The following is a 57,671-nucleotide window of genomic DNA, read 5'->3' on the forward strand; positions in this document are numbered from 1 at the left end:
CGCCTAAGACAATCCCTTTTACAAAATACCTTTGCAGGAACGGATACACGAGAATAATAGGCAGCGTGCTGATAAAGATTTGAGCCGCTTTAATACTTTGCTCCGACAAGGCTTCTGCCTCTGATGGCGTGAGCGCCATATTCTGTGCCGAGCCTTGTACGACAACCGTCTGCAGGAACGATGCAAGCGGGTAATCAGCCGTATCGGACATATACAAGATTCCGTCGAACCAGGCGTTCCAGTTTCCTACCATAATAAACAGTCCGACAGTTGCTAGGCCGGGAAGAGACAGAGGCAAATAGATTTTTCGGAAAATCGCAAAGAACGATGCCCCATCGATAAATGCCGCTTCTTCCAGCGCTTTCGGAATCGTCTTAAAGAAGTTCATAATGAGAATGAGGTTATACGCTCCAAATGCCCCAGGCAGAATCAGCGACCAGATCGTATCCTTTAATCCAAGCTTCGTAATCAGAATGTAGGAAGGAATTAAGCCGCCGGAGAACAGCATGGTGAAAATAAAGATCCACATTAACGCATTACGTCCGCGGAAGTCTTTGGATAAGGCATAACCTGCTGTTGTAATGACAAACATGCTGAGTACGGTCCCAACAACGGTCCGGATAACCGAAATTCGCATAGAACCGGTAAAGTTGGTGTTATGAAAGGTTTTCACATAGGCATCCGTATTAAACTCTACCGGCCAGAAGACAACCAGGTTACCGTTTATTGCGGACTTGCTGCTGAACGATTGCGCTAACAAATGAAGCATAGGCAAGAAGCATGATAAGGCAATGAGAATCAGAAATGCATAATTGAAAACTGCAAATACCTTATACCCCGTGGACTTATGGTACACTCCCCCTCCTCCTTTTTAGAAAATTTTATAATTAGCTGCCTTATAAGCAATCCGGTAAGAAATGATAATAAGGATGAAACTTACTAAGGATTTGAACAAGCCTACTGCTGTACCAAAGCCATATTGACCATTCAACAAGGACGAACGGTATACGTAGGTATCGATAATATCACCTGTGCTGTATACCAGCGGATTGTACAAGTTAAAGATCTGGTCAAATCCAGCATCCAGGACATTACCAAGACTAAGAGTCGCAATAACGATAATCATCGGCAGCATACTTGGTAAAGTAACATGTCTGATCTGCTGTCTGCGTGTTGCACCGTCAATCTCCGCAGCTTCATAATAAGACGGGTCAATACCGGTAATAACCGCAAGATAAACGATCATACTGAATCCGAAATTTTTCCACAGGTCGCTAATAATAATCGTTGGCCGGAACAGTTCCGGGTCACCTAGGAAATAAATCGGTTTAATCCCGAACAGATGAGTGAGCATATGATTAATGCTGCCATCCAGCCCGAGGATATCAATCATGATCCCCGCTATCGTAACCCACGACAAGAAATGCGGCAGATACACCAAAGTCTGAATACTCTTCTTGACGCCCATCATACGAATCTCACTTAATAGAATAGCCATGAAGATCGGTACGATCATACCAACTATGATCTTGATGACTGCAATAATAAGCGTGTTGTAAATGGCTTGTGTCGATTCCTCATAATCGAAGATTCGCTTGAAATTATCGAGCCCAATCCAGGCCGAACCCGAGATACCCTGCCACGGTTTGTAGTCTTCGAATGCCATCAAGAGGCCAACCATCGGCCCATATGAAAAGATGATGACGCAGACTAAAGCCGGGAGACAAAGCACATATAAAGGCCAATTTTTCTTTATTTCCTTGTTCCAAGGATTCTTCCTACTCCTTACCTGAGCTATTTTGTTCACCCCCTGTATGGCTGTCTGTTGTTCTTACTGACTTAATGTTAACAAAGACATTTCCGCTCAGAAATGACTCAATCTGAACATCATAACCACTCTTTCAATCAATCTGTATACGCTTTCATTCAAATGGTTCTCCGTTCCTTCCCCTTTCCAGACATATATCTTATAATGATCCTACTAAAAGGGGTGATTTAGGATGAAAAAAGTAAACATGAAACGGTTTATCTACTTTTTCATCTTTTTTTTAATGCTAACGTTAGCTTTATTTTTTGTAATGAACACACTAGGCTCGAAGACGATTCAAAAAAGCTTGATCACCTCTTCGAAAAACCAAATCGCCTATGCAGACAGTATCCTGGAAAGTGTCATATCGGAAGCAAGTATGTACGGAATCCAATACACGGCCGATGATGATGTACGGCTCTATCAGCGTCAGCTTCAGGAGCTCGACAATTATGACGCCCAGATGAAAAAGAATGATCTCTCTGATCGACTAACAGGTTCAATTCTCTCAAGTCAATCGATCGGATACATCGGGATCTACTGGAAATCTGACAGCAGCTTTATTTCTTCCGGCCATGATATGCTTGGCAAGATCCCTTTTGAAACCGTATCCAAACGAGGCTGGCAGTTGGTCAATAACAGCTTGTACTATTTCTCCATCTATCCTTATATTCATCAGCCGAGTAATCCGGATAATATTCAATACGTTGTAGGCGTGAAGCTAAAAACAGAGTATCTGGCAAGCTTGCTTGAGAAAGCAGTTAACAGCGAAAGCTCAAATTCCTTTTTCCTCATTAACAAAAGTGAGCTGCTCAGTAATAAACCGGTCGACAGCAAGATCGAGGAAAAGATCAAACAACTGATAACGCCTGATGCGGAACAAATTCAAAAATTTGATTATCACAATGGTGACGGAGACTATTATGTATTATCGAAGTATATTAAGCCCATTGATACTTATCTCGTGACGTATACTCAGGTGACGGATATTATGAGCCCCTTGCATCGGAATCAGCAGGTATTCATGGCGAGCATTGTATCGATCCTGATTATTGGCTTATTCGTTATCTTCTTGTTCTACCGCAACTATTACCGCAATGTCCGCTTGCTGGATAAGAAGTTTTTCCAGGTTGAGTTAGGAGATTACAGCGCCAGAATCAGCGAGAATCCTGCTAACGAATTTTTTAGTCTGTTTAAAAGCTTCAACCACATGGTTGCAAAAATTCAAGCCTTATTTGGTTCCCTGAAGGTAGAGACAGAGCTGCGGAAAGATGCTGAGATCAAGCAGCTGCAAGCGCAAATTAATCCGCATTTTCTGTACAATAGTCTGTTCTTCATCATGTCGATGGCCAAGTCATCTCCAGATGGTGTCATCCAGATGAGCAAGCATTTAGCCGAATATTACCGCTACTTAACTAGGCTTGATTCCGTTGAAGCCACTTTGAACTCGGAATTACAGCTGGCTGACCATTATTTATCAATCATGGCACTTTGTAAGCAAATTCAATATGAAATCAATCTTCCACCTGAATTAGGCAGGCACCCTATTATGCCGCTTATTATTCAACCTATTGTGGAGAATGCCATTCAGCATGGCATTGAAGAGATGCAAGGCGCCTATCGCGTTACGATTGACGTTAAACTTCTTCATCCCGGCGCGCTCATCATTATCAGTAATGACGGAAAAGGGCTGACTCCTGATGAGATGGAGAAGCTGAAGCTTAGAATTGATTGCGAATCAGCACCCGAGGGTACAGATGGAATTGGTTTATGGAATATCAATAAGCGGCTCAAAAATGCATATGGGGAACTAAGTAGTCTACGGTTTTTCATGAATGACTGGGGCGGCTTGTCCGTTATGACATTCATTAACTTGTCACTGGAAGGAGGAGAAGAGGAATATGCGGCTCTTAATCGTTGATGACGGCCATTATATCGTTGAATATTTAAAGCATCTGCTTGATTGGAAGAGCCTTGGTGTTGAGTATATCGAAACAACAACCAACTCCATTAATGCCAAACAGATTTTGAAGAGCAATGAATTCGATATCCTGATTACCGATATTCGGATGCCTGAGGTTTCCGGTATTGATCTTCTGCAGCATATCGAAGAACAAGGACTTAAAACAAAAGTGATCATTCTATCCGGTTATTCTCAGTTTGAATACGCGCAGCAAGCCGTGCGATTAGGGGCTGTCGATTATTTATTAAAACCCGTAGATAAAGACGATATGGAAAAAGCAATGAAAAAAGTAAGCCTGTTCATCCATAAGAAAAAGAAAAACACACCTGTTGCCTGGGACAAACTGGATGGTCTAGAATTCTTACTGACTGTGATCAGCGAGCATTGTCCTCCAAGGGACGAATATAAACCTGTCCATACGGCTATGATGGATGAAAGCTTCTGCTTTTTCCAGCTCCATGAAACAGAAGAACGGGCTGAAATGATTCTTCGAGATTACAGCCTAGACTATAAGCGTTTTATTTGGCGTACCGGGTCAAAGCTTATCGGACTTATTCCGGCATCTGGTGCAGATAACCTCTCTTCTATATTTCCAACCCTGAACGTATCGGAAAAGTTCGAGTTTAGTCATCGGAATGTCGTCCGCCATTTGTTCTACCAATTCTTCTATGAAGAGAAGGTATGTCCATCTGATCTCGAAATCATGCGTACATTACCGAGCATTGAGCCTGGAGAATGTGAGCTTGCCCGGAAACAAATTCAGAGAATTTTCTCACAGCTCGCTTCCCGGAAACATAAGATCATTTATTTGCTGGAATTGACTTCTGCACTGTACACGATGGACACCAAATTACAGCAGGCAGACGTGGTGGATTGGATATTTAATCAGCTGTCTGAACCCCACTCAGCACTCCCGATCATCATGATTAGTCTTTCTCAATTGTTTAACGGAAATAAATCCTCTAATCAAATAATCGTCCAAACCATTCATGACTACATCGCATGCCATATTAGTGATGACCTCAGTCTGGAGGAGTTAGGGAAGATTGTCCACCTTCATCCGGTCTATCTCTCCAAGCTTTACAAGCAGGAGACTGGTCAAAATCTATCCAGCCATATCGCCATGAAACGACTGGAGAAGGCCGCTCAGCTGCTAATCGATTCGAATCTTCATGTGGTCGACATATCCCAGCTTGTTGGTTACAAAAAGACACAATATTTTATTAAGCTGTTCAAAGATCAATATGGGACCACTCCCTATCAATATCGGCGAATCAAATGTGAAGCGGTGAAAAACTAATATAAACGGCGTGCAAATGGATGATCCATTCGACACGCCTTTGTTAAATTATAAAATCAGCTGTGGCTATTGTCTTGTTCCACTCTACTTCCACTTGATACGAACCCGCTTGCAAATTCACGAATGTTTTCCCACTCATATACGCTCCACCTGGCTCTAGATCAGTATAATCTTTGACGGGTACAGAACCCTCATCAATAACTTCTTGATCACGAAGCAGCTTATAGCTAGCTCCTCCAATAACCGTCACTATTTTGTTGCTTTGATTTTTGAATGTGTAACTAACTTTTGTCTCTGTACCTATATTTTCCACTTTTACTGTACCGATCAGATCAGATTCAACTACTATTGTTGCTGTACTTGTTGGAGCAGGTACATTTTCTGAAGGAGTTTCCTTCGAACAGCCTGCAGCTAAAACCAAAGAAAGCCCCAAAATAAATACGGATATGTATTTGAACATTGTCTGTTGTCACCCCTCAACATAACCAACGTTACGTTTGCTGTTTAAGTTGCTGGAAATGAAAGTAACATATAACAAACGCACCAAGTCAATAGACTTGATGCGTTTGTTTAATTCTTTTTATAACTTACTATAGGCTTCATCATCAACAGCTTCTAACCAATCCGTCTGTCCCGGAGTAATGGCTAAGTGTACAAACCAGCTGTCTTTTGTCGCGCCATGCCAATGTTTCACATTTGGTTGGATATTTACAACGTCTCCAGTCTTGATCAATTGAGCTGGTTTACCTTCTTCTTGATACCAGCCCTCACCGCCCGTAACTAACAATACTTGTCCAACTTTATGAGTATGCCAGTTATTGCGTGCTCCTGGAGCAAAGGTTACATTACCAATTGGTGCATTGAGTGGTGTTGGATCCGTAAAGACCATCTGCAGGAATGCATCCCCGATAAAATAATTTGGATCCACTTTTTGTCCCAGAGGAAAGATTGTGCTATTACTTAATTGTTCGTTTGCCATTATGGCTACCTACTCTCTTTTTGGTTTACTTGCCTTAGCCTACTTGTACGGTTGGGCGAATAATCATTTCATTAATTGCTACATCTGCTGGCTGCTCAATGGCAAAAGCAATGGAACGAGCTATGCTCTCAGCATCAATAGCCACTTTGTAAAAATCATTTAATCCTTTTTTTAGCTCTGGATCTGTTGTCGTCTCCAGCAACTCACTATTTACAGCTCCTGGAGAAATATTTGTAACACGGATATTTGTGCCACTCATCGCTTCTTCTTGACGTAACCCTTCAGAGATAGCTCTTACTGCATGTTTGGTACCACAATAAACCGTTCCACCAGGGTAGATGTTATGTCCAGCTACAGAAGATAGGTTGATGATATGGCCGGATTTACGCTCCCTCATGGAAGGTAGGACAGCAGCGATCGCATAGAGAACTCCTTTTATATTCACATCAATCATCTTATCCCACTCATCAACTTTTTTGTTGAACAGAAGAGCTTGTGGCATTATTCCAGCATTATTTACTAAAACATCGATTTGCCCATACTCTTTGAGGGCAAACGCCGCTAGTTCTTCCATTTGATCATGCGAAGTAACATCTGTCACGGAGTAAATAGCTTGACCACCACTGCTTTTGATTTCTTCTTGCAGAGTCTTCAAGCGGTCTTCGCGACGAGCTGCAAGTACAAGCTTCGCACCTTTAGAGGCAAGTTCCTTTGCTGCTGCTTCTCCAATCCCACTTGATGCACCTGTAATAATGACAACTTTATCTTTAATATTTGACATACTAAACATACATCCTTCCGTGATTTTATTGTTCTTTCGAAAACAATTGTTTGGCGACCATAATGGCTGACATTGCTTTTGGCCACCCCGCATAAAAGGCTAAGTGAGTAATAACTTCAACCAACTCATCTTCGGTAAGTCCATTTTCTTTTGCTTTATTTAAATGAAACCCTAATTGTTCCGTATTTCCACCCGTTATTAAAGAAGAAACGGTAATTAAACTGCGTTCACGAGGAGAAAGCTCCTTGCGTTCCCAGACATCTGCAAATAAAACTTCATCGTTTAGTTGTACAAGCTTTGGAGCAAAATCTCCGATCATTTTCTGAGCAGGTGTTAGTTTCGACATTTTATCCCTTCCCTCATCCGTTACTGCATATTGATGCATTATTGCACATCTGTGTATAATTATAAGGGTTAGAAGAATGTCTGCAATGGCCAAATGACTTGGAATTGAGCAAAATTGCACAAATCCATCGAAACTGTGTAGTACTTTTCAAGAAAGTGTGGTGAAAATGACAATGACAAAGGTAGATAGAAGAATAATCAAATCTCAAGAATCAATAAAAACCGCCTTTATTGAGCTAATGACTGAAAAGAAATTTGATGAAATGACTATACAAGAAATTGCCGACAGGGCAAATGTTGGTCGACGAACTATCTATCTTCATTACTTAGATAAATATGATCTGCTTGATAAGCTCATTGAAGAACATCTTAACGAACTTAGAATCCTCTGCAGATCAGCAGCAGATCTGAGCTTTGTAGATTCCAATCTGATTTGGTTCGAATATTTCGAAAAGAACTATTCCTTTTTCTCAACGATGTTAACAAGTAGTGGAGCACCTTCATTCCGCAGCAGATTCGTTACGTTTGTAATCGAAGAGTTACAGGATGAAGTAAATGTGAGTGATGGAAAAAACCAAGGACTCAGTAAAGAGATCATTCTTACCTTTTTTGGAACAGCTATTGTTGGGATCGTGGAATCGTACTTCACGAAAGAAATCCCTGAATCGCCACACGTCTTGGCAGAGCAAATGGGGATTTTGTTAGAAAGAAACTTATAGTCTCACACAAAACAAAATAGGAGCAGATGACCTAAGTGCATCTGCTCCTACATTTATTTTTAACCCGGAATTAGATATCCAGCTTACGATTGCTGATCCATTTCACCATCTCAGGATCACGGTGTGAGAAGAACAGGCTCTCGTTCGTATCCAGTGCAGCAATTGACTCCATATCTTCTTGGTTTAACTGAAAATCAAAGATATTGAAGTTTTCTTTAATTCTTTCTAAGCGAACAGACTTCGGAATAACAACAACATCTCTTTGTGTTAACCAGCGTAATACCACTTGGGCAACGGATTTATTGTACTTTGCAGCGATAGATGCCAATACTTCATTCTGGAACAAGTTGTTTTTTCCCTCAGCAAAAGGCGCCCAAGACTCAATTTGAACATTATTCTCTTTCATGAATTTAGCATTATCAATTTGCTGATTGAAAGGATGTGTTTCTACCTGGTTAACGGCAGGAACAACTTCATTCTGAATAATCAAATCGATCAGGCGGTCCGGATGGAAGTTACTTACGCCAATCGCTCTAATCTTACCTTCACGATACAGCTCCTCCATTGCACGCCAAGAGCCGTGTACATCGCCAAATGGCTGATGTATTAAATACAGATCCAAATAATCCAATTGCAATCTAGCTAATGCTTTTTCGACTGCTTTTTTTGTTTTTTCATATGCTGTATCTTGAACCCACAGCTTCGTGGTAATAAATAATTCTTCTCTTGCCACACCACTTCGCTTGATCGCTCTACCAACTGCTTCTTCATTCATATATGAGGCTGCTGTATCAATCAGACGATAGCCCGCCATAATAGCGTCATAAACGCTTTGTTCACATTCATTTTGATCTGTCATCTGAAAAACACCAAAACCGAGTATAGGCATCTGAACACCATTGTTCAAAGTTACATTTTTCATATTATATCCTCCAGTCGATCTTTTTACCTCTTTATTATGTACCAGACGTCCTAGCCACCGTTACCTTATTCATATCAAATGCTTGCCTAATCCTCTCACTCCAAAAAAAAAGACGGTCCAGGACTTAAATTCGTCCTAAACCGTCTCTTTCATTTATTACGTCCGGCGCATATAAGCACGCACAGTAATTGGAGCAAAGACTGCAACGATAGCTACTGCACCAAGCAGGGAGATACCAAGATCCCAGCCGACTGTACCTGAGTTCGTTAATTCCCGGACAGCAGACACGACATGTGTCACCGGATTGACGTTTACGAACCATTGCAGCCATTTCGGCATGGTGTCCACCGGAACAAATGCATTGGACAGGAAGGTTAATGGGAATAATATAAGCATAGAGATCCCTTGTACGCTGGAAGCCGTACGTGCAATGACACCAAAGAATGCAAAGATCCAGCTAACCGACCAAGATACGAATATAACTAGCAGCGCGGACAAAAGAACATTTTCAAAGCCGCCGTCTGGACGGTAGCCCATGATATAGCCCATAGCGAACGTAAGGACAGTGGCAATCGTATACCGAATGGTATCCGCTAATAAGGCCCCCGCAAGTGGAGCAATACGTGCAATTGGCAGTGATTTAAAACGGTCAAATACGCCCTTATCCATATCCTCCCGAAGCTGAACACCCGTTACGATCGAGGTTGAAATAACGGTTTGCACAAGAATACCTGGAATAATAACTGGCAAATAGCTCTGTACATCACCGGAAATAGCTCCGCCAAAAATATAAGTAAACATCAGCGTGAAAATAATCGGCTGCAGCGTTACATCAAATAACTGCTCTGGTGTGCGGCGGATTTTGAGAATGCCGCGGTACGCCATCGTAAGTGAATTTTTTACTGATTGAACAAAGCTCGTATGGTTCTTTAAATGACCTGTTTTTACTGAAGTGCTCATACGGTTACTGCCTCCGCTCTATTTGTATCTTTCGTTTTCTCATCTTCAACGCCATGTCCCGTGATCGTCAGGAACACCTCGTCGAGAGTTGGCTTCTGCACACTAACCTCGGATAATGTAATTCCTTTCTCACGAAGAGCAATTAAGAGGTCAGTAATCAAATCTGCATTCGCCATCGGCGCAGTGATCTTCGCTGCTTCGCTCGTCAATGTAGCTGGAACTTTAAGAACCTGCTCCACGGTTTGACGGGCATTCTCAATATCAGATTGATTCTCTACTCTAAGATGCAGAGATGAAGTTCCTACCGATTGTTTCAATTCATCGCCAGTTCCTTCCGCCACAACTCTGCCGCGGTCAATTACCGCAATCCGGTCCGCAAGCTGGTCGGCTTCTTCGAGATATTGTGTAGTCAGCAAGACAGTTGAACCTGTGTTGACTAAGCGTCGAATGGTATCCCACATTTGCGAACGTGTACGAGGATCAAGTCCCGTTGTTGGCTCATCAAGGAAAATAAGAGGTGGCTGTGCGATAAGGCTTGCTGCCAAATCCAGACGTCGTCTCATACCGCCGGAGAAGTTTTTGAGCGGACGTTTTGCCGCTTCTGTTAGCCCAAACTCCTCAAGCAGTTCTGCCGCTTTTTTCTTCGATTCCGCACGTCCAAGTCCAAGCAGTCTGGAGAAAATAATTAAGTTTTCCGTTGCGCTAAGCGATTCATCTACTGAGGCATATTGCCCTGTGACACCAATTAATTGACGGACGATTTGCGATTCCTTTACCACGTCATGTCCGAAGATTCGAGCTGAACCTGCATCCGCCCGAAGCAGCGTTGCCAGCATTCGAATAGTTGTTGTTTTGCCTGCCCCGTTTGGCCCAAGCACACCGTAAATCGTGCCTGCTTTCACATGCATATCAACGCCGTCCACTGCACGGTTATCGCCAAATATTTTGACGAGTCCTTCTGCTTCAACAGCCCAATCACCATTGTTTGGCTGTTTCGAATTAACTCTATAGTCCATTTCCTGTTTCCTCCCAGAAATTGTTGATGTGATGATCTTATCGTACATTTTTAAACTGAATTTAAACGATCAGCCTTCCATTTTATAATCCGCCAAAAATATGTTCTAATCTTAAACCAAATCGTTTACTACTAAATCAGCCTGCAGATGTATTCCTTAATCGTCCAGAGAATGAAAACTGTCCTTAAATAAGAAAACCGCCCGAAAGAATCGGGCGGTTAGCCATTAATTCGATAAGCCAGCGTACCGTAGTGCCTTCATGATTAGCACAGTTGCCTGCTCCTTGGTTACATGCTCTTGCGGTGCAAGTTTGCTGGTGGATACTCCGTTCATAATGCTGCTTTCTACTAGAAGAGCAATGGAAGCTTTCGCATAACTAGAGACAGCAGAGTGATCAACGAACCGACTCAGAACAGCTGGATCCACTTGTTTCACAGCTCCTGCATACGCAAGAGCCTTCACTAGAATCACTGCAGTTTCTTCACGGGTAATGGCTGCGGAAGGGTCAAACCTTCCGTTCCCTTTACCGTTTACAAGACCAGCTTTCTGTGCTGCAGCAATATCTGCCGCGTAGGTAGAACCAGCTGGAACATCCTTGAAGGAGGAAGCCGAATCATCAGGCAAAATACCAAGTGCTCTGACGATTAGTGAAGTGACTTCGGCACGAGTCAGCTCACGCGAGCCTCCGAACTTGCCATCTGACTGTGCTTTTACGATCAGCTTGGCTGCCGCCTGCCATACATCCTTTTGAGCCCAGCTAGCCACTGTATCGGTAAAGGAAACTTCCGTTCTCACTAAACCGTATATGCTATTGCCTTTCCGCTTCAGTTCAGCTGTTACCGTCCCATCTGCATTGTCCATGTAAGTAACCGGTACTGGCCGGAGTTCATTGGATTCTGGTACGTAAACTACACCAGCTGTCTGATCTTTATGAATAGCTGAGCCGTTCACAGTAAAGGTATGCGAGAGGAAATAATCACCGAAGTCTTTGATTTCACTAAACGTTCCATTCGCATTTTTGCTTTCAATTGTAAAAATAAGTGGCTTATCAATTAAAGATATGCCTTCCTGCTTCAAAAGCTTCGTCCATGCATCAACCATTTCAACTGCCGGGACTTCAATGGAGATGCGGATATCCGTGCCAGCAGGCAATGCTGCTGCCGGAATTTTGAATTCTGCCCCGCTCCAGCGGACAATAATCGTCGAGTCTTTGCCTTTGACTGCAATTGCTGCGGTTATTTCTTTAGACAGCGTAACTTCGATCTGCTTACCATTACCTTCTACTATAATAGGGAATTCTGTAGACGTGGAAGCAGCGATTTGTTTCAGAGCCGTTTCACTTGGCAAGCTGACCAGCAGCTTATCTCCGTCTTTTGTAACATCCGTATCCAGCCCTTCATGTCCAGCAGGCTGTGATGAATCAGGTGATGCAATCTTCACTTACGATGTCTTCGTTGTCAGCAGATGACTAAAAGCAGATACATGCTTAAGGGTCTCTGCTTCTTTTTCAATGGCAAGAACTTCAATAGAATATCCCGTATCAGGCGTGAGGTCCGAGATCGCAAACTCTGTGCCTGCTGTTGTGCCAACTTTTGCTTTGTCTACATACACTTCATAAGCTGTCGCCTGTTCTACCGCATTCCATTTTACTTTAAGGCTGCGGCTGCCTATCGATATTGCCTGCAGGGCAGTTGGAGCGGAAAGGGCATCACCATCAGGAGTTCCTGTGATCGGAAGATCTTTGGCAAGACGTGTTGTAAGTGTCCGATTGCGATCGCCGCTTATATCCCAGCTCATGACACCTGACAAATCAAGCGACTTCGCAAGCGAAGCGATATACATCATCGTTGATTCATCATTATAGGTGAGGAATACACCATTTTCCGCATTGTAGAGATAAGATACTTTGGCTTCATCATTCCAATAATGGACATAACCCTCATGATTCAAGTAGTTCTCTTCAATATCGGTATAATCAAAAATACCGTTTTCCCATGTACCAAATGGCGTAGCGCCTGTGCACGTATCATACTCACCACTTGCAGGACAGCCAATCCATCCTTTGCCGTAGAATGGAATTCCTATATTCACCTTATAATTGGGTACCCCGCCATTCAGATGCCCAAGTACGCCTCCAAGCACATTATTACGTTCTGCATAATCCTTCGGATGATTCTTATCATAATAAAGCGGAGAGTTATGATGAGCGAGGGTATCCCAGCTGCCGCTGTAGTCGTAAGTCATAATATTGATAAAATCAAGATAATCGGATGATTGGACGAGATCCGAATTGGCAACAAAGTTATCGCCTTGCCCTGAAGCAATCGTCTGCAAATAATACTTGCCGTCTTCCGATCCGGCAGCGTCCAGTGCATTCCTTACCGCCTGAGCCATCAGACCAAAGTTTGCCTTATCCTCAGGACTATGTGAGTTATCATCCTCGCCGCCTTCCACTGGATATTCCCAGTCGATATCGACACCATCCAGCTTGTAGGTCCGCAGGAACTTCACAACGGAATTGGCAAAAGCACGCCGTGTCTCTTCTGTACTGGCCATATTCGAGAAGTTATTCGACCACGACCAGCCGCCCACGGAAATAATCAGCTTCAGATGGGGATTAGCTTCCCGGATAGCTGCCCATTCCTCGAACAGATCAAGATCCACTGAAGGATCACCAACTATGATTTCACCATCAAAGACATAGTTGGTTTGGGTAGGAACATCAGCATTCTGGCATACTGCAGCACCAGAGCCAAATCCTCTCCAGCATATATCCGCAAAGGCCAGATTCACATGAGTAATTTGCGATGCATCCACGTCCGATGGATGGAAGTTGCGTCCCGTGCTGCTCGGAGACCAAAGCGTATAATACGAAACAATATTGTAATCGGAGCCTGGAACAACGGTTATCTCGTCGCTGTCAGACGAACGCCAAAGCGCGTTTTTTGCAACAACTTTAAAGCTATAAGATTCCCCTTCGTTAAGTCCCGTTGCTGCATATCTATTCTCGCTGCTGGAACCAAGAAGTTGTCCGTTGGCGTATATGTCATAGCCAGTTGCTCCTGCTGTCTCCGCCCAACCAAGTGATGCCACCGTTCTGGTTGTCGTCACTGCCTGAAGGCCGCTTGGTGCAGCGAGTTCTCCCCAAGTAATCGTCACATGATTGCTGTTTGCCGATACCTTCGGAAGGTTCTGAGCTCCAACCTCGAATTTATAGCTGGTACCGTTTGTATTCCCTCCTTCGGGAAGCGTATACGTCACGGTATTCGAGCCATCCCAGATTCCTTGCTTCCAGCCGCCATTCACATAGAGATCATAGCCATTGGCACCAGGGCTGCCCGACCACTTCAGTGTAACGGTGGAATCGGTAACCGCTGTTGTCTGCAAATGACCTGGTGGAGAAAGCGGAGGCTCAGGATATTCGCTTGTATCGGCAGCTGTCGTAAATTCAATCACATTACTCTTATATTCAAGCGATGGCCGATCGGCAAACCACGTAATATAAACACGGTAGGTCGTTTCCGGGGTTAATGCGCCGATTTCTTGTTTACTCCGGTCTCCCCAAGTCATCCATGCATTTGTATCTGCATTCCAGACATCGATGTCATTCTTATTCGTTTCATCACCAATCATGTCCCATGCAATCGTAGCCGTATGATGCGTAATTCGGTCGGCTCCGTTCCCGTCTTTGGCTATGCGCAGATTAGCTGGACCCGACTTCACAGGATCACCCAAGCCTTCCTCAGCACGAACGCCTGGCGCGAATGCCAGCACGCCTGTCAGTAACGTAACTACTAATAACAAAGGGAGATTCCATAAAGATCTTCTCATCATCGATAAGTTCAATTATTTCACCTCTATTGGATTTGGTTTTGGTTGACTAATAGAAGACAAATAAAATCAAATCAGACAGACCGGCAACTACGAGGTGTAAGAATTTATCCCATTCATCACCACCTTGTTAGTTAATGTCATTAAAGTTATTAATTTCTAGTAAATCTATCATGGCGTAAGCCGCGTGGATTCGTAAGGTGGAAAATTCCATTATCAGGGGGGATATTATAATGTTATAACGTTTAACAGGGGGATAATTATTAGGTCATACGAAAGAAGCGGATTATCCTCTAATTAGAGAATAATCCGCTTCTTTTTGGGAGCCGTCTACTTTTTCGTAAGGTCAACCCGCTTCTCTTCCCCGTTCCACTTCACCTTCGCCCCAAGTGCTTCCGCAAGAGAACGGACTGGCACATAGGTCACGCCTTTCCGATCATCATATAGGCCGTCATCAATCTTCTGGCCGTTCACATATACCGTAATGGACTCCATATCCTCATCCTCTTCCTCAACCTGAGCTTCTGCCTGAATGATTATATCGAAGGACGTCAGGTTATTAGACTTAATGATCGACAGTAACTTTGCCGCGTAATCCGGATCAGTCGCGTATCCACATGCATACAGCGCTGCACATTGCGTCTCCGGCGTCTTCGCTGCACGGACGCGATCATAACGGCTTTTCGTGAACAGCATATCCTGATCTTTGTAGAATTCATAAACAGAGTCATACGCCCGCCAATCGGCCTTCTGGGTGACCCTTTTCCCGTCATATACCTCCCAAGTGGAAGTACATACGGTACGCCCTTTCCAATAAGCATTTGGTATACCGCTGCCTACCTTATAGCCGCCGAGATTATTCCATTCATGAATTTTCCCGCCAGTCTCCAGCCAGTTCTGCGCTAGTCTTACACTTGGCAATAATGGCGAGCCTTCCTTCCACACCTTAACAACGGTATCGGATAGAAAGGCGAAAAAGGCCGTTTTATTCAGATGTTGAGTCATTCCTAACACCTCCTTCTCTTAATCCAAAATTAGTCGATTAAAAGTTCATTCGCCGTAATGGCTGCACCAACTCTGCGACCATTCGGTACAGCGGTCAATCTGCCGTTCTGGCCATTATAATAAGAAGCCCCGGCTTGGAGTACAGACTCTACTTCCACGATTCCCCGCATTGCAACTTCAATATATTGTCCATCTGATCCCTCCGAGACAGCTATACCAAGAGGCATCAAATAAGGCTTTCCATATGACAAATACTTTCCATCACTGTAAGCAGTCATATAAATCTGATTGCCGTCCGGATCAGAACCGATACAGAAGTACTTCTGCTCGCCAAGTGGAAGGAATACAGGCAGCGTGCCTTCTGAGCACGGAAACGGATAATGCCGGTCTGTCGATATTGAGATATCACTACTATTAAACAGGTCGATGAACATCGTTTGATGAGGCTCACTTAAGCTTGATGCACGCCCGCTCTCCCATCTTGCCTGATAGAGAACAGCCCCCGTCTCTCCTGCGGAAATGACATCTGTCGTCACTCCTGAAGCAGATGCTATTGTTTTTTGATTAAGAGATTGCGTATCCGCATATTGATACAACTTATTGTTAGCGAATCGATATGGCGTGAGCTCCAGCAAATCCCCATTCGTGTTATTGGTCGTCACTTGGATAAACCCGCCGCTGCCGTCTGCTATAAGCCCCCTTGTCGTCCGATTAGGCAGCTCCAGATACTTATCAGCTATCTTGAGCAGCCTGCCATTCTCATCTACCTCTACAAGAATTGTCTTGTAATCGGTACGAATGGCAGCACGATTTGGACTTATGAGAATAGCTGATACATTAAGCCTCTCGTAATCCAAATATTCCGCCTGCTCAAGTGCTGTAAAGGTTACATTTGCACCACTAATCGTATAACGGATCACTCTGGCGACAACGGATAGATAATCGGTGACACCGGTATGAAGTAGATAACCATTGCCCAAATTGATTACCTGGCTGTTCAAATACTGCTCCGACAGATTATAGCTTGTTGTCATTTTCCCGGTAAGTCCTGTACTTGTAACGCTGGCGACCATAACCTTCAACTCATCATAAGTACTGCCTCTGCCCAATTGCTTGGAATCATAAGAAGGATTAATCCGCTGTTTGTACTGCAAAGCGATCATGCCTTCTGACAGCTCGATCAGACTTAGGTTATCGACATGACTATAGGAAAAAGTATGAGACTGTATCGGCTGATAACCGCCTTCTACCGATTGGAAGATTGACAGCTTGCCATGCCACGTATCCCGCTCCCTGTAGGCAACAACTATATATCCGTTTGATAAAACAATGGAGGCAATACTACGGCCGTTCAAGTCGTGGTCTCCAGTTACCGCATTAAATTCACCTACGCCTGAGCTTATGAAACGGGTAGGCGACCAAGCGCAGCGGAATAGCTTTAATCGGCCTACACCTGCGACTAGAACCCCTCCCTCGGCTCCAAACGGGCAGTAATTGAAGTTATACGCATAAGCACCTCGGTCCCATATATTAACGAGCTGCTCTTTCCAGTTAAGATCTTCTATCACATTCTGAACAGGTGTCATCTTGAACAGCAAAGCCTGTGTGTAGGCATAGTCCCGCTCCGCCTCGTGGTTGAAGGTTAGCATAAACAAAGATTGGCCAACAGCTGTCAGCTTTATCTTATTGTAGCTTCCTTTAACCGACGTTAGGACGGGCTTGCCTATTACCTGCTTTATATTCCCATCCGTTGTGTCAAAGAGATTTAAGACCAGCGCTCCGGACTCCTTGTAGCAGACAGCCGTCACAAATCGATTCTCCGATACTTTCACCGCATCGTAGAAGGAATCACTCAAATTACCTGTCGAAGAAGCTCCGTTAACCGGAATATTCGCTGCCTCTCTCAAGGTAATCGGATGGAAGGTTAATGTGGTATCCATCTTAATACTAAGGATCAAATGAACTGGAGAAAGTACCCAATGCTTGAGCTCAACCTGCCAGCTTCCTGTCGTATTTATAACTGACTTCTCGCCAAGTGCGGGCACCTCACCATTCCAGGTTACAATTCTGGTTATCAAAGAACCTCTTGTATCGCTTTCCTTCACCCAGTAGCTGGCTGCAAACATCCCTGCCGAAAGCTTGCTGAAGGCAAATTCCGAATACAGATTGGTTGCCGAATCAATCTCAGTTGCATCCCCTTGAAGCGAGATATAATCATTTGTGCCAATTGAACAGATGGATGCTTTTAACCTCCAAGGTGCAGCCTTTGTGCAATGCCATACCAGCAAAAATAAGCTGTTCGATAAACTTTCAATAGCCGGCATCGAGCCTGAGTACAGCTCCGTCTGAGAGAGCTCACCAAGCTGAAGCATACCCGCTTCATCCCAACGAATAATGAGCATCGTCCATAAAGAGGTATTGTGTTCCAGGTAACAAAGAACCCCCATTTCCTCCGAAAGCGGCTTGAATTGGAGTTGGTTGATGCCTTCTACGCCGTAGACAGGAAGTGCTTTCTTATCTGATACAAACAATCCTCCGGCTTCCGACTCTACCCGGTATATGGAAATCAGCTTCTGAGTCGTCCCGATATATAGATAGCTGTTCTCCCCGATCGGATGGACGACTCTGCTTTCTTCCTCATTATTCAAATAGAGCACGTCTGGACTAAACCGTGGAAGCTCGCTTATTGGATATTCGGCATTTGTATAAAGCTCGTTATTATAAATCGTGACGACGTCACCCTTCTCAATCCTCTCGCCAGGTGCAGCCGGGAATGAGCGCCTGATGGAAGTTATGCCGCCACCGCCGCCATTCATTAATCCTTTCAAAGAACTATACACCCGGTATCACCTCAACTCCGGATATATCAAGCGACAACGCACCAGCAATGGCCTGAGAAGCGGCAATCTTCGTTCCTTTGGGCAATACCGTTTCGAACGAAAATTTGATCGTATCCTCGCCGCTGATACTCGTACCAATCCGCTGCGTCTCGGCTCCAGCCGATTTGCCTGGACGGATAATATACAGCTTCAGCTTCGCTCTCACATTCGTCGTGTTATGTATAACGATGCTTTTCAGAATCGTCTTTTGCTGCAGCGTCACAAGATCTGTCAATGTCACACCTGGCTGTCCCGCGTACAGATCAACTGCGGAATAGACTTCATATGCCATCCTCTATCCCCCCATCCAGTGCAGGCAAAGCGTGTTGCTGATTTTGATGTTCATTTCCTTCTCCAGCTGCCCCAGCTTCGCTTCTGTCTCATCCAGCGCTGCGTTCACCTTCTGCGCACCTGCATATAGACTGTCTGGTGCAGCTGGGTCCAAATTAATACGGTTCGCCGTGCTCATCACTACTCACCTGCTTCTCTTAAGATAACGTTACCATGAGCCGCTTCGCCCGCGGGGTCTCCGCACGGCTGTTCTCCGAATTTGCCTGTTTAATTCGAATCCGTACCTTCTGCGAAGCGGCAACGGTTGCTTCGAATTTGAACTGCGTATAGATTCCGAGCTGCTGACTAACCTTTCCTGCAGGGAAAGCAACCCAGACATTTCCGCCATCAATGCTGTACTCCACATTTTGTGTAGTGCCGGAAGGAGTTTGGAAATCAACATATACCGTAATCTTTGTAAAGGTCTCGTTTGTGTACCATTCCTTACTGACATAAGTGCCACTCGCCTTATAGGACAAAGCTCCCGCCCCAATGGCTCCGGTCTGGATAACCGGCGAGCTCTTAGCGTTGCCAGACAGGATTGCACGTACATATACGTCCTCCGTAGGAGCTCCAAGCGCGGTCACACCAGCATCATTCAACGCATACCAGCTCGTGCCATTTGGTGACCATTGCCATTGCAGATTGCTGCCTTGCGGAACAACCTGGCTAGTTGCAAGCAGCAGCTGAGTAATTGGAATCGGCAGTGACAAGTTTGCGAAATTCAGCTTACCGGATGATTTCTTGAACTCCGCTGCATACAACCGGAATTTCAAATCCATATCCTGATGAGCTGTCCACGCTGTTGCATTAGAGCTGGAGAACAGGAGGCCAACGGAATAAGGCTGCCGGGATACGATATTCCCGCTGACCAGATCCTTGCCGCTCATCTTCGCAACAAACACCCGGTATTGGCTTGAGCCCGTTAACACCACGACGGCATATTCTACATTTGCTTGGAGCAGCACCGGATCACTAAACACAAATTTGGTCGGTACATCTCCTTTCAGCGACACCTTCACGGAACTTGCCTCAAGTACCTTGGAAGCAAGCACCGTTGTCCCCGGATAACCGTTCACCACATTACGCAGCTGAACCGTAACCGGCTTTGCTTGATAACTGCTTCCTCCCGATGAATCCATGTCCCTTGTTTCGAAAAACAGCTCTATACTTGTAACGAACCGCTCCTCCAACAGCAGAAAGGTTTGCGCAAGCGGATCAATTTGATTCCACCAAGGCACCTGCCAGAAGGTTTGCTCGATAATCTGTTTGCGGCCTACGCCGACATAGGAAGTTCTGGATTCATTCTGAATCTGCGCCACTTCTACCCCTCCTACACATAGTTAAAAATACGGACTTCTCTTGTACCTGTCCGGATATTAGGCGGTATGGTAAACGTAGCAATAAACTTGCCTGCACCATTTGCTTTTACCGTGCCTGTCTTCGTTCCAGCTTCGTAACCTGGTGATGGAAAGAGCGCTACCTCCACGCCGTCAAAGGTCGCCTGCAGGTTATTACTGTTAGGCTCAAAGCCTTCGCCGTATACCGTTACTATCCGCTGGCGGATATATGGAACGTTCTCATCCAGAATGACACGCGTCTCCGTTCGGCCGCCGCCCCACCAAGCATCCCACCAGCCCCAAACGGTCTGATAAACATAAGAGGTCTCCACCCAGGAATCCTGGGAAGGCGTTAGCCGGGTCGTTGCCTGCGAGCCAAATACCTGATACGGATTGACATTAAGCGCCTCGGTTCCATAGCTTTGATCTATGATTACCTGCTCAGTGTAGTCCAGTGTAAGCAGCCGCTCATGCTGCTTCACCGAATCCCCGCTTTCGAACTCTGTCTGCACGAACAGCTGGTTCACTGGAAGCTGTAGGGTCTGATTAGCCGGATCAATCATCGCATCAAAGCCCTTTTCCAGATCAGCTCGTTCAAAATTCGTAAAGTTATCTGTAAAGAAGCCTTTCTTAAACGTTGCCGGATCAGAGATTTGAGCTGTTCGATCCAGCTCCAGCATCGCCTGGTTATATTCCGCGCGCTCCAATCGGTCCAGCAGAGAGCGAAGCTCCAGCATGGTCAGCCGCTTAGGCTTGTTGTTGCTGACAACCACTTCAGAGCTTGCAGGCGGGAATTGCAGCTCGCCAAGTTCTAGAATATCCGGTGGAACAGGCGGCGTAGGCGGATGTACATCAGATTGGCCGGTTACAATTCGAATTTGTCCATCGGCGGTCAGGTAGAATACATCCTTCCGGGATAAGTAATAATCGTAGGTCACATTAAAGATTGAGCCGGAGACTGGCAGGTCGCCTCCCAGCCAAGTAACCTCGCTTTTCCCTTCCTCCAGCTTGTAATCCGTCCCCTGTACCATTTGCTTCATATATTCGAACGTCACTTTGTAAGTCTCGCCGATATTGGGCCGCGTTGTGCCAATCGACCAGTCAACACTGTTCTCGGTTAGCTGATAATCTTTCCCCTTTGTGTAGGTCTTCGTTCCTTGCACGATGCTGATAATATCCACCACAGCGTCGGTCGGCAGCGAATCCTGCGCGGTAGATCCACCTCTTGTGAGGCTGACATCCGAGAGCCTGACTCTAGCAGTAATCTCCTGAATCGCCTTAACTGGCTTGCTGTTCAGTGAGTAATGGGTTGTACCGGTTACAAAGCTTTTCACCTCATCCGACACTCTCCGTGAATCCAACGCCTTCCTCAACTTAATCCTTGTTGGCACAAGACGATTAATCTCATAACCCAATACATAAGCTTTGCCAGCCTCAATGACCAGTGTCACAAATTCACCATCAGCTGGCTCGATAAAGCCATCCATCCCTGAGACAAGAAAGCTGCCGCTTGTATCATAGGTCCTTCTGGCGAGTACAGGCGTAAAGCCCTCTAACTCCGGAGGCACCTTTGCGGTTACAACTTCTCCGTCGAAGAGCCTATACATAGGAATTGCGGCAGCATCATTTAACACCCATTCCGGAGCAGCAACTAGACGATCCATGCCCGGCGAGCCAAAATTGGCATATCCTACAGCCGGATCAAGCAGTTCCTTCTGCATCTCATAGGTAACCGTTGAATAAGTGATTTTCAGCCCAATCACCTCTTCGCCTATTCCGGAGATTGGAATTCTTCTTTCGCCGATATCATGGATCACACCATCAAAATAGACGGTTGCTGGGAAAATAATGACGTTCTTTTTATCGTCCTGTACATAAATCTGACCACCTTCAATAATATGGCCCGATCCAAAAATAACGTCGCCCATCCGCTTATCGCGATATAAGGAAAGCGACTGCATCTCATTTAATTCAGCCGATTGCAAACGCCTGCCGCTTTGTGCCTGAAGAGCCACCCAGCGTTTGTCCGGGGCGAAACGATTGTACACACTCATCTAGCGCTCCTCCTAGAACTCCACAATAAATTCAAGAAACTCCCGCTGATCTTCCGTCCGATGAATCGGTGAGCGGTTATTGACGACCAGAGCATATCCGTGACTGCTTACTTCCTCTGCGGTAACAGCAAGCTTGCCGGGCAGTGTAGCTTCTGCCAATACCAGATCCGTTACAATTGCACTTTGCCGATAACTGACAGCGGGCAGCTCTGTTCCGGTAATCCAGGCGGCTACATATACCCAGCGGACGAGACTTAACATCGCTTCCTCTTCCGTGATGATCTTCCAGCGCTGCTCGAACTGGATAATGTCGCCTTCTGCATCGGGAACAACGAATCGGACTTTCTCTGCCTTCTTGTAACCGATCGGCTCGCTAAGCTGCGAAGAACCTGACACTTCGGGCACGCTGTCCGATTCATTCCATGGCGCCTGCTTGCCAATCCCAACCCATATATTGTCGGTACGGACCAAATGAAGCGCCTGAAACGCCCGCATTCCGGCAACCGATGCTGTATAACTGACTCCCATCTGTTTTTCCTCCTTAAAAGAATTATCGCGCTCTTTGCGGTAATTCTTACTTCGTAAGCATAGTCCTAAGAATTATCGCGTTCTTTGCGTTAATTCTTACTTCGTAAGCATGTTCCTAAGAATTATCGCGTTCCTAAGGGTTTGCTGGAACAACGGTAACCGCTGACTGCTGGATGCGCAGCTCCTTCTCTGTGAAGGTAATCGAATCGGTGAAAAAGATACCCGGTGACCACCAGGCACCACGCGCTGCATCCGCCTTGCTGCTGGAAGAAAGGGTCGCCATAAGTCCTGTGCTGACCTTATAACCGCTAACCTCTTCATAATTGAGCTTGGTCTCGTTATCAGGTCCTGGATAAAGACTCCTAAGCGTGCCGGCTCTCGGATTATCGAGCTTCACCGATTGCTTGAGCGTAACGGCCAGCCAATATTTAAACCCGGCAAAGCCGCTGATCTGAATGAGCTTCCGAACGACCTCTACTTGATCTGGATTGACGTAGATCGCAGTAATTAAAGGACCAAAAAACTCACCATCCGGGAACATCGCATCATCACCCGACAAGGTATAACCATCATCCGAGCTTAACCTGAATGTCTCCATGACGGACAAACCAAGTGCGTTAATCGTCTCTCTGTTTAGAGTTCCGGATGAACGAAGCTTGGCAAGAAGCGCCTCACGCTCCTCCTCCTGCAGCTCCTGCTTCCACAAATACAGCCACTCATCCGGAGATTCTGACAGAAACAGCGAATGCAACAGTCGTCCCTCAACATCGGGAATATCTGGATCCGCTGCATCCATAATGGCATTCATTTGCCTGCTCTCGTGATAATAGTCCGGTAAATACTGAATAAGCGGTGAGGTCATAAAATAATCACCTCCGCCTGCAGGCTTCGGTCAATAGGCAGCTCCAGATTTGCTTTAGGCTCGACAATGGATGCATCTGTCGCGCCTGTTGTTATTAAGGCCGCTACGATTTTCGATAAATAGATCGTCCCGCCAATATCGACCTTCCGCAAGTAGGCGTAAACCGCATTTTTGGCCGCTGCTTCATTCAGTCCAATAACCTTCACCTTAACGGTCATTGGCTCCGGAATAACCGGTTTCACAATGACATCGACACCAAGCGGCTTCTTCAGCTCAATGAGGTTCTGCACTTCCAGACATACATGCTCCAAATCGCCATCCGCGCCAACCACGACATCGACAGTACCTAAGCCGCGGCTGCAGTTGATCGCCTCCGCATACGTAACGCCAGTAACGGATAATGCCCATCGTTTGTAATCCGATTCGGTCCCGCCATGCTCAGGGTTACGTTTCTGGTATAAAATACGGCTCCGCAGCGCTTCATCCGGCTCCTGGTTCAGACCTCCCGCCGCCGGGCGTATATTGTTAACCGTCCAAATATCCTTTACGGGATCAAATAAAAGACGGATGCTATCTGCATTCACATTGCCTAGCACGCCAGGCTGCTTGCATCTGGCCAATACCGTTGTTTTCCCTTGGCTGCCGATGACCGTCTCCGATGTGGTCGCAAACGAAATATCGGAATTCTCAATCCCGACGGTTGTGCCATCTGGAATAACAGCGTCTACTACACCAGTGAACGTCAGTTCGACTAAGGCAGCTGCGGCTGGTGTCCGCTCAAGCCCATAATCTCTTGCGATTAGGTCGAGGAACTTTCCTTCTGCCGTAACGGCGAAGGCCTGCTCCAGGATACTGCGGAACTTGCTCTCTTCAATCCATAGCTGCATCGCAATTGGAGCAAGAGCGTCATAGATGATTGAACCCTCGCTCTTATCCAGACCATTATCGACTCGGTCAAGCAGCTGCTGCAGCTTTGACTCGAAGCTAAGCGTATTAGTACCGTCCAAGCTACAACACTCCTTCGTACCGAATCAAACCTTGTGTCGAATCTACCTTAAAAGCAGCCATCACTTCATCGTTCTCCCACCTGATTTCAAAATCATATACGCGGTTGATTCTCTCATCATAAATAAGCGCTTCGGTAATCATCCGAATCATCTCTACTTGAATAAAACCTTGCGTATACGCTCTGCCCAGCATCAGCTGCACTTCACAGCCATAATCATCTGAATAAATTGGATAGGCGAAGCGAATCGTTTGAATCGCTTTATGTATGTATTGCTTGATGGCATCCAGGCCATCGATCTGTCTGCCGATTTCGCCGGTCTCCAGATCAAGACTATACGTGCGCAAAACCGGCTTTTTCTTCACGATGGACTCAGGAAAACTAATATCGGGGGTCAGCCCCATATGCTCTCCGCCTTCCTATCAGCGATTAATAGGTTACAATCCGATCGAAGATAAAAAACTTCTGCCCGCCTTCGAACGTGATCACCATCACCTTATCGCCTTTTTTCAGAAGATCGTCTTTCTTGTCGTCATTGATGTAATGAATTTCGCCTTCCTCCAAGCTGAAGTCTTTGTCCGCCAGCTTAACTTCTACGGAGTATGGATGGTTGTGTGGAAAGGTTGATGACGGATCTGTATTGCCGCTAAACGTTTGAGCCCCGATGGTCGTCTTCCCGCTATTGGTCACATTCACCTTTCGCTTGACTCGGCAGAGCCTTTCGGCAACAACGATCAGCTCCTTCGGAATGATCAGCTTGTCGCTTCCCTTCAGCTTGATCTTCAAATCAGGTGCATCGGAGACGACCTCCGCCTCCATAAGCTCCGGCAGCTTCATCGCCTGGATGCTCTTGACGCTGTGCTGCTTGATCAAATCCCCAAGCGACATGACTACACCTGCCTTCATCAATATTGAATAATCCGGTCAATCACAAAAAACTTCTGTCCACCTTCAAAGGTGATCACCATCACCTTATCGCCCTTCTTCAGCAGATCATCCTTCTTGTCGTCATTGATATAACGAAGCTCGCCTTCCTTCATATCAAAGCTTCTGCCTGTCAAAGCGACCTCAAGCTTCGACGGATGATCATGAGGGGTGTTATTGGGCGGTGGTAAGGTATGTGGCATCGGGGTAATCGTCATATCGAAGGACTGCTTCCCGACTTCCGTCTTGCTGCCTGCATTCAGATTGATCTTCTGTACCACCTCGCATAGATGCTCGGCAACAACAATCAACTCTTTCGGGATGATCAGCTTGTCACTGCCCTTTAGCTTGATCTCCAGCTCAGGAGGATCCTTCGTAACCTCCGCCTCCATAAGCTCCATCAGCTTAAGTGACCGCAAGCTTTTCATACTGTGCATCTTGATTAGCTCGCCAAGCGACAAGTGACTCACCTGCTTTCATTCCCGCTTATGTCATCTCCGTTAAGGTCAGCGACATTTTGTGATACCGTCCGTTAAATTGATGATTGTCTTCCTCCACCGCATAGATCTGTTCGATATCCAGCTCAGGCACTCTGACTACAATGGCCGTACCGGAGATGACTTCGGATATCCCGATGACCTCATCGAGCTTAAGGGACTTCTTGACCTTTCCCTTCTCTGCGAGCAGCAAATCTGCCGCCTCCTGAAGCTGCGCACGGTTCTGCTTCTCCTTAACCTTCTCATAATGCTGCAGGACACCAAATTGCTTCTGAAGTGATTTGTTCTCCGCAGTCGCGATAATGGTCTGCTTCTCTTCACCGCCTTGCAGCTTTACCTTTGTCACCGTCTCTTCGATGGATTCCCCATACGAATAATCGATAAGATTAATACCGGTCTCGATCACCCAATTCCGGCTATTTTTCTTATAAGGCACAAGCTGCACTTTGCCGCCTTTGGAGTATAGCGAGTAGCGTATTCCCTTTTGCCGATAGGTAATAGCAAGAGCCTTCTTCACCATATCGAACAACGTCTCTTCATCGGACACCATATACGAAATGACATGCCCAGTGTCCTCAATCGTACCGGCAGGGATTGTGAAATCCGTGCACAGCTTGCTGAGGATTGCCGAAGCCTTCATACTCTTGAATACATAGGAATCTTTATTGTTCGTTAGGTAAATGAGTTGATCATAAGCGGTCAGACTGAGCTTACCGGGCTTGTATTCTGCGTTAAACACAATACCGCGAAACAACTCCTGTTCGCCGTCATTGAGCATGATACCAGTGCCATTCGCCACCTTAGCGGGACTGATATCGCCTTCCTTCGCATGAAGCAGGCTGACCGTCAGCTTCCGTACCGCCTTTTGCGAACTGCCAGACCATTCCACACTTTCTACAAGTGCGGTTACATCTGTTGTTGTTCCATTATCAACGAGCAGCACCTGGATCATGGAATCACCAGCACTTGATTCGGATAAATCGTGTAAGGTGGTTTTATCCCGTTAGCGGCTGCTATTTTCTCATAGGGCACCCCAACCATCCGGTCTATTGCCCATAACGTATCGCCTTTTTTGACCGTATACGACTTTGGCTTTACCGTCTGATTGGGGCGCTGCCCTTTGCTGCTAATCTCCGCCACCTTCTGTCCGTTCTCCTCTTTGGTCTCAACGGTACGCGGCTTCGTATATTTATACTCCCGAAGGGACAGCTCATAATAGATGCTGCCAATATCACCTGCGATCTCTCGGTAGGACAATGATTCGATCGTAACCGACACCGTCAGTTTCTGCCCTTCAGGGTTGATGATGACGAATTGAACAGGAAATCCGCTGTACTTCCACTTTTCAAACTGATCAATTCCCTTCTTAGGGGGAGGGATATCTTTGTAGGCGCAATATGGACCATAATGCTGGGGAAAATGGGAGGAGAACTCGTACGTCTTCAGCACCGGATCTTGTATGACGGTCACCTGTCCCAGTCCTTGTACATTTACTGTTTCGTTCGCTGAGCCGGCAGTCACCTTAAGCTCGGAAGGAGTGACAGGCAGCCAAAGCGATTCTTCTCCATTGTTATAGGTGAACCAGAACTCAACCGGCATACACGCCTTCTCCTTCCGTCAAGAGATCCTCTTCCAACATCCGCTTCAGCTTCTCGATAAAACGGTTCTCATCCGCATCATCATGAACATGCATCTCTCCGATCAGGTTCGAAATCTCTACTGATTTCGAATTATTCACAGAGCCTGCACCCGCCGGACTGTACGGCTGCAGCATCGAAGATTGCTGGTCCTGGGACAGCTGCCCGCTCCGATATTGATTCGCCTGCTCTGAAGTGAGCACCATCTCGCCTTGATGAAGCTGAGCAATATAACCGTTGAAAGGAACCCGGTTAAGCCCATTCAAATGGCTTCCATTTATTGGTGTTACCGACATATTGACGGTTGCTGCAGCACTGCCGAATATTGAACGGATCGAGTCCCATATTTGCTGCACCGTCTGGAAGAGCTTTTCCGACATGGACTGAAAGCCTTGAATAAGACTGTCCATGAACTGTGCGCCAAAGGACATCGCTTGCTGAGCAAGGCCAGTCATGAGGTCATACACGATTCGGACGCCCCAAGCGAAGGCTCCGATAATAATGCCCCACATGAGAAAGGTGAACTCTCCAATGCCAGATAACACGGGAGATATAACTCCCCATAGCGCACTGAGCGTATTCGCTGCCCCGTTGTACATCGCTCTAAACGCATTCATGACAGCAATGGAGACGGTATCAAAGGTGGAGAGGAAGACCGCCTTAATCGCTGACAACCTATTCCAGATGTTGTTCCAGATCGATAACATGGCAAGCTCCAGATAGTCTACAACCTCAAAAAACGACTTAACGGATTCCGCCACGAAAGCACGAAGTGTCTGGAGGAGATAAGCAATAATGGCAGGTCCTGCTGTTCGTACAAAACCCATAAAGGAATTAAAAGTCTGAATACCAAAGGCGATGACCGCGCTAGCCGTTGTCATGAACCATTGCCGAAGAGCTTGTGCCTTCGACATCACAAAGCCGATTGTATTCCAGAAGCCCCGCTCCATCGCATCGAGTGCCGTTTGAAAACCTAACCATGCCGCTTTCGCGGTCGATACAACGAAGCTTGAGATGTCACTCCAAGCCTCAGTTACCATCTGATACACCGGCAGCACAGCGTCTTTTACCGTCTGGTACAATCCAAGCAGCCCGGATGCATAGCCGGCAACAAAATTCTGAGCATAACTAATCGACTTGGAAGCGAAGCCCGTAAGCAAACCACCTACCTTGCCGATCGCACCCAGTACAGCATTACGAATGGTCTGAACCGCTCCAAGATGATCCCCTGCTGCTCCTTGCCAAACCCCTGCGAAAATGCCGCGCAGCATCTCCATCCCGGCTTGCCCAATGCCAACAATCGTGTCAAATGCCGATGAAATAATACCACTGACGGTCTGGAAAGCGGACCTGACCGTGCCGATGATAAACGCGCCTGCACCGGTGAAAATCTTCCCTATACCACTCCAGATCAAGGCATGGAATTGATAGATTCGCATCATAACTCCCGAGACAGTTGCCCAAACCGATTGGAAAACCGTGCTTACAGCCTGCCTGACCTGTGTTAACAGCTGTGTTGTTACAGCTGCAATATGGGTCCATGTCTGCGTTAGCCAAGCTGAAAGCTCTTGACCAAGTTGTGTGACCGTGCTAGCTAGCTTGTTCCATTGCGATATCGTCCCCGTTACAAACTGCTCGACACCGGTAGCTGCATCGGACCAAAGCTGATCCATCCAGGCGCCAAGATCAGCGAACAGCTGCTTTGTATCCGCGATAAACTGCTTCATGGATTGCACAAAACCGTTGTAAGCATTCACGATCCAGTCGATAGCTGCCTTCGTTTTCTCTTGAATGCCTCCCCAGTTACCCGTCCAAGCTGCGGTAAGCAAGCCAATCGCGGCCACGATCCAGAAAATTGGATTAGATAAAAGTCCTATAAATACGCCAATGCCTGAGATAATGGAAGCAACGGTGGAGATGACGGTAAAGGCGGCAAATGCCGCAACCAGCCCATTTAATATCGGCCTTAATGTCTCGAAGTTGGCGCTTACCCAATCAAGGGTCTTCTCCAGCCAGCCAAAGACCGGACCAAGCACATCGGCCAGCCATAGGAAACTCTTCACCAGCACATCAACCGTCTTTGCTGCTATGTTCTCGAGCTTCTTGAAGCCTCCGTTATTCAGCCAGTTCACAAGCCGCTGCATTACGGGCTTCACCTGCTCAAGCGCAGCAACTCCGGCATTCTGCAGAGAGCCCTTAACGCCTTCCGTAATAATCTCCCACATCCCGTTAGCCGATGTGTTCAGCTTAGCGGAGCCGCCTTTGAACCATGTATCAGCATCTTTCAGGAACTTGTTCCAGCCGCCCTTCTTGAATTCGAAACCAAATTCCGCTAGCTTCTTGTAGTCATTACCCTTCGCAGCTTCAATGGCTTCCATCGCTTCGGACACTGACTTGCCAGGATTAAATGCAGCCATATCCTCAGCGAGCTTCACAAGCTGCATCGCCTTGCCCGTATCGCCTTTGGTCAGCTTGATAGCCTGCATACCACCTGACAATACCTGATCAGCCGAGAAGGCGGTCATCTGGGCATTATCCCGAAGCGCCGCCCAATAATCAGCAAATGACTTCTCAAGAGCAGCCGCGCTTGCGGGTCCTTTCTTCCCTTTGCCCGAGCCTTTGCCGCCAGGCGGCTTCAGCTTGCTGACCAAAAAGTCGAAGCCAATTTTGTCGGATTCCAGATCAGCGGCTGCACCAACGGTAGAAGTGCCAAAGCTTTTCAGCTTTTCACCTACACCGCCGAACACCTCCTGCATGCTTTTCAAATGATCCGCAAGTGATGTCTTCTTTTCTTCAGCGGCTGCAGCTGGCGCTTTACCAGCGGCTTGCTTACCAGAGATGCTCTGCATCGCCTGCTTCCCGAGGCCTTTTTTCTTAAAAGGTTTAAAGCTGTTAAGAAAAACGGAAGCTCCTTTTTTCTTTGCGCCTTTTTTAATTGCGAATTGAATTCCTGCACTGGTAAGTACGGCTGCGGCTGGCGCCGGCATACGTAACCGCCTCCTTCCTTCTGACGTACGCTGCTAAGCTCATTTACGACCTTGCGCACGCGCGGATTTGCGCTCCGCATCCATCTCAAGAAATTCGGAAGCATAAATAAACGCGCGGTGGTAATCATCCATATGCCAAAGCTCCTGCGGGGCAACATGATGCTTTTGCCAGACCCGATGGGAGATCAGCGCATGATAATCACCACTGCGGATTAGTTTTTTGCGTCATCCACCAGCTCTTCAAAGTCTGTATCAAACCCGTTTACACGCTGTACGGCTTGAATCAACTCGGCGTATTCACCACCAACATTCAGAATCTCCTTCACGAGATCACAAGGGTCAACGAGACCGTAGCTGCTTAGCAGCTCTTGATCGCGGAAGTCAGGGTAGATCGTCGTTTCCACAGCAAGGCGGCAGGCGAACCGTTTCCAATCTACTTCTTCGCCAACCTTCTTCCCTTTCTTGAATTGCGGCACCGTACATTCGTCCTGCAAATCTTCAATTCGCTTCGTGTCTACGGCTTTCAATCGGAATGGAATCGGATTGCCGTCTTCGTCCTCGTAGCGCCGGGAGACAACAACCTCCTCAATTACAGCCTGCTTCGCCTTCCCTTTCATGAACACGCCCATCGATTTTGTTGCCGTTGTCATTGTTCATTCCTCCTACAATCTAGTGAAAACAGGTATTATTCAAAGCCATCCTTAAGCGCTTCTGGAACTTCCGCCCCTTCGAATGTAAACGGAATTTCCTCCTCCAATGCCTCAGCCTCAACATTGAATTGTCCGATCTTTACCGAATCGATATTGCAGTTAAGCAGCGTAATCCGCTCCGTACCGCGCCCTGAGCCAGGATCGTCAAGCACACCTTGCAGCGTGAAGTACACATCCTTACCCGTCGTTGCATATTCCAGCAGCATTTTCGAAAATTTCGTTGTTACCTTATAAAGGGTCAACGTCCCTGTTCCACTTAAGCTGGTTGTCTTCTTGCCCAGCCAGCGATTACCGAGAATCGCGATATCCACCTTGTTCTTCTCGATCGTCGCTTCGAATGACTTAGCGTAGCCGATTTCCTCACTATCGATGAACAGCCTTGCTTCCCGGCCGTTAATTGTATTGTCCGCACGAAATTTAGCCATCTCTTATCGCACCTCCACAGTAAAGAAGAATTTCTCCATGCTATCCACTGGCTGAATCCCAAGATTGACATACACTTCGTCACCGACAGAACGGACGGTATCAATCTCAAAATCTTTGATGAAGTCGACGTTTTGGATCGCGCCCGCATCCTGCAAGTCTCTTAAATATTGGTTGGCTGCAGCCTTTAAGAGCGCATGTCCATCCGCGTTATTATCGAGTTTTCCGATGTAGCTGTCGTTTGCCACACGGGCGAAATCATTCGCAATGGCATCCAGAACACGAACCACACGGTTTTTAGAGAAACGTCCATTGCGAGTCTGCGAATAAGAGACCAGAGAGTTAATATCCTGCTCAACCTTCACCTTCACGCCATCATGGACAAAGACGAACTGCCCTTTCTTAAGTGCTTCGATGACCTGGCTGTTCTTAAGGCGCGGATTCGCATCAACCGCTCCTTCATACGCGCTGTATGTATTGGATTGAATAATGGATGCACCAGCTGTAGCACCTGCTACCCAAGCAACCGCATCAAGCGCGCTAAGCGTTGAGCCGTCCAGCAGCACAACTCCATTACCAACACTTACGATACCTTCGTAATCGGAAATATTGGTGAAAGCTCCTTCCGTTAACGTACCTGCAATGACGCCTTGAATCTTCTTGCCTTCCTCCTCACGCATCCGTTTGATAAACGAAATGAAGGAGATCTTGAGTCCGGCATCCGAGAAAGGATAAGCAATAACGTCAAAATGCTGCGTCTCGGTTGCTTCCAGATAAGCGGTGTGATCTTCGCCTTTTACCGTTCCGTCTGCTCCGCCGACAAGCGGAGTTCCTGCTGTTTTCTCAACATTGCCAGCCCCGGTGAACGTAACCCATGCGTTAGCCTTCAGCTCGGATACGCTGCTTACGATTTGTTGATGAACAACACGACCGCTTACGAATGTTTTTACAAGCTTCTTTGTTGCGCCAGATGGATCATCCTCAGATGTAATCGTAATATCATTACCTCTTGACCCTGTATGTACGGCTGTTGCTGTTGTGACATTGGAATCTGAACCAAAGGAGGCTTTCGCGCGTTCCCCTTCATTCAGCCTGTAGATTAGCAGCGTCTTAGCCCGTTTCTTCGCTTCGCGAACCTTAATTACCTTCGGGTCATTGATGTCGTAACCGAGTAATTCAAGTACATCACTGTCAGTCTCAATCTTCAGAAAAGTATGCGACTGTCCCCAGCTTAGTTCAAGCGGCATCGTAACCGTTCCGCGATCACCTGATTTAATCCGTTCCAGCGCTGCGATTTTGAAATTCATGTACAAACCAGGTCTTACCTTCTCCACGCCTTGAATCCATGTTCCTCCTGCCATCTTAACGAACCTCCCTTTGCATATAGGCCTTAATGAACGATTGCGCTTCCGCGATCGTAAGCTCTCGACCACTCGCCTCGTATAAAGCACCATCCACAATCTCCGGATTAACCTGGAACAGCTTCCGCGCATTTCTCCGTAGACTTTCTGTCGAATAGCGCGTCTCTACCGTTTCCAAACCGGCAGCAGCCAGCTCACTCTCGATGGCTTCCGCAGGTACCTGAGCCGGTGTCTGCTGGACCTCGCTTTTCCTTGGTCTAGGCATCGCTTTTCACCCTTTCGATAACCGTTAATGTATTCACTTTCTCGTAAGTTTCTCTTTCATAGCTAACCTGTCTAGACCACTCAAGTGTTATTTGAGCCTCCCCGGTACCACCCATCTGCAGATCCAGCTTATCGATGCGAATGTACTCGCCGGTTGCCGCTCCTTCGTCATTGAGACATGGGATACGGTAACGAGGTGAGCGGATCGCATCCGCAATACTTTCCGCAGTCGTGAAAGCTTTGCTGTCCGTTGCTTCGAACACTTTGATAATCAGCGTATACGTCTTGCGAAACGATACTAAGTTGCCTGGGCTGTCAACTATCCGAGGCGGTGGGAAAGCAATAGCCGGGATCGTCTTCTCCTCGGGAATATCACCGATATACATCTCAGCGCTGACAATATTCCCGCATAAGGACGCAATCGAAACGATGTCGGCAAACAAATCGACCAGCCCCTTATCGAAGGTAATCTGTTCTAGTGTAAGCTGAGCAGAGCTTCGTTTCGGTACACCTCTTGAATGAATTACGTACCAAAATCGCCTAAGGAATGCCTAAATTTGTGTATGAAAAAAGCCAACAAAAAAAAGCCTCCTCAATGGGAAGCTTTCATGTCAGCTATTTTAGATCATATTAGAGGCTTTTAAGATGGAAGACAGCGTATGTAAGGCTCGTGATTTGTAGACATCATAAGTACTTTTTGGAATTTTCAACACAAACTCATATATGTATTTATCCTTTTTCTGCTCGAAGAAACATCGGGTCAAAATTTCCTTCCCCTCATAAGGCAGCGCTTCTAGCGCCCGTTCGATCGCTTTGCATTTTCCGGCATATTGTGCAATTTGGTCAGCCCTATGATCCCACACGGAAATATCTACTACCGCTTTCATTGACGGGTAAGCTCTCAGCAGCTGTTTAACCTTATGACGATCCTCATCCGTAACATCGACATGGGCTTGCAACAGCATGCACTACATTCCTCCATCAGCATCAAATTCTCCTGACCAACAATACTGAAACACAATTACCCAATAAAAGGTAATACCTATTTTACCAAAATTTCCTGGTTTGTGAACAGTTCGTTTGCACTATATGCAAAGCAAAAAAATGGGAATGGCACCACGGCTGCACCGTGATCCATTCCCACTCTAACCAGCAGCTCTTACTTCGCCCAAAGCTCAAAGAGCCCTTCTGTCACACCTAGGTTATACATATAAAATAGTCCAAAAAGGAAGCTCACGGTTCCAGCTGCCTGCATCAAACCGCGGTTAATTCTAACACTCGTCTTGCTGTATACAAAAGGAATACCTAGTATCGTCGTAAAAATTAACATACCTGTAATGGTCCCAACACCAAATACAAGAATATATAATGCACATTCCCATACCGACTCAACAGTAGATAACGTCAGAATGACCATCGCTGCACTTCCGGCAAGACCATGGACAAACCCGATGATTGTCACTTTAACGAGTGAAGCTTTCTCGTGTTGATGGGTTTGATGATAGGCCTTTTTTACCGATACAAAGTTTTTAAAACCTAGATACACCAGCATAATCCCAACCAAAAATTCCAGCGACATCGCCCACACTGCAGGCAGTTCTCCCTTAAGCAGCACAAGAACCATACCAACAATAAATAAAGTGCTTGTATGGCCAATCCCCCAGAAAATGCCTGTTAACGTAGAACGCCACAGCTTCTTCTGATTGCTTACCATTGTTGAAACTGCAATAATGTGGTCCGGCTCAATCGAATGTTTGATTCCCAACACTAAACCAAGAAGCATTACCGTTAATAAACTACCCATCCAATATCCCCCCATGAGGTATATATTTTTTCTGCGATGTCTGTAGTTAAGCCTGTGTAAGTTCGTAAGTTGAAATCTAGTTGGTTATTCAAACAATGGTGTAATCGCATTTGCTAACTTCTCATAACGCTTGTACACCGCTTTGTACAAACCGATATTCTCGTGATTTGGCAGTACCGCTTCTCCCATAGGAATATTCTGCTTAATCGATGCAAAATCCTGCTCTTCCCCGATTGCAACAAGAGCTGTCCATGCTGCTCCCCAAGCCGCGCTATGATGATTCTCGGATACATAAATTTCAGCTTCAAAAATATCCGCCATCAGCTGCAGCCAAATTAGAGAACGCGATAAGCCGCCATTCACGTAAATTTTCTTAGGAGGACCAGCCAACTGCTCAAGCGCCCGGCCAATCTGATATAGATTGAAGGTAATCCCTTCAAGAACAGCCCGCACATAATGTGCTTTGGTATGAGCAATCGTCATGCCATAGAAATTGCCTCTAGCCCGTTGATTCCATAGCGGAGCTCGTTCACCATTTATGTAGGGTAGGAATAGCAACCCTTCTGCTCCTGGTGTTGATTTTCCGGCTTCTGCAAGAAAATCCTCATAGCTGCCCTGATCATTCAACAGCTGCTTCAGCCATTGAAGAGCTACACCACCATTATTCGTAGGACCGCCAATAATATAGGAATCTTGTGTAAAAGAGTAGCAGAACGTCTCCCCGTTACTGCTCACTTTCGCTTCATTCGTAACCTGCCTTATCGCTCCGCTTGTTCCGACAGATACTGCAACCTCACCAGGAAGTAGTGCACCAATACCCAGATTGGACAGCTGACCATCGGCTGCCCCGATAGCAAAAGGCAGCGATGAAGCAACCCCCATCTCTTCAGCAATCTCAGCTTTTATTGCACCTAACAGGAATGTTGGCTCCACAATCTCAGACAACTGGCTAGCCGTAATGTCTGCCAAAGACAATAGCTCAGGCTCCCAATTCAAGGTTGAAGGGTTAAATAATCCGGTAGCAGATGCCATAGAGTAGTCAATGACCCGTTTTCCGAACCAGCAATAAATAAGATACTCTTTAATGGACATGAAGTACGCTGCCTTATGATACGGTTCATATCCGGTTTCTTTCATCCAGAGCAGCTTTAAGAAGGGCGACATTGGGTGAATCGGCGTACCTGTCTTGGCATATAAATACTGACGTTCTTCCTCTGTAAAACGATTGGCTTGATCTGTCCCTCTGCCGTCTGACCAAATGAATGCAGGAGATAATGGAACTCCCTCAGAGCTTACCGACAAGAGTGAATGCATAGCTGCAGAGAAGCCTAGCACAGCCAGGTCTTCTTTTGCAAGGCCTGCTTTCTGAATGGAATTTCTTACCGCCAGGACAGCCAATCGCTCTATAACAACGGCATCCTGCTGAACTTGACCTACCTCTGGATATTCGGAATGGATGAACTCTTCTTCTTCTGCAACAAGATTCCCAATGCGGTTAAAAATACATGCTTTCACGCTGGTCGTACCGATATCAAGCCCGATTATGTAATCTGACATTGTTGAAACCTTCCTTTTCTTTGGCCAATAATGTGCCTAACGTTTTCCTCATAACATGCAGCAAAAAAAGCGGTACAGAGATCAACTCTGTACCGCTAATCTATTATTCGTGGAAGTTCGTGCCGTCGGTAACTGCTTTCACATAACCTGCACGGATGACAAAGTCGCCAAAGTGCTCACCATTGTTGCGTTCAGCTGCATAACGGTGAATGATCGGAGTAAGAGTATCTATAATTTCGTCTTCGCCGATGTTCTCTTTGTACATCTTGCTTAGGCGGTCGCCTGAGAAACCGGCACCCATGTACATGTTGTACTTGCCTGGCGATTTACCGATGAACGAAATCTCGCCAAGTGCTGGACGCGCGCAGCCGTTCGGACAGCCCGTCATACGAATATTAATTTCTTTGTCCCGGAGACCTGCTTCCGCAAGAACTGGCTCCAGTCTGTCAATCAGGGAAGGCAGGTAGCGTTCAGCCTCTGCCATTGCCAGACCGCAAGTTGGAAGTGCTACGCAAGACAAGGCGCTGCGACGAAGAGCCGAATATTGAGTGCCTTCTGCAATACCGTATTCTTTCAGCAAGGCAACGATTTTTGATTTCTTCTGAGCAGTTACGTTAGCAATAACCAAGTTCTGGTTAGCCGTCAGACGGAAATCACCAGTATGGATCTTCGCGATTTCACGAAGTGCAGTTCTCAGCTTGTTGTCTTCTGTATCAACAACACGGCCGGCTTGAACGTACAGGTTCAAATTCCATTTGCCGTCTTTGCCTTTAATCCAGCCATAACGGTCACCCGTATGCTCGAAATGGAACTCACGAGCAGGAGCAAGCTCCCAGCCCAAACGATCTTGCAGCTCGTCAATGAACCAAGGCATACCATGACGGTCGATCGTATATTTGAAACGAGCGTATTTACGCACCGAACGGTTACCATAATCGCGTTGGATCGTTACAACTTTCTCAGCCAGATCCAATACTTGATCTGGAGTAACGAAGCCAATCACTTTAGCAAGCTGCGGGTAAGTCGCAGTATCGCCATGTGTCATACCCATGCCGCCGCCAACACTTACGTTAAAGCCTGCAAGCTTGCCGTCTTCACCAACGATTGCAATAAAGCCAAGATCCTGCGAATACACGTCAACATCATTGGATGGTGGTACAGCAATACCAATCTTGAACTTACGCGGCAGGTAGACTGGACCATAAATCGGCTCCACTTCTACGCCGTCTTGCTCCGTACTGTCGACTACCTTCTCGCCATCCAGCCAAATTTCATGATATGCCGGTGTTTTTGGCGCCAAATGCGACGTCAATTGCTGCGACCAGTAGAATACTTCGCTATGAAGCTCCGATTGATAAGGGTTAGGATTACACATCACGTTACGGCTAACGTCACCACAAGCTGCAAGTGTTGTCAGCATAGCTTGGTGGATTTCTTGAATCGTATGTTTCAAATTCCACTTCAATACACCGTGAAGTTGGAACGCTTGACGTGTAGTCAGCTTAAGGCTGCCCGTCCCATATTTATCCGCCAGGCTGTCCATAACAAGCCATTGCTCTGGTGTCGCTACACCACCTGGTGTTACAACACGAAGCATGAATTGGAAATAAGGCTCCAGCTTTTGCTTTTGACGCTCGTTACGATAGTCGCGGTCGTCCTGCATATAGCTGCCATGGAATTTCAACAAACGGTTATCCAGCTCGGGCAAACCGCCCGTAATACGGTTCGACAGGGAGTCTGTCAACGAACCGCGCAAATAGTTACTTTCCAATTTCAGATGTTCCACGTCGCTCGGCGGTCCGCCGATAGGCTCGACTTTATGGTTCTTTGCCATTGCTGTTGTTCGCTCCTTTACCCATATAATGGGTCGATACTCTCTATTATCGCTATGCGCTATTACTCAAGCGCTTAGTATACGTCTCGTTGGTAACGTCCTTGCTCTTGCAGCTGGGACAAATAAGCTGCCGCTTCTTCCGGAGATTTACCGCCATACTGGCCGATAATCGTAAGGAGTGCGGATTGCACGTCATGCGCCATATGCTTCTCGTCGCCGCATACATACACATGTGCGCCATTTTCCAGCCATTTGTACAGCTCTTCACCGTTTTGAAGCATCCGGTGTTGTACGTAAACCTTTTCGTCCGAATCACGGGAGAAAGCTACATCCAGCTTCGACAGTACGCCGTCTTTCAGCATACGCTGCCAGTCCGTCTGGTACAGGAAGTCTGTTACAAAATGTCTGTCTCCATAGAACAGCCATGTTTGGCCGCCAGCGCCCGATTCCTCACGCTCTTCCATGAAGGCACGGAACGGTGCAACACCTGTGCCTGGACCCACCATGATAACCGGTGTATCCGAGTTAACAGGAGGCTTGAAGTTCGGATTCTGCTGGATAAAGATCGGAAGCTTGTCGCCAGGCTGCAGACGCTCAGAAGTGTATACCGAGCAAACGCCTTTACGGTCACGGCCATGAGCTTCGTATTCCACTTTCCGGATTGTCAGATGAACTTCTTCCGGATGAGCGTTTACGCTGCTTGCAATGGAATATAAGCGAGGCGGCAGCTTGCGAAGCAAGTTAGCAAGATCCCCTGCTTGAATCGTCCAAGGCGCATAGTCACGAAGCAGATCAAGCAGATCCCGTCCGTTTGTATAGGCTTTCAGGTCTTCTTTATTTTCTGGTTTAACCAAGTCTGCCAACTTGCTGTTACCCGAGAAGGCAACCGCTTTTTCAAGCAGAGGTTTCGTTAATACCGTAATTTCATAATGATGAAGAAGCGCTTCACGGAGCGTTGAAGTTTCGCCTGCTTTGCCCGTTACAACCTTCTCATCCGAGTTCCAGCCAAGGAATGAAATAATCTCTTCTACTAAAGAAGAATCATTCTGTGGATATACACCAACCGCATCGCCTGGCTCATAAGAAAGACCGGAACCTTCCAGCGACAGCTCAAGATGGCGAGTCTCGCGATCCGAGCCTCTGCCGTTCAGGTTCAGCGTCTCTAGAACCTCAGCCATAAACGGATTAGCACGTGTATATTCCGATTCTACTGCTGCTGCCTGTGAAACGGCTGCTGCTCCTTGAGGAGCTGCTGATGATGCAGAAGCTGTGCTTACTGCGCCGTTAACCGAAGCAATCCAAGCAGCGGCTGCATCTTCGAAGTCAACGTCACAATCAACACGATCGACGATACGCTCAGCTCCAAGCTCAGCGAGTCTGGTGTCAAAGTCTGCACCTGTTTTACAGAAGAATTCATACGATGTGTCGCCAAGCGCCAGAACAGAGAACTTCGCTCCTTCTAACTTAGGTGCACGTTTGCTATTCAAGAATTCATAGAACGTCAGCGCGTTATCCGGCGGATCTCCTTCGCCATGTGTACTAGCCACAATAAACAGATAACTAACTTCTTTTAATTTATTCGTTTTGTATTGGTTCATTGCCGACAGCGTTACTTCAAAGCCTTGGCCTTTCAGCTTATCAGCCAAACGTCCCGCCAGTCTTTGTGAATTGCCGGTTTGCGATCCGAACAAAATCGTCGCTTCCTTCGGACCTTCAGGAATTGCTGCTGCTGCAGGAGCTTCAGCAGTTACGATTGGCGCTTCTGCCGTTGCTGCTGCTACATTACCTGCAGCATAAAAACTTAAATATCCGCTTAACCAATTTTTCTGAGCTTCCGTTAAAGTTGGGAGCAGCTTGTTAATTAATTCCGCCTGCTCGCTTGTAAACGGACTGTTCGTCACAAGAAGTTGCAACTCTATCCACCTCACATCAATCTATAAAATCCGACTTCGGTACTGTGTTTTATACTATCTTTATACTAACGCAGGCTCACGTCAGGTTCAATGTATAAGTCGAAATTTGTCTATAAGTTATTTTGTAAAATTAATCATTTTTATTTATAAAGCTGTGCGCAGGAATCCAATCGGCTTATTCTTTGCCTAATTATGGTTATACGATGCATGTTCTCCTCATCCGAGGCTAAGTCGGCTGGTCATAAATGAACGCCACACGAAAAACCCGCTAAACACATTGTTGTGTCTAGCGGGTTTTTATTATTTTGCGAAGCTATGACTGCCAATCGTCACGACGACATCCAGGCTGGACCAGAATGCCCCTTTTGTAACACGTGGATTAAAGAAATAAACAGCGTCTTCAATATTGTTTTTTCCATTCAATGCATCCTTAGCTGCCCGAAGGGCGCTTGCAGTTGGCTTTGTTTGATCAAGTAGACCGTTATGAGCTGGCGGAAACTGCTTTCCGGAATAAATCACATCATGTATCGATTTCGGGAATTTCGGGTCCTTCACACGGTTCAAAATGACATTGGCAATCGCCAGCTGTCCTTCATAAGAAGTTTTGCCTGCCTCCACCACTGAAATCCTCGCGAGCAGCGTCAAATCCGATTGGGAGTAGGCCGCAGCCGGATTATCAAGAAACGACGGGATGATAACTTTAAGCTTTACTCCTGGCTTAACTTGATCCTTACTGCTCAATCCGTTGCGCTTCAGTAGGGTCGATGCGCCGATGCCGTATTCCTTGCTGATCTCAGCCAATTCGTACTCTTCCGTTACTGCCGCACGCTCCACTTCAGTAAGTTCAGCCGTATTGGAATCGTTGTTCCAGGACAGATCGGCATGGAGCACTTCAGCCAGCTGGCGGAGTGGCACATATAGCCTGCCGTCCTCAATGAATGGAACTGCATCCATCCGATAACGGGTGTCATTGAAATAAACAACCGGTACGCCATTTCCGAAAACAACTTCATCATTTAATTCCGTATCTAAAGTTAATTCTTCATTTTCATTGTCCCAGCTTACGTTTGCACCAAGCATTGAAGCTATACTTGCTGCAGGCACATACATTCTGTTCTTCTGAACGATAACCGAATCGGACAACTTCACTTTCTTGTCATTCACCTTAACCGATGCGTTTGCTTCTGCCGCATATGCTGCTCCAGAAGAGACAACGGACACCGTTCCGATACTGAGCAATATGAGCGCCAATCCTATTATGCACTTCATAAGCTTACTATGTATGATCATATATACCTCCCTATAATTTATGTAGGTATAAAGCCCGATACGTTCATGCTTTTGGGTAATTGTACCACAGAGAAATATAAAGTTTGGATTAACATTTTCACAGAAATGAAGATAATCGCTATAAATTCTTTCATTTTTCTCATAAAAGAGCAGATTGTTTCTCATTTATTATCGATTTATACTGAACATATATTGTTTGGTCGTGAAGAACACGCCGTTTTGATATCCGTTCCCCATGAGGTGGGATGATGTCAAAACGGCGTTTTTTTATGGTAACGGCCGAACAACGATACGAATGAGATTCTAATTTTTTAAAGGATGTGTTGTTCAATTATGAAATTCGACCAAGCTTATGAAGAATGGCTGCAATCCATGATTCAACAAGAAGAGAATCACCGAAGACGAGAATTACTCGAGAAAGGGCTTGGCCATGGCACAGTCGAGTTTCTCCGTTCAGTCTGGTTCCCTGCCGTCCGCAGCTTTAATCATTTATATCCGGAGTGGGAGGTTCGCGATTTCCATAACGGATACCGCTATCTTGATCTAGCCTATATGCCCGGCGGGGAGATGAAAGGCGGAATTGAAATTCAAGGCTATGGACCTCACGCAAGAGATTTGGACGTGAGGCGCTTCAAAGATCTGTGTTGGCGGCACTGCTTATTAACGCTTGATGACTGGATCTTTTTGCCGATTGCTTATTTATCCATCACAGATGAACCAAAGCGCTGTCAGCAGCTCGTGTTTTCCTTTATCGGAAAGTTTATTGCAACCGATGTGCCAGAGTCATTAGGCTGGCTTGAGACGGAAACTATTCGCTATGCAACGCGTCTACTGCGTCCTTTCATGCCGTCGGAGCTCGCTTCTCATCTGCGGATTTCCGACCAGCATGCACGCCGGGTTCTACTCAGCTTGGTTGAACACCAACTACTTATCGTAGCCAGCGGCAGGCAGCGTTATCGCACATTTACCTTATCCGCACAATTCTAAACAACAAACGAAATTCTAACGAATCTACATCACGCTATTTGCTCGAAATAGAGGGTTCGGGAATTGTAACGAATCCTGGTATCGCTAATCCCCTTAAAAGCGTATCATTTTGCCTTCAACCAGACTAATAGCGTTACAAGTAGCTGTTTTTCGAGGAATAAGCATCTGACGATTCGTTAGCGAGGATAAGAATGACCCTCAATAAACAAAGACCCCCGGACATCCGGAGGTCTTCTTTCTAATAAAGACTATTTCTTAGGCAAGCCATTAGCATCTCTAATAAGCGAGAAGTATTGATCTGCCAAGACTACTTGATACGAAGAATCAAGTCCAGCTGTGATGTTAGCCAAATCTGTAGGCGTCATGCCCCATGCCAAAATACCAAGAGATACGAAGAGCGGCGATTTGCCATCCCATTTCGCTTTTGCATCAGCAAGCGCTTTTTTCGCATCATTTACTGAACCTACACCTAGAATGTTGGAAGTCGGCAGACCGTCAACAATATCTACTTTAGTGAAGTTATCCCAGCCGATGAAGATTCCTTTAGCATCATACTGATCGCGATAAGCTGCATTGTTCGCTTTGCTGAGCGGCAGGTTTTCACCGTTCAAGCGGTTAAGCACATATGGAATTTCCATTCCAGTCTTCTTCATGTAATCTTTTGTATTTTTCAGGAATTCCGTGAGCGATTTCTCCGGCCATGCAGCCGGGTAGAAGTAACCTGCTCCGGAAGGTCCGGCAATAATTTGATCATTCGCTGTTGCAGTGCCGTAGAAGTAGTTCAGCATAGCTGGAGCGGCGTCGTAGAGTAGCGGGCTGGATGTCCAGTTGATCGGCACCTGGCCGCGTTTCGGGTCATCCCACAGGATCCGCAGCTTATGCTCGTTATATTGAAGGTTATCGCCTTCGCTGAATGTATACGTTACATAAATTTTATTGTCCAGTTTCACCGGCTTTGGAGCTTTAGGCTTCGTAAAATTTGGTTTCGTTCCGGAGAATACGGTCAAGTTGCTGAACCAGTCCGCCGCAAGAACGTACACGCCATGATTCGAAGCAACCTCTACCCCGCTGAATTCACCTTGGAAGTCATTGCTGAACCATCCAAGATACGGTGTGCCAGGCTTCACATCGGACAAAATTTTCTCAAACAGCTCTTTCTCAGCCGGATCATTCGAATCCAGCCAGAATACCATTGCTTTGTTTGCTACAGCATAATCACGCAGGTAACCATAAGGCTCTTTCGTCTGAGAAGAGAACGGCTGGTCATTAGTCGCACTCACCTTATACTCATTCCACATCTCAGCAGACATTGTAAGCTCCTTCGTGCCTGCAGGTGGAGTGAACTTATACGTGAAATAGTTGCCGCCATCAGCAAAACGGTGGCCGCCGCTTCCCGACGATACTTGGGAGCCTTGCGGGTCGTACAGGTAAGGCTTCTCATCAGCAGTACCTGGCAGGAAATGAGCGATCGTTTCTCCGTCAGCCTTCACCGTAATTTCATGAACCGCTGCACCCCAGCCGTCCTGAGTGAACGCATCTCCGAATTTCACATACACATCAGGCTTCGCTACAAATTGAGACAAGTCAATATCATACACTTGACGGTTTTTCGCATCGCGTTCTTCCGTCTGCTCCTGTGCTACAACCTTGTATGTATCAGGTTGATTCGCTGGTGGACGTGCCGATACTTCAGGGCTGAGGCCCACGAGCATCCGGTGAGTTGTTTCTTTCCACAAATTCTCATACTGCCATGTATAAGCGTCTACCCGGTCCTTAAACTTCCCTTGCAGATCCTCGATCACTTTAAAGCCGTACGGTGCAGCTTGCAGCTTCACAGCGAGCTCAGGACTTACTGCTACACCGTCACGAAGACCAGCCAAAGTTGTTGCCACGTTCACGGAATCCGGTACATTAGGGTCATAAATGATAATGCCTTTAACTTCATTTTTATACTGCTTCAAAATATCATAATAATCATCACGCACTTTATAATCGACGTTTAGATCATTCAACCATTTGAACTTACCTTCTTCCTTGTTTTCCAGAAGGTAGATTCGAGTTTCTTTCCGGTTCACAATGCCCTGCAAAGTAGAGAACAACAGCTTTACATCTCCTGGTGCATCATAAATGTCCGCTACCTCTAGCTGTTTGCCTTGCTTGAATGATGGAAGCGCTTGATTATTTGGCCATGAAATGGCGGATCCTTGCGCCGCCGGCTGGGGCGCTGCATAAGATCCCGCCGAGAAAGACAGCGTACTGACAACAACTAAACTGATTGCCGTTAATTTTCGAATCATGTTCCCACACCTCTTATTATGAATTAGTGATGATGCATGCCGTTCGAAACGCTGACTCCCCACCTCCCAATTGTTCAGCATAGAGTCTGTAACTCACAAGTCATATTATATATATTATATATGTCATTTCAATCACTTCGACAAAAATTCCCAAATAAATAGTTCTTCCTTAAGCCATCCAAGGACTTTAGTTGCATACCTCGATCCAAGCAGCAAAACAAAAAAAGGCCTCCGAAGAGGCCTTCTTACATAACGATTAATCTTCAATTGCAGCTTTTCTGGCATTAATGCTGCGAATGACTTTAGGATCAAATTTCGCGCGGCGATCGTACGTGTACAACCCATTCACTTCCTGCTCCACATCATAAAGCTGCGTATAACAGAACCCAAACATCATCGGATGATCAAGTAAAGCATCCGTCAATCCCGCATACCGCGTAAGGAATTCATCTTCGGATTTCGGCCTGTCGCCGTAACCCCAAGACTTCTCATCCTTCTGATCCGGATTCCACCAAATACCGCCATACTCACTGATAAAATAAGGCTGCCCTTCGTATTTCTGACGGTTCGGGAATGTATTAAATACTTCGCCACCGGCCTTCATTGGTTCGTATCTGGCCCGGAACGTCTCCGGATTCTGATCATAGTCATGTATATCAAATATATCCGTTATGACATGGAAATTACCGCTTGTATCGATGACAGGACGTGTCGGATCCATCCGCTTCGTCACCTCATAAACGATACGCAGCACATCATTGTTTTGCTTGGCACCATCCCGGTCCCATGTTTCATTAAACGGACACCAGCCAATAAGTGCAGGATGATTGAAGTCCCGCTCCAACCCTTCCAGCCATTCCGGCAGGAACCGGGCTAAGCCCTCAGCTGTCGTAATATCAAGGCCCCAGTTGGCATGCTCACCCCACACCAAATAGCCCAGCTTATCCGCCCAATACAGGAAACGAGGTTCGAACATTTTCTCATGAAGCCTAGCGCCATTAAAGCCAAGCCCCATTGAAATTTCGATATCTTTACGCAGATCATTATCGGATGGGGCAGTATAGACGCCATCTGGATAAAAGCCTTGATCCAGCACAAGGCGCTGGAACACAGATTTACCGTTAATCCGAACCGCCATGCCATCCAGCTTGATCGTACGAAGCCCAAAATAAGACTGGACCGTATCCTTCACTTGTCCTTGCTTCGCCAAGTTGATCTCCAGATCATACAACTGTGGATGACCAGGCTCCCACAAGTGAATCTCAGACAAAGGAAGTGTCAGCTTGGCAATCGCTCCAGACACCACGCAGGTTGCAGTACCAACAGCTCTTCCTTCAAATAAAGCTGTTGCCGTAAGCGTTGCTCCAGCACCTTCTCCTCCGATCTGCACTTCCAGATGTGCACAATCGTTCTCCGGATCCGTAACCACTTTCATTCCTGCCAAATAAGAATGAGGCACCTGCTCAAGCCAAACAGTCTGCCAGATTCCTGTCGTACGTGTATAATCACAGCCATGCGAATAGAATCTTTCACTTTGCTTTCCGCGAGGCTGCAGCCCGGAACGCACATCATCTTCTGCACAAACGGTAATCACATTACTTCCAGCTGTAACCGCTGCTGTGATATCAAGGTGGAAAGAAGAATACCCTCCACGATGTGTACCCACAGATACTCCGTTAACCCACACTTCCGTTTCATAATCGACAGCGCCAAAGTGCAGCAGAATCTTGCCTTTCAGCCAGCTGCCTGGTACAGAGATTTCTCTTCGATACCATACAGCTGGCATGAAATCCTTATATTCCACTCCGGAGAGCTTGCTTTCTGGGCAAAAGGGAACTGTTATCTTATCAGACAACACATGGGCGGATTCCTGAAACCCGCGTTCTTTACCACTTTTGCCATGATCGATTTCGAATTGCCATTCCCCATTCAGGTTGATCCAATTAGGCCGAACCCACTGAGGACGCGGGTATTCCGGACGCGGAAAATCAAGTTTCATAAGTTAGTAAACTCCTTTGCTCTTAGCCTTTAATCGAACCAACATAGACACCTTTTACAAAATATTTCTGAAGGAATGGATACACCATCAAAATTGGCAGTGTTGAGAACACAATTGTGCAATACTTCACTAATTCACGGAATGCCGTCGCACTTGATGCACTATCGATGATAACGCCGCCGGCGCTTCCCTGTGAGGTTGCCGTAGAGTCGTTCGCTACCAGAATCTCCTTCAGCAGCAGCTGCAGCGGGAATTGATCCCGATCTTTAAGCAGAACCATGGCATTAAACCAGGAATTCCAGTTGCCGACCAAATAGTATAAGAAGATTACAGCCAAGGTAGCTTTGGACAGTGGAATAATCACATTGATTAACAGCTTAATCTGACTTGCACCATCAATAATTGCCGCTTCCTCTAGCTCCGTAGGAATGGATTGAAAGCCCGTCCGGAGCACAATCATATTCCACGTACTCAGCGCGGTAGGCAGAATCATAGCCCATAGATTGTTGTAAAGGCCGATATCTTTCATCAATAAGAACCAGGGAATTAATCCCCCGCCAAAAAACATCGTAATCGTAATGATGATCATAATATATTTCTTAAAATATAAATCCCGTCTAGATAAAACAAACGCGCCCATAATCGTCATAATCATATTAACGAGCGTGCCAAGCCCTACATACAGGATTGTATTCTTGTATCCAACTAATAGACTGTTATCTTTGAAAATCAGCTTATAGCCGTCCATCGTAAACCCAAGTGGATTTAACAATATCCCTTTGTGAGCAACCAGCCTCGCCGGATCACTGACAGACGCAAATAGGATATGGACGATTGGATACAGACAACACAAGGTTAAGAGCGCAAGTAATAAATAAATGATAATATCAAATACTCTGCTGCCAACGGAATAATATTTCATCGTACATGTATCCCCCTTCCTACCATAAACTCACGTCAGATTTGCGGCTTGCTATTTTGTTCGTCACCCATAGAAGAGCAAAGTTAACCAGGGAACTGACTAAACCAACAGCCGTGGAATAGCTTAAGCTCGCTTCTCGTAAGCCTCTCCGGTAGACATAGGATGCAATAACATCCGCCTTGTCATAGGTTAATGGATTGTAAAGGAGAATGATCTTCTCATAACTCGAAGCCATGATGCCGCCTACTGCAAAGATAAATAGGATAACGATAACCGGACTGATCTGAGGGAGCGTAATATGCCACATTTTCCCCAGTCTCCCAATGCCGTCAATATCAGCTGCCTCATACAAGGTAGAATCGATCGAGCTCATCGCAGCCAGATAAATAATGCTCGACCAGCCGATGGTCTGCCAAATATCCGAGAAGGTATAGATCGGCCTGAAGAAGGAGGAATAGCCAAGCAGAGACGTATAGTCCTTGCCCGTAATCAACTGCAGCAGTTGAGTAACGACCCCTTCGTCTTCTGTAAAAATATGAATCATCCCGCACACGACAACAAGTGAGATAAAATGCGGCATATACGTGATCGTCTGAACCAGCTTCTTAAACTTGCCGTCACGTACTTCATTTAACATCAAGGCGAGTATGATCGGAGCAGTAAACCCAAACGCAAGGCCCCAAACATTGAGGAGCAGCGTATTTTTCACAACTCTCCAGAAATATGGCCCTTCAAAGAAATCAATAAAATGCTTCAGCCCGACCCAATCGCTGTCCGCGAATCCAAGTAACGGCTTAAAGTCCTTAAAGGCAATCAAGAGACCCCACATAGGTCCGTAACAAAAAACAGCAAACCATGCAATGACCGGCACGGCCAGCAGATAAGCAAACCAGTTTTTTCTAACATCCTTCTTAATAATAAGACTTGTCTTCATACACCCACCACCTTATTTCCAGGTATGGGCAAAGCCATTCGCAAGAATCCGCGAGCAGCCCTGCCCATTCACCCTCCTGAATTATCCGTTCGTTATCTTTGGTTATAACGATCAAGCGCTGCCTGATGGATACTCAGGAACTCATCCAGACCCATTTTTTTCGCTTCGCTCAGGAATTTATCGTAAGCGCTGACCGGAAGCTGGCCCGAAATAATTTTGGCAAAATACTCACCACGCAGTGTGGACAGCTGATTACCAAGCTCGGCTTCACGGGATGCTTCATCTTGTGTAAATGTAATTGGCGGCATAGCTACGCTTGTGTCCATATTTTCCGTCCAGTACTTACGAATATCGCCCGAATAGCTGCCCTCTGCAACGATAAGCGGGTTAGAGTTATGCTCATCGCGGATATCAGGCCAGGAATGCATACGGTATTTCACAAGAGTAGTCGCAACTGGTTGACCGTCTGGATCTTTGTAGATGTTGCTCTCTGGTTGGAAATACGGCTTACCGGTCTCATCAACCAAGTGGGTCTTGCCGTATTCGCCGTAGTTCAGGATCTCCCAGCCTTTTTTGCTGTAAGCAAAATCAAGCCATGCCATTGCAGCTTCTACATCATCTGCTTGTGTTGTAATCGCAGCTGATCTGCCGGTTCTCTTGAAGTTCTTATAAGTGGTGGCTGCTTTATCGCCAGCGTTCAGCACGGGGTTCAAAGCACCTACGAAATCAATATTGTTTTGCTGCTTCCAGTAGCTCCACATCGTATCCGGGGAGTCCATCATAACAGCTGTTTTATTCGAAATGGCGCTTGCCATACGTTGGTTAAAGTCAGCAGTTGCCCAGTCACGGTTGAGCAGTCCTTCTTTATTCCATTGCTGCATAGTTGTCAGGTAATCTTTCGCTTTAGGCTGAGCTGGACCCCATTGCACTTTGCCGTCCGCATCCATAAACGTCCAATCCCAAACGCCAAATGCACCGTTAATAATGCCAGTAAAGACTTGTCCGTAGGTAGAACCGTAATTAAGCGGCTCGCTGTAACCCACTTCCTTCGCTTTCGTCAGGAAAGCATGCCATTCATCCATCGTAGTTGGAATTTCCAAACCTGTCTTCTCGAGCGCTTCCTTCTTAATCAACATGCCGAACCACATCCACTCGGAATATGGAGCAATGCCGTAAAAGCCTAGCAGCTTCCCGCTGTCTGTTACAGTTGTTTTTCTTCTTGTCTCATCGGAATTACGCCATTCCGAATAGTTAGGGGCATTCTTCTCCATCAAATCGGTCAAATCGAGGTAAGCCCCATCTTTGAGGCCCGCTTCCATTCCACCTGGATAACGTTCTGGCTCAATAATAATGTCAGGCAGCTCACCGGAGGAAATCATAAGGGTAAAGGCGTCTGCTTCCTGTCCTACTGGCGGCGTAATGAAGTTCACTTTAATGCCGGTCAGCTTCTCAACTTGCTTCTGCACAACCTGATTATTCATATCCGGGATATTCGAATCAGCCGGCAGCCATACGTCCAGCGTAACGTCCTTTTTATAAGGATAAGCCTCATAATGGCTTGGAATCTTCTCATCGTAAAGGTCACCCAGGTACGTATCATTCATCGTGTTGTTTACTTCATCCATTTGCTCCTGAGTAGGAGTTTTATTCCCACGAATCGTTTGACTAATGTCGGAGAAGGCTGCCGTTTCGGTTGTAGTCCCATTATCCGAACTCTCTGTAGCAGCCGGCTCGGATGACTCCTTCGGATCATTATTGTTGCTGCATGCACCTAGAACAGAAACTGACATTGCGGACACCAGTAACAGGTTAAGCAAACGGTTTTTCATTTTACCCATTTTAATCCCCCTGCTTTCGCTTTTTAATAGGAGTGCCAATTTAAATTGTCAACGTTTTCATATTTAAATATTAGAACTAATAAAACTTAGAAATAGTAGACTTCGCTTAAATCAAGGACTTTAGACCGATTCCAATTCACAAGAAAAGCACTTAGTTACAAAATTACTGTATCAATTAACAAAAAATAATCCTTACTCGCCTGACGGAGCTTCCAAAGCTTGCTCATCTCCTAACGGAATGCCAAAGTCTGGTGTGCCGTCCGGATGCCAATCGAATTTCTGAATACGGGTTGCACGGAACTTCGTCTCAACTCCCACTGCAGGAAGGGCATGGAATACGATCCAATCTTCCGTGTCATCTGGAGATTTCGTGAAGCTGTTGTGCCCTGTAGCATACACGCTATTTTCCACACTTTTGCGGAAAACCGGCTCCATCGATTTCATCCAAGAGGACTGCAGCATGGGATCAGCCTTCTCATCCATCGTTAACATCCCTAACGCATAATCCTCCGACCATGTCGTGCTGGCTGAATAGATGAGGAACACCCGTCCGTTCCTTTTCAGAATAACCGGACCTTCGTTAATGGCCATACCACCTTGCTTCTCCCAGTCCAAAGTTGGAGCTGTGAGTAACGTCTGCTCTCCCTCTAACGTCCATGGATTAGTCATTCTCATGATATAAATCGCTGATCCATAATCCGGAAAATGCCCATAACCAGCATACAAGAAGTAAAGCTGGTCATGCATGATCAGCACGGAACCATCGAGGCCTGGAACAGGAGTATCAAGAGCGCTCTTCCATACCCACTCGCCTTCAAGCGGATCAGCCTCCGTATTCTCGAGTACACAAACTCTTCTTGAATCATCGCCGCCGCCATCATTAGCTGTATAGTAGATGTACCATTTGCTATCCAGATAATGAATTTCCGGTGCCCATAGGTTGGAGCTATACCGTCCGCCTTGCTCCGGTGTCCAAATCGTTTTTTTACGCCCCTCTGCAAGTCCTGTCAAACTAGCCGATTGTGTAAGTTCCAGACAGCCCCCTCGTGTACACATGAAGTAATAATAGCCGTCTGTATGCTTCAGCACCCACGGATCGGCAGCGCTTGCAACAACGGGGTTGAAGAAGTTTTTAAGTTGTGTCATTTGCACTCTCCTTTACTTGCTCCCTCATTGCATCTTACATTTTCTATTATCTAGGAGATTACCCTTTGCCAACAATTACGAAAGCGCTTTACTTTTTATTCAAAAAAAGGAATAGCCAAATCGATTTCGTCGGTCGAAAAAAGCCGTCTCAGAAGAGACGGCTTAATCGTTAAGCTCTTTTTGATTTGTTTTTACGCCATTCAAGCGGGGTAACACCTACTGATTTTACAAAAAATTCATAGAAGCGGCTGGAGGACGTGAACCCTACCTCGGTTGAGATCGATTCAATCGCCTTATCGGTCTGCTGTAGCAGCCGTTTTGCCTCCTGCACGCGAAGATTGATGATATATTGCTTGGGAGAAATGCCGATCGCTTCCGTAAACTTTTTCCGCAGATTACTTTCTGATAGAAAATATCTTGATGCAAGCTCATGCACCGTTAAGCTGCTGTAGAACCTGGAGTGAATCTCCTTTAATACCTCTTGCATGATCGTCTGATCCGTCTTGTTCCCGGTGGACTGCGTCTTATTTGTCTTATACCGCTGGAATAAGACCAGCGCCGTTTCGAAAGCAATCCGCATAATATTCTGGGAATCGATGCTCACATGATCTGATTTCCACTCATTCTCCAGCTGCAGAATACTCATCTCCGCCCAACGAGTGTCTTCTTCACTAAGTTTAATACTATGAATTCGGTTAGACTCATAACCGGAATGAAAGAGATACTGGCATTGAACCGGAAGCTCATTTTGAAAAAAATGAATCGAAACCCCTCGCCAAGGCACGGTACAAACAAAACCGTGATGAAGTCCAGGCGGAATTAAAATAAGGTTACCCGCAGTTACTTTCATATTTTGTTCTGGAGAGCTGTAATACCCTTCCCCTTCCAATATGAGCGTTAACTCATCATAATCATGTGAATGCGAAATAAAGATCCCTTCTCCATCAATGGCATGAAAGGTATGCGGCTTAAAACGGTCAATGCTTTTAATAAAACTTTCATTGCACGGTTCCATCTTCCATCCCCCTTTAGGTTGAATGCTCCGTCATCTCATCTTCGTGTCCCGCCATGTACAACTTTTCCGGCCTTCACCTATACCATTACGCAATTTCGAAAAAAAAGAAAGTACTTCATTAGTTAGAAGTATAGACAAAAATAAAGGACTATCCCATATGTCATTTAAAAATGACCATAGAATAGCCCATTGTTAAACTAATTTTTACAAAAGAACGTTCTCTACTTCCTTCAGCACCTTCAAGTACGCCATTTAGCCGCTATTAATTCATTGAACGGAACTAACTTTTTAATCCGGTTAGAGTGATTCCCTCTACGAAATACTTTTGACCTATAAAGTAGAAGATGACACCTGGAGCAAACGATAAGCATGTTGCGGCCATTGTAAGCGACCAATCACTTTTTAATTGGCCTCTAAAGTTGGTTAGTCCAAGTGCAATCGTATATTTATCGCTCGAGTTAATGTAAATCATCTGTTGGAGCAAATCGTTCCATAACCCTATGAAGATAAACAACGCGACGACAATCATAGCAGGTCGGATAGCCGGCATAATAATGCTGAACAAAATGCGGAAGTACCCGGCACCATCGATCGTTGCCGCTTGATCGAGTTCTCTTGGAATGGACATAATGAATTGACGGATCAAAAAGATATTAAAAGCGCCGCCGCCACAAAAATAAGGCAATATCAATGGCCAGTAGCTGTCATGAATTCCTAGTCCACGCGTCCATCCGATGTACAGCGGAATGAGCGTTACCATAGCAGGCAAAAGCATGGATCCCACACATAGTGCCCAGATCACCGTTTTCCCCCGAAATCTCAACCTTGCAAAAGCATATCCACACAATGTAGCCGTAAAGGTTCCTGCCAGACAGGAGGGAACGATAATCACCATCGTATTCCACAGGTATTTCCAGAACTTAAATATCTCTAGTGTCTTCTCATAGTTGGAAAACAACCAATTTTGCGGTAATAGAGAAGGGGGATATTTATAGATCTCGGCATTCGTCATAAGAGACGTGCGGAAAATCCACCAGATTGGAAAGAGCGCTAAAATGGTAAATACAAGGACGACGACAATCGTTAAAATGTTCATCATTCGGTCCCTGCGTTTTTTGCTTTTTAGTCTGCCCCCGTATGCTGCTACACTCATTTGTCGTCCCCTCCTTCATTATAAATCCATTTGTTAGACGTCTTAAACAATATGGCAGTAAAGGCCGCAAGAATGGCGAAAATAATGAAAGTAGTTGCGCAAGCATAACCTAATTTGTAATTGACAAATGCCTGATCATACATAAGATAAGTCATGAATCGGGATGAATTACCTGGACCGCCATTCGTCAAAGAAAGTGCTGGTGTAACGACTTGAAGGTTTGCGATCAGACTCATCAATAGATTGTAGAAGATAATCGGTGTCATGCACGGTAATGTGATATGACGGAAGCGTTGCCAGCCGTTCGCTCCATCCATTTCAGCTGCTTCATGGTAAACTACGGGAACGTTTTGAAGTCCAGCCAAAAAGATAACGATCAAGTTGCCTGCTAGCCAAACTGATATTAACGAGAGTGAAGGAACGACATAGCTGGAATCGGCGATAAAGAGAATTTTTTTCAGCCCAAGTTCCGAGAGAAGATAGTTGAAAAAGCCAAAATTCCCCTCATAGAGCCAAGACCATCCTACGTAGATCGCTGCAGCAGGCAAAACATACGGCACATAGAATACAGCTCTGAAAAAACCTCTTGCGGGAATTTTACGATTCAGCAGCAGTGCAATAAACAGCGAATAGATCATACTGCCGATTACCGACAAAATCGCAAAATAAATCGTCGCGATAATGGAATCTTTAATATAAGGATCCGTGGTAAATAGCTTGACATAATTATCAAAACCGATGAATTCGGGGTTTTTCAAGCCAGTCCAATTGGTCAAACTAATGCCTAACACTCCTACAAGTGGCAAGTAAGTCAGAAAGATTAATCCTAGAAAGGCTGGAATCAAACAAATATAAGCTACGCGTGCCTCGGCTGAAAAAATACGGGAACGGCGCTTTTGCGGTTTATTAATGGTTTCCATTTCTCGCTCCCCACCTCATGTTTAAAGGATGACCGCCGCTTGTGTTGATGGCGGTCATCCTTCCAATCTTTATTATTGATTGCCTGTATGAGCGGCCTTCAAAGCATCAAGATTTTTGGAGATGGCGTCCTTAGCAGTCGTTTTCCCCGTCCATACATCCCCCAGAACGGATCCTAGCAAGGTGTTGAATTCCGTTGTATTATTCGTATAGAACCAGGAAGCAGGTCTTGCTGCGGAAGATTGTGCATAATCAACTACGGCAGACTTATATTCTTCGTACGGTGGGAAGTTTGGATTTTCGACCCATTTGTGAGTCAGTGTTTCGTCCGTATACCATTTCTCCAGCGTTGGCATCCAAATACCCGATGAGATAAGTGCCCAGTTATTTTCTTCAGAGTTATACCATTTCAGCCATTCCATTGCTTCTTCTGGATGCTTGGATTGAGAAAATACAACATTGGCGCCGCCTGTATTAAGAGTAACTTTATCCTTCATGTAAGGCAGAACAGCTACGCCGTAGTTCAGACCGGCCTCCTTCGCCGTATTTAAGCTAGTTCCCACATTCCATGCACCATTCGTTGCCATAGCGACTGTACCTGCAATAATGGTACGTTGAATGCCATCATCGGTCTGTCCGACGGACAAAGGAGCAACATGATCTTTTAAGTACAGATCAGCAACTTTCTGAATGGCTTCGATGCTGGCGTCTTCCCCAACCCGAACCTCTGTACCGTCATTGGCATAAAAACCTCCGCCGTTACTAAGCGTCCAAGTTTCCAACTGCCACGGGAGATTTTCTACAGATGCACCGTACTGAACGATGCTTTGGGAATCGAATCCATCCTCACCAGGATGTTTTCCTTTTTTATCGTTCGTCAATTTCTTGGCCGTCTCTACGAATTCGTCCCATGTCCATGCTTTATCGAGTGCGGATGGTGGATAAGGAACGTTCGCTTTGTCAAACATGTCTTTGTTATAGTAGAGTAGGAGGATTTCATTTGCAGCAGCGTAGGCTACGGTTTTGCCTTCATATTTGTAAGCCAGGCTATCCAGCGGCTTGCTGTCGCTTCCTTCATACATAGAGCTTACATCGTTAAGCATGCCTTGAGAGGACCATTGGATAACGCCATCCTCTTTTAACATGCCTGTATCGGGTAGTTGATCTGCCGTTGCAAGCGTATTCAATTTTGTCATGTAGCTTTCCCAAGGAATCGCTTGCACTTCCACTTGAATTCTGTCTTGGGAGGCATTAAATTTGTCAGCCACCGATTGTGTGGTATTCCCTTCTTCCGCACTTCCCCACATCGAGTAGATAATTTTAACCTTTTCAGCTTTGGAAGACGACTTTGCAGGTGCTTTGGTAGCATCTGTTCCGGGTGATGCTGTATTTGTCTCTTTATTTCCGTTGTTTCCATTGTTTCCGCAACCAACGACACTCATTACCAATGCAGCCGATACAAGACCTACCCCAAGTTTCCTTCCCGTTTTCATTGACCCCGATCTCCCTTCAAAATTCGCTTTAATTTATATGTCTAACCGTCTGACTCAAACGCTCAAAATCTCCACGCTTTAGAGTTAAACGTTTAACATTGAACCCACTCATATTGTGCCATTTTTAATGAAGGAACGAAACCGATTATTTCAACCTGTTCTTTTCATATTTCAACCATTGAAAAGGCTTACAGAACAATTGAATCGGTTTTACTTGACCAAACCGCTTGTTTTTGGGTTAAAGTTAAACGTTTAGCAAAATTTCAATCTCGTCTGGACTAAGCAAGCTATTAAGGATATCTTATTCCAAATTTTATAATTTTTCAACCATTTAAACAAAATCTACTAATTAAATCCGACATCCTTTCTATAGCCTCTTCCCTATGGAATAACAGAGCAAAGAACACATTCTGCAGGCGAGTTGCCGCTGCAGTAATGTGTTCTTTATTTTACGCTTTGAGCATTCTGAGAATGACCGTAACAGCCTCTGCACGGGTTGCAGGTGCATTTGGAGCAAATTGATTATGTGTATTTCCTTTCATAATACCTAACTCCACTGCTGCCTTTACAGATGGGATTGCCCATACCGGTATCTTATCCAGATCAGCGAACTGTAACTTAATAGTGGAGCTTGTTTCTTTAGCAAGTGCACGTACAATGATGGCTGACATTTCTGAGCGAGTAATCCATTTGCTTGCCCCAAATGTATTATCCGCATAGCCGGTAATCAGCTTTGCTTCAACCGCTGTTTGCACATAAGCTCTCGCCCATACAGGAATCTCTTTACTATCTTTAAAGGTCAGACCTTTACCGTCACTTGTCTGGAGCTTCAAAGCCCGAACAATCATCGTTGCAAATTCTGCCCTGGTTACTTCCAAATTCGGCTTGAAGGTTGCATCCGAATAGCCGGTAACAAAGCCCAGACTAACAGCTTCATAGATCGAAGCTTCTGCCCAGTGTCCCTTAACATCTTTGAAAGTCAACAAATTGGGATCATCAATAACCGTTGCCGTTACTTTAGGCTCTAATTCAACCATGTCCAGCTTCGAATCAACAAGCTTTATATTGCTAAGCTTAATAGAGGTTGTCCCAGATCCAATACGTTTAAAGGTTATCGTGGACAGCTCCACGTCCCCTTTCT

Annotated in this window: 52 protein-coding genes (2 of these 52 running past the window's edge); 4 read left to right on the forward strand and 48 right to left on the reverse strand. The window is 46.0% G+C overall.

Going from position 1 to position 57,671, the window contains the following annotated elements; all coding sequences use genetic code 11:
• Together AC0YNT_RS13750 and AC0YNT_RS13755 are read right to left on the reverse strand one after the other, a co-directional pair.
• A protein-coding gene (locus AC0YNT_RS13750) for a carbohydrate ABC transporter permease (protein ID WP_475805101.1) crosses the window boundary here: on the reverse strand, positions 1–856 show its 5' portion. 14 nt of this gene lie to the left of the window's left edge; only the first 856 of its 870 coding nucleotides appear in the window; the start codon lies at positions 854–856; its stop codon lies off the left edge, out of view.
• Positions 857–871: 15 nt separating this feature from the next.
• The gene (locus AC0YNT_RS13755) at positions 872–1,669 is read right to left on the reverse strand and encodes an ABC transporter permease (RefSeq protein WP_475805102.1); all 798 of its coding nucleotides are present in this window, start codon (positions 1,667–1,669) and stop codon (positions 872–874) included.
• Positions 1,670–2,000: 331 nt separating this feature from the next.
• Between AC0YNT_RS13755 and AC0YNT_RS13760 the strand changes: the two genes are divergently transcribed.
• Positions 2,001–3,728 (forward strand): sensor histidine kinase, encoded by a 1,728-nt coding sequence (locus tag AC0YNT_RS13760; protein ID WP_475805103.1) that lies wholly within the window; start codon positions 2,001–2,003, stop codon positions 3,726–3,728.
• On the forward strand, positions 3,709–5,070 hold the full coding sequence (locus AC0YNT_RS13765) for a response regulator (protein ID WP_475805104.1): 1,362 nt from the start codon (positions 3,709–3,711) through the stop codon (positions 5,068–5,070). The genes AC0YNT_RS13760 and AC0YNT_RS13765 overlap by 20 nt, the downstream gene beginning before the upstream one ends.
• A gap of 43 nt (positions 5,071–5,113) precedes the next feature.
• Here AC0YNT_RS13765 and AC0YNT_RS13770 read toward each other — a convergent pair whose 3' ends face one another.
• The 4 genes from AC0YNT_RS13770 to AC0YNT_RS13785 form a co-directional block, all read right to left on the reverse strand.
• The gene (locus AC0YNT_RS13770; RefSeq protein WP_475805105.1) at positions 5,114–5,530 is read right to left on the reverse strand and encodes a hypothetical protein; all 417 of its coding nucleotides are present in this window, start codon (positions 5,528–5,530) and stop codon (positions 5,114–5,116) included.
• Between the two features lie 120 nt (positions 5,531–5,650).
• The gene (locus tag AC0YNT_RS13775) at positions 5,651–6,049 is read right to left on the reverse strand and encodes a cupin domain-containing protein (RefSeq protein ID WP_441889443.1); all 399 of its coding nucleotides are present in this window, start codon (positions 6,047–6,049) and stop codon (positions 5,651–5,653) included.
• Between the two features lie 34 nt (positions 6,050–6,083).
• Positions 6,084–6,830: an SDR family oxidoreductase gene (locus AC0YNT_RS13780; protein WP_475805106.1), complete on the reverse strand. Its 747-nt coding sequence runs from the start codon at positions 6,828–6,830 to the stop codon at positions 6,084–6,086.
• Between the two features lie 25 nt (positions 6,831–6,855).
• Complete coding sequence (locus AC0YNT_RS13785; protein WP_475805107.1) at positions 6,856–7,176, reverse strand: carboxymuconolactone decarboxylase family protein; 321 nt, start codon at positions 7,174–7,176, stop codon at positions 6,856–6,858.
• A 172-nt stretch (positions 7,177–7,348) separates the two neighbouring features.
• On the opposite strand from AC0YNT_RS13785, the gene AC0YNT_RS13790 reads away from it, so the two are divergent.
• Entirely contained in the window at positions 7,349–7,894 is a 546-nt protein-coding gene (locus AC0YNT_RS13790; protein ID WP_475805108.1) for a TetR/AcrR family transcriptional regulator, read from the forward strand.
• A gap of 70 nt (positions 7,895–7,964) precedes the next feature.
• On the opposite strand, the gene AC0YNT_RS13795 is transcribed toward AC0YNT_RS13790, so the two are convergent.
• The 31 genes from AC0YNT_RS13795 to AC0YNT_RS13945 all read right to left on the reverse strand — a co-directional run bounded on the left by AC0YNT_RS13795 (position 7,965) and on the right by AC0YNT_RS13945 (position 41,828).
• The gene (locus AC0YNT_RS13795; RefSeq protein ID WP_475805109.1) at positions 7,965–8,816 is read right to left on the reverse strand and encodes an aldo/keto reductase; all 852 of its coding nucleotides are present in this window, start codon (positions 8,814–8,816) and stop codon (positions 7,965–7,967) included.
• 156 nt (positions 8,817–8,972) lie between these two features.
• The gene (locus AC0YNT_RS13800) at positions 8,973–9,776 is read right to left on the reverse strand and encodes an ABC transporter permease (RefSeq protein WP_475805110.1); all 804 of its coding nucleotides are present in this window, start codon (positions 9,774–9,776) and stop codon (positions 8,973–8,975) included.
• The gene (locus AC0YNT_RS13805; RefSeq protein WP_475805111.1) at positions 9,773–10,792 is read right to left on the reverse strand and encodes an ATP-binding cassette domain-containing protein; all 1,020 of its coding nucleotides are present in this window, start codon (positions 10,790–10,792) and stop codon (positions 9,773–9,775) included. Before AC0YNT_RS13805 ends, AC0YNT_RS13800 begins: the two co-directional genes overlap by 4 nt.
• A 225-nt stretch (positions 10,793–11,017) precedes the next feature.
• Positions 11,018–12,232 (reverse strand): S-layer homology domain-containing protein, encoded by a 1,215-nt coding sequence (locus AC0YNT_RS13810; protein WP_475805112.1) that lies wholly within the window; start codon positions 12,230–12,232, stop codon positions 11,018–11,020.
• Positions 12,233–14,638 carry a glycosyl hydrolase family 18 protein gene (locus AC0YNT_RS13815; protein WP_475805113.1) on the reverse strand — a complete coding sequence of 802 codons (2,406 nt, stop codon included), beginning with the start codon at positions 14,636–14,638 and terminating at the stop codon, positions 12,233–12,235. It lies immediately after the preceding gene.
• Positions 14,639–14,953: 315 nt separating this feature from the next.
• The gene (locus tag AC0YNT_RS13820) at positions 14,954–15,628 is read right to left on the reverse strand and encodes a glucosaminidase domain-containing protein (protein ID WP_475805114.1); all 675 of its coding nucleotides are present in this window, start codon (positions 15,626–15,628) and stop codon (positions 14,954–14,956) included.
• A gap of 29 nt (positions 15,629–15,657) precedes the next feature.
• Positions 15,658–18,456 (reverse strand): hypothetical protein, encoded by a 2,799-nt coding sequence (locus AC0YNT_RS13825; protein WP_475805115.1) that lies wholly within the window; start codon positions 18,454–18,456, stop codon positions 15,658–15,660.
• A gap of 4 nt (positions 18,457–18,460) precedes the next feature.
• The gene (locus tag AC0YNT_RS13830; protein WP_475805116.1) at positions 18,461–18,799 is read right to left on the reverse strand and encodes a hypothetical protein; all 339 of its coding nucleotides are present in this window, start codon (positions 18,797–18,799) and stop codon (positions 18,461–18,463) included.
• A 3-nt stretch (positions 18,800–18,802) separates the two neighbouring features.
• A complete protein-coding gene (locus tag AC0YNT_RS13835; RefSeq protein ID WP_475805117.1) occupies positions 18,803–18,976 on the reverse strand; it encodes a hypothetical protein in 174 nt (57 codons plus the stop codon).
• Positions 18,977–18,995: 19 nt separating this feature from the next.
• The gene (locus AC0YNT_RS13840) at positions 18,996–20,159 is read right to left on the reverse strand and encodes a hypothetical protein (protein ID WP_475805118.1); all 1,164 of its coding nucleotides are present in this window, start codon (positions 20,157–20,159) and stop codon (positions 18,996–18,998) included.
• Positions 20,160–20,170: 11 nt separating this feature from the next.
• Positions 20,171–22,231, reverse strand: a complete 2,061-nt coding sequence (locus AC0YNT_RS13845) for a DUF4815 domain-containing protein (protein ID WP_475805119.1) — start codon at positions 22,229–22,231, stop codon at positions 20,171–20,173.
• A gap of 12 nt (positions 22,232–22,243) precedes the next feature.
• Positions 22,244–22,759, reverse strand: coding sequence for a hypothetical protein (locus tag AC0YNT_RS13850; RefSeq protein ID WP_475805120.1), 516 nt, complete (start codon positions 22,757–22,759; stop codon positions 22,244–22,246).
• Positions 22,760–22,892: 133 nt separating this feature from the next.
• Entirely contained in the window at positions 22,893–23,621 is a 729-nt protein-coding gene (locus tag AC0YNT_RS13855) for a hypothetical protein (RefSeq protein ID WP_475805121.1), read from the reverse strand.
• On the reverse strand, positions 23,618–24,628 hold the full coding sequence (locus tag AC0YNT_RS13860; RefSeq protein ID WP_475805122.1) for a baseplate J/gp47 family protein: 1,011 nt from the start codon (positions 24,626–24,628) through the stop codon (positions 23,618–23,620). Before AC0YNT_RS13860 ends, AC0YNT_RS13855 begins: the two co-directional genes overlap by 4 nt.
• A gap of 1 nt (position 24,629) precedes the next feature.
• The gene (locus AC0YNT_RS13865; RefSeq protein WP_475805123.1) at positions 24,630–25,031 is read right to left on the reverse strand and encodes a DUF2634 domain-containing protein; all 402 of its coding nucleotides are present in this window, start codon (positions 25,029–25,031) and stop codon (positions 24,630–24,632) included.
• Between the two features lie 25 nt (positions 25,032–25,056).
• Positions 25,057–25,533 carry a DUF2577 family protein gene (locus AC0YNT_RS13870; RefSeq protein ID WP_475805124.1) on the reverse strand — a complete coding sequence of 159 codons (477 nt, stop codon included), beginning with the start codon at positions 25,531–25,533 and terminating at the stop codon, positions 25,057–25,059.
• Positions 25,533–26,021, reverse strand: a complete 489-nt coding sequence (locus AC0YNT_RS13875) for a DUF2577 family protein (protein ID WP_475805125.1) — start codon at positions 26,019–26,021, stop codon at positions 25,533–25,535. The genes AC0YNT_RS13870 and AC0YNT_RS13875 overlap by 1 nt, the downstream gene beginning before the upstream one ends.
• A 16-nt stretch (positions 26,022–26,037) precedes the next feature.
• Positions 26,038–27,000, reverse strand: coding sequence for an XkdQ/YqbQ family protein (locus AC0YNT_RS13880; RefSeq protein WP_475805126.1), 963 nt, complete (start codon positions 26,998–27,000; stop codon positions 26,038–26,040).
• Positions 26,997–27,647 (reverse strand): LysM peptidoglycan-binding domain-containing protein, encoded by a 651-nt coding sequence (locus AC0YNT_RS13885; RefSeq protein ID WP_475805127.1) that lies wholly within the window; start codon positions 27,645–27,647, stop codon positions 26,997–26,999. Before AC0YNT_RS13885 ends, AC0YNT_RS13880 begins: the two co-directional genes overlap by 4 nt.
• Positions 27,637–30,672, reverse strand: a complete 3,036-nt coding sequence (locus tag AC0YNT_RS13890; protein WP_475805128.1) for a hypothetical protein — start codon at positions 30,670–30,672, stop codon at positions 27,637–27,639. The genes AC0YNT_RS13885 and AC0YNT_RS13890 overlap by 11 nt, the downstream gene beginning before the upstream one ends.
• Before the next feature lie 212 nt (positions 30,673–30,884).
• Positions 30,885–31,322, reverse strand: coding sequence for a phage tail assembly chaperone (locus AC0YNT_RS13895; RefSeq protein WP_475805129.1), 438 nt, complete (start codon positions 31,320–31,322; stop codon positions 30,885–30,887).
• A 35-nt stretch (positions 31,323–31,357) separates the two neighbouring features.
• Positions 31,358–31,807, reverse strand: coding sequence for a phage tail tube protein (locus AC0YNT_RS13900; protein ID WP_475805130.1), 450 nt, complete (start codon positions 31,805–31,807; stop codon positions 31,358–31,360).
• Between the two features lie 3 nt (positions 31,808–31,810).
• On the reverse strand, positions 31,811–33,166 hold the full coding sequence (locus AC0YNT_RS13905; protein WP_475805131.1) for a phage tail sheath family protein: 1,356 nt from the start codon (positions 33,164–33,166) through the stop codon (positions 31,811–31,813).
• Between the two features lies 1 nt (position 33,167).
• Positions 33,168–33,431: a YqzN/YkzM domain-containing protein gene (locus AC0YNT_RS13910; RefSeq protein WP_475805132.1), complete on the reverse strand. Its 264-nt coding sequence runs from the start codon at positions 33,429–33,431 to the stop codon at positions 33,168–33,170.
• Positions 33,424–33,873 carry a hypothetical protein gene (locus tag AC0YNT_RS13915; protein ID WP_475805133.1) on the reverse strand — a complete coding sequence of 150 codons (450 nt, stop codon included), beginning with the start codon at positions 33,871–33,873 and terminating at the stop codon, positions 33,424–33,426. Before AC0YNT_RS13915 ends, AC0YNT_RS13910 begins: the two co-directional genes overlap by 8 nt.
• Positions 33,874–34,050: 177 nt before the next feature.
• Positions 34,051–34,395 carry a hypothetical protein gene (locus tag AC0YNT_RS13920; protein ID WP_475805134.1) on the reverse strand — a complete coding sequence of 115 codons (345 nt, stop codon included), beginning with the start codon at positions 34,393–34,395 and terminating at the stop codon, positions 34,051–34,053.
• Positions 34,396–34,589: 194 nt separating this feature from the next.
• Entirely contained in the window at positions 34,590–35,234 is a 645-nt protein-coding gene (locus AC0YNT_RS13925) for an urease accessory protein UreH (RefSeq protein ID WP_475805135.1), read from the reverse strand.
• Positions 35,235–35,318: 84 nt separating this feature from the next.
• The gene (locus AC0YNT_RS13930; RefSeq protein WP_475805136.1) at positions 35,319–36,791 is read right to left on the reverse strand and encodes a gluconokinase; all 1,473 of its coding nucleotides are present in this window, start codon (positions 36,789–36,791) and stop codon (positions 35,319–35,321) included.
• Between the two features lie 103 nt (positions 36,792–36,894).
• A complete protein-coding gene (gene cysI / locus AC0YNT_RS13935) occupies positions 36,895–38,625 on the reverse strand; it encodes an assimilatory sulfite reductase (NADPH) hemoprotein subunit (protein WP_475805137.1) in 1,731 nt (576 codons plus the stop codon).
• A 74-nt stretch (positions 38,626–38,699) separates the two neighbouring features.
• Complete coding sequence (locus AC0YNT_RS13940; protein WP_475805138.1) at positions 38,700–40,538, reverse strand: assimilatory sulfite reductase (NADPH) flavoprotein subunit; 1,839 nt, start codon at positions 40,536–40,538, stop codon at positions 38,700–38,702.
• 300 nt (positions 40,539–40,838) lie between these two features.
• Complete coding sequence (locus AC0YNT_RS13945) at positions 40,839–41,828, reverse strand: cell wall hydrolase (RefSeq protein WP_475805139.1); 990 nt, start codon at positions 41,826–41,828, stop codon at positions 40,839–40,841.
• Between the two features lie 333 nt (positions 41,829–42,161).
• Here AC0YNT_RS13945 and AC0YNT_RS13950 point away from each other — a divergent pair, with 333 nt between their 5' ends.
• A complete protein-coding gene (locus AC0YNT_RS13950) occupies positions 42,162–42,815 on the forward strand; it encodes a transcriptional regulator (RefSeq protein ID WP_475805140.1) in 654 nt (217 codons plus the stop codon).
• Positions 42,816–43,063: 248 nt separating this feature from the next.
• On the opposite strand, the gene AC0YNT_RS13955 is transcribed toward AC0YNT_RS13950, so the two are convergent.
• The 11 genes from AC0YNT_RS13955 to AC0YNT_RS14005 form a co-directional block, all read right to left on the reverse strand.
• The gene (locus AC0YNT_RS13955) at positions 43,064–45,112 is read right to left on the reverse strand and encodes a GxGYxYP domain-containing protein (protein WP_475805141.1); all 2,049 of its coding nucleotides are present in this window, start codon (positions 45,110–45,112) and stop codon (positions 43,064–43,066) included.
• A gap of 256 nt (positions 45,113–45,368) precedes the next feature.
• Positions 45,369–47,111 carry a glycoside hydrolase family 2 protein gene (locus AC0YNT_RS13960; protein WP_475805142.1) on the reverse strand — a complete coding sequence of 581 codons (1,743 nt, stop codon included), beginning with the start codon at positions 47,109–47,111 and terminating at the stop codon, positions 45,369–45,371.
• A 22-nt stretch (positions 47,112–47,133) separates the two neighbouring features.
• On the reverse strand, positions 47,134–48,033 hold the full coding sequence (locus tag AC0YNT_RS13965) for a carbohydrate ABC transporter permease (protein WP_475805143.1): 900 nt from the start codon (positions 48,031–48,033) through the stop codon (positions 47,134–47,136).
• A gap of 19 nt (positions 48,034–48,052) precedes the next feature.
• Entirely contained in the window at positions 48,053–48,967 is a 915-nt protein-coding gene (locus AC0YNT_RS13970; RefSeq protein WP_475805144.1) for an ABC transporter permease, read from the reverse strand.
• 92 nt (positions 48,968–49,059) lie between these two features.
• Positions 49,060–50,805 (reverse strand): extracellular solute-binding protein, encoded by a 1,746-nt coding sequence (locus tag AC0YNT_RS13975; protein ID WP_475805145.1) that lies wholly within the window; start codon positions 50,803–50,805, stop codon positions 49,060–49,062.
• A 192-nt stretch (positions 50,806–50,997) separates the two neighbouring features.
• The gene (locus AC0YNT_RS13980) at positions 50,998–51,951 is read right to left on the reverse strand and encodes a glycoside hydrolase family 43 protein (RefSeq protein WP_475805146.1); all 954 of its coding nucleotides are present in this window, start codon (positions 51,949–51,951) and stop codon (positions 50,998–51,000) included.
• A gap of 169 nt (positions 51,952–52,120) precedes the next feature.
• Positions 52,121–52,966, reverse strand: a complete 846-nt coding sequence (locus tag AC0YNT_RS13985) for a helix-turn-helix domain-containing protein (protein ID WP_475805147.1) — start codon at positions 52,964–52,966, stop codon at positions 52,121–52,123.
• A 280-nt stretch (positions 52,967–53,246) separates the two neighbouring features.
• Complete coding sequence (locus AC0YNT_RS13990) at positions 53,247–54,119, reverse strand: carbohydrate ABC transporter permease (protein WP_475805148.1); 873 nt, start codon at positions 54,117–54,119, stop codon at positions 53,247–53,249.
• Positions 54,116–55,039 carry a carbohydrate ABC transporter permease gene (locus AC0YNT_RS13995; protein ID WP_475805149.1) on the reverse strand — a complete coding sequence of 308 codons (924 nt, stop codon included), beginning with the start codon at positions 55,037–55,039 and terminating at the stop codon, positions 54,116–54,118. The genes AC0YNT_RS13990 and AC0YNT_RS13995 overlap by 4 nt, the downstream gene beginning before the upstream one ends.
• Positions 55,040–55,111: 72 nt before the next feature.
• Positions 55,112–56,530 carry an ABC transporter substrate-binding protein gene (locus AC0YNT_RS14000; protein ID WP_475805150.1) on the reverse strand — a complete coding sequence of 473 codons (1,419 nt, stop codon included), beginning with the start codon at positions 56,528–56,530 and terminating at the stop codon, positions 55,112–55,114.
• 449 nt (positions 56,531–56,979) lie between these two features.
• Positions 56,980–57,671 carry the 3' portion of an S-layer homology domain-containing protein gene (locus AC0YNT_RS14005; protein WP_475805151.1) on the reverse strand. Its footprint extends 316 nt past the window's final position, so 692 of the gene's 1,008 nt are visible here — the last part of the coding sequence; its start codon lies off the right edge, out of view; its stop codon occupies positions 56,980–56,982.

The organism is Paenibacillus sp. J22R56, from assembly GCF_056269375.1.

Coding starts and splice junctions, on each gene's coding strand:
- AC0YNT_RS13830 (WP_475805116.1), bottom strand. CDS start 18,799: ATGGCATATGAAGTCTATTCCGCAGTTGATCTGTACGCGGGACAGCCA.
- AC0YNT_RS13975 (WP_475805145.1), bottom strand. CDS start 50,805: ATGGGTAAAATGAAAAACCGTTTGCTTAACCTGTTACTGGTGTCCGCA.
- AC0YNT_RS13845 (WP_475805119.1), bottom strand. CDS start 22,231: ATGAGTGTGTACAATCGTTTCGCCCCGGACAAACGCTGGGTGGCTCTT.
- AC0YNT_RS13895 (WP_475805129.1), bottom strand. CDS start 31,322: ATGACAACGGCAACAAAATCGATGGGCGTGTTCATGAAAGGGAAGGCG.
- AC0YNT_RS13835 (WP_475805117.1), bottom strand. CDS start 18,976: ATGAGCACGGCGAACCGTATTAATTTGGACCCAGCTGCACCAGACAGT.
- AC0YNT_RS13870 (WP_475805124.1), bottom strand. CDS start 25,533: ATGAAGGCAGGTGTAGTCATGTCGCTTGGGGATTTGATCAAGCAGCAC.
- AC0YNT_RS13945 (WP_475805139.1), bottom strand. CDS start 41,828: ATGATCATACATAGTAAGCTTATGAAGTGCATAATAGGATTGGCGCTC.
- AC0YNT_RS13805 (WP_475805111.1), bottom strand. CDS start 10,792: ATGGACTATAGAGTTAATTCGAAACAGCCAAACAATGGTGATTGGGCT.
- AC0YNT_RS13885 (WP_475805127.1), bottom strand. CDS start 27,647: ATGCCGGTTGAGTTCTGGTTCACCTATAACAATGGAGAAGAATCGCTT.
- AC0YNT_RS13910 (WP_475805132.1), bottom strand. CDS start 33,431: ATGCCTAGACCAAGGAAAAGCGAGGTCCAGCAGACACCGGCTCAGGTA.
- AC0YNT_RS13765 (WP_475805104.1), top strand. CDS start 3,709: ATGCGGCTCTTAATCGTTGATGACGGCCATTATATCGTTGAATATTTA.
- AC0YNT_RS13905 (WP_475805131.1), bottom strand. CDS start 33,166: ATGGCAGGAGGAACATGGATTCAAGGCGTGGAGAAGGTAAGACCTGGT.
- AC0YNT_RS13955 (WP_475805141.1), bottom strand. CDS start 45,112: ATGATTCGAAAATTAACGGCAATCAGTTTAGTTGTTGTCAGTACGCTG.
- AC0YNT_RS13780 (WP_475805106.1), bottom strand. CDS start 6,830: ATGTCAAATATTAAAGATAAAGTTGTCATTATTACAGGTGCATCAAGT.
- AC0YNT_RS13785 (WP_475805107.1), bottom strand. CDS start 7,176: ATGTCGAAACTAACACCTGCTCAGAAAATGATCGGAGATTTTGCTCCA.
- AC0YNT_RS13995 (WP_475805149.1), bottom strand. CDS start 55,039: ATGGAAACCATTAATAAACCGCAAAAGCGCCGTTCCCGTATTTTTTCA.
- AC0YNT_RS13850 (WP_475805120.1), bottom strand. CDS start 22,759: ATGGGAGTCAGTTATACAGCATCGGTTGCCGGAATGCGGGCGTTTCAG.
- AC0YNT_RS13950 (WP_475805140.1), top strand. CDS start 42,162: ATGAAATTCGACCAAGCTTATGAAGAATGGCTGCAATCCATGATTCAA.
- AC0YNT_RS13930 (WP_475805136.1), bottom strand. CDS start 36,791: ATGTCAGATTACATAATCGGGCTTGATATCGGTACGACCAGCGTGAAA.
- AC0YNT_RS13990 (WP_475805148.1), bottom strand. CDS start 54,119: ATGAGTGTAGCAGCATACGGGGGCAGACTAAAAAGCAAAAAACGCAGG.
- AC0YNT_RS13865 (WP_475805123.1), bottom strand. CDS start 25,031: ATGGGGCTGACCCCCGATATTAGTTTTCCTGAGTCCATCGTGAAGAAA.
- AC0YNT_RS13855 (WP_475805121.1), bottom strand. CDS start 23,621: ATGACCTCACCGCTTATTCAGTATTTACCGGACTATTATCACGAGAGC.
- AC0YNT_RS13800 (WP_475805110.1), bottom strand. CDS start 9,776: ATGAGCACTTCAGTAAAAACAGGTCATTTAAAGAACCATACGAGCTTT.
- AC0YNT_RS13985 (WP_475805147.1), bottom strand. CDS start 52,966: ATGGAACCGTGCAATGAAAGTTTTATTAAAAGCATTGACCGTTTTAAG.
- AC0YNT_RS13970 (WP_475805144.1), bottom strand. CDS start 48,967: ATGAAGACAAGTCTTATTATTAAGAAGGATGTTAGAAAAAACTGGTTT.
- AC0YNT_RS13775 (WP_441889443.1), bottom strand. CDS start 6,049: ATGGCAAACGAACAATTAAGTAATAGCACAATCTTTCCTCTGGGACAA.
- AC0YNT_RS13795 (WP_475805109.1), bottom strand. CDS start 8,816: ATGAAAAATGTAACTTTGAACAATGGTGTTCAGATGCCTATACTCGGT.
- cysI (WP_475805137.1), bottom strand. CDS start 38,625: ATGGCAAAGAACCATAAAGTCGAGCCTATCGGCGGACCGCCGAGCGAC.
- AC0YNT_RS13920 (WP_475805134.1), bottom strand. CDS start 34,395: ATGCTGTTGCAAGCCCATGTCGATGTTACGGATGAGGATCGTCATAAG.
- AC0YNT_RS13900 (WP_475805130.1), bottom strand. CDS start 31,807: ATGGCTAAATTTCGTGCGGACAATACAATTAACGGCCGGGAAGCAAGG.
- AC0YNT_RS13925 (WP_475805135.1), bottom strand. CDS start 35,234: ATGGGTAGTTTATTAACGGTAATGCTTCTTGGTTTAGTGTTGGGAATC.
- AC0YNT_RS13820 (WP_475805114.1), bottom strand. CDS start 15,628: ATGACTCAACATCTGAATAAAACGGCCTTTTTCGCCTTTCTATCCGAT.
- AC0YNT_RS13980 (WP_475805146.1), bottom strand. CDS start 51,951: ATGACACAACTTAAAAACTTCTTCAACCCCGTTGTTGCAAGCGCTGCC.
- AC0YNT_RS13965 (WP_475805143.1), bottom strand. CDS start 48,033: ATGAAATATTATTCCGTTGGCAGCAGAGTATTTGATATTATCATTTAT.
- AC0YNT_RS13890 (WP_475805128.1), bottom strand. CDS start 30,672: ATGCCGGCGCCAGCCGCAGCCGTACTTACCAGTGCAGGAATTCAATTC.
- AC0YNT_RS14000 (WP_475805150.1), bottom strand. CDS start 56,530: ATGAAAACGGGAAGGAAACTTGGGGTAGGTCTTGTATCGGCTGCATTG.
- AC0YNT_RS13960 (WP_475805142.1), bottom strand. CDS start 47,111: ATGAAACTTGATTTTCCGCGTCCGGAATACCCGCGTCCTCAGTGGGTT.
- AC0YNT_RS13880 (WP_475805126.1), bottom strand. CDS start 27,000: ATGATCCAGGTGCTGCTCGTTGATAATGGAACAACAACAGATGTAACC.
- AC0YNT_RS13760 (WP_475805103.1), top strand. CDS start 2,001: ATGAAAAAAGTAAACATGAAACGGTTTATCTACTTTTTCATCTTTTTT.
- AC0YNT_RS13770 (WP_475805105.1), bottom strand. CDS start 5,530: ATGTTCAAATACATATCCGTATTTATTTTGGGGCTTTCTTTGGTTTTA.
- AC0YNT_RS13790 (WP_475805108.1), top strand. CDS start 7,349: ATGACAAAGGTAGATAGAAGAATAATCAAATCTCAAGAATCAATAAAA.